Origin of the sequence: Micromonospora sp. NPDC005553 (assembly GCF_042871765.1) — a bacterium.
In the GTDB taxonomy this organism is placed as follows: Bacteria; Actinomycetota; Actinomycetes; order Mycobacteriales; family Micromonosporaceae; genus Micromonospora.
Genome location: NZ_JBIAJD010000006.1, coordinates 1 through 57671 on the forward strand (window position 1 = coordinate 1; position 57671 = coordinate 57671).

The 57671-nt window shown below is 72.1% G+C and carries 49 protein-coding genes, 1 tRNA gene and 1 pseudogene (1 of these 51 running past the window's edge); 37 read left to right on the forward strand and 14 right to left on the reverse strand.

All coding sequences use genetic code 11. The features are described 5' to 3' along the window. Positions 1-232: 232 nt before the first annotated feature. From mfd to ACFYPG_RS23985, 4 genes are all read left to right on the forward strand, one after another. Positions 233-3865 carry a transcription-repair coupling factor gene (gene mfd, locus ACFYPG_RS23970; protein ID WP_387353948.1) on the forward strand — a complete coding sequence of 1211 codons (3633 nt, stop codon included), beginning with the start codon at positions 233-235 and terminating at the stop codon, positions 3863-3865. Between the two features lie 117 nt (positions 3866-3982). Continuing rightward, a complete protein-coding gene (locus ACFYPG_RS23975; RefSeq protein WP_387353949.1) occupies positions 3983-4735 on the forward strand; it encodes a hypothetical protein in 753 nt (250 codons plus the stop codon). A 2-nt stretch (positions 4736-4737) separates the two neighbouring features. Then, the gene (locus ACFYPG_RS23980; protein ID WP_387353950.1) at positions 4738-5748 is read left to right on the forward strand and encodes a nucleoside triphosphate pyrophosphohydrolase; all 1011 of its coding nucleotides are present in this window, start codon (positions 4738-4740) and stop codon (positions 5746-5748) included. 99 nt (positions 5749-5847) lie between these two features. After that, positions 5848-7467, forward strand: coding sequence for a DUF885 domain-containing protein (locus ACFYPG_RS23985; RefSeq protein WP_387353951.1), 1620 nt, complete (start codon positions 5848-5850; stop codon positions 7465-7467). Between the two features lie 117 nt (positions 7468-7584). On the opposite strand, the gene ACFYPG_RS23990 is transcribed toward ACFYPG_RS23985, so the two are convergent. Further along, the gene (locus tag ACFYPG_RS23990) at positions 7585-8280 is read right to left on the reverse strand and encodes a hypothetical protein (protein ID WP_387353952.1); all 696 of its coding nucleotides are present in this window, start codon (positions 8278-8280) and stop codon (positions 7585-7587) included. 213 nt (positions 8281-8493) lie between these two features. Here ACFYPG_RS23990 and eno point away from each other — a divergent pair, with 213 nt between their 5' ends. From eno to ACFYPG_RS24010, 4 genes are read left to right on the forward strand one after another with little or no spacing between them, the layout of a single operon-like run. Further along, positions 8494-9777 carry a phosphopyruvate hydratase gene (gene eno / locus ACFYPG_RS23995; protein ID WP_269681111.1) on the forward strand — a complete coding sequence of 428 codons (1284 nt, stop codon included), beginning with the start codon at positions 8494-8496 and terminating at the stop codon, positions 9775-9777. A gap of 32 nt (positions 9778-9809) precedes the next feature. Beyond that, the gene (locus tag ACFYPG_RS24000; RefSeq protein ID WP_387354230.1) at positions 9810-10448 is read left to right on the forward strand and encodes a septum formation initiator family protein; all 639 of its coding nucleotides are present in this window, start codon (positions 9810-9812) and stop codon (positions 10446-10448) included. Between the two features lie 34 nt (positions 10449-10482). Next, positions 10483-11040: a DUF501 domain-containing protein gene (locus ACFYPG_RS24005; RefSeq protein WP_124861646.1), complete on the forward strand. Its 558-nt coding sequence runs from the start codon at positions 10483-10485 to the stop codon at positions 11038-11040. Further along, complete coding sequence (locus ACFYPG_RS24010; protein WP_355005656.1) at positions 11037-11558, forward strand: amino-acid N-acetyltransferase; 522 nt, start codon at positions 11037-11039, stop codon at positions 11556-11558. Before ACFYPG_RS24005 ends, ACFYPG_RS24010 begins: the two co-directional genes overlap by 4 nt. A gap of 1 nt (position 11559) precedes the next feature. Here ACFYPG_RS24010 and ACFYPG_RS24015 read toward each other — a convergent pair whose 3' ends face one another. Next, the gene (locus tag ACFYPG_RS24015; protein ID WP_387353953.1) at positions 11560-12450 is read right to left on the reverse strand and encodes an alpha/beta hydrolase family esterase; all 891 of its coding nucleotides are present in this window, start codon (positions 12448-12450) and stop codon (positions 11560-11562) included. Between the two features lie 97 nt (positions 12451-12547). Between ACFYPG_RS24015 and ACFYPG_RS24020 the strand changes: the two genes are divergently transcribed. Both ACFYPG_RS24020 and ACFYPG_RS24025 read left to right on the forward strand, forming a co-directional pair. Further along, on the forward strand, positions 12548-13540 hold the full coding sequence (locus tag ACFYPG_RS24020; protein WP_387353954.1) for an ArsR/SmtB family transcription factor: 993 nt from the start codon (positions 12548-12550) through the stop codon (positions 13538-13540). Between the two features lie 70 nt (positions 13541-13610). Next, complete coding sequence (locus tag ACFYPG_RS24025; protein ID WP_387354231.1) at positions 13611-14552, forward strand: exopolyphosphatase; 942 nt, start codon at positions 13611-13613, stop codon at positions 14550-14552. Between the two features lie 120 nt (positions 14553-14672). On the opposite strand, the gene ACFYPG_RS24030 is transcribed toward ACFYPG_RS24025, so the two are convergent. After that, positions 14673-14864 (reverse strand): hypothetical protein, encoded by a 192-nt coding sequence (locus tag ACFYPG_RS24030; RefSeq protein ID WP_355005653.1) that lies wholly within the window; start codon positions 14862-14864, stop codon positions 14673-14675. Positions 14865-15453: 589 nt separating this feature from the next. On the opposite strand from ACFYPG_RS24030, the gene ACFYPG_RS24035 reads away from it, so the two are divergent. The 11 genes from ACFYPG_RS24035 to ACFYPG_RS24085 all read left to right on the forward strand — a co-directional run bounded on the left by ACFYPG_RS24035 (position 15454) and on the right by ACFYPG_RS24085 (position 25207). Beyond that, positions 15454-15786, forward strand: coding sequence for a PadR family transcriptional regulator (locus ACFYPG_RS24035; protein WP_088986312.1), 333 nt, complete (start codon positions 15454-15456; stop codon positions 15784-15786). Then, on the forward strand, positions 15783-16826 hold the full coding sequence (locus tag ACFYPG_RS24040; protein ID WP_355005652.1) for an HAAS signaling domain-containing protein: 1044 nt from the start codon (positions 15783-15785) through the stop codon (positions 16824-16826). The genes ACFYPG_RS24035 and ACFYPG_RS24040 overlap by 4 nt, the downstream gene beginning before the upstream one ends. 130 nt (positions 16827-16956) lie before the next feature. Further along, positions 16957-17703: a hypothetical protein gene (locus tag ACFYPG_RS24045; protein ID WP_387353955.1), complete on the forward strand. Its 747-nt coding sequence runs from the start codon at positions 16957-16959 to the stop codon at positions 17701-17703. A 199-nt stretch (positions 17704-17902) separates the two neighbouring features. Further along, entirely contained in the window at positions 17903-18589 is a 687-nt protein-coding gene (locus ACFYPG_RS24050) for a dienelactone hydrolase family protein (RefSeq protein WP_387353956.1), read from the forward strand. A 19-nt stretch (positions 18590-18608) separates the two neighbouring features. After that, positions 18609-19322, forward strand: a complete 714-nt coding sequence (locus ACFYPG_RS24055) for a uracil-DNA glycosylase (RefSeq protein WP_387353957.1) — start codon at positions 18609-18611, stop codon at positions 19320-19322. Positions 19323-19344: 22 nt separating this feature from the next. Then, entirely contained in the window at positions 19345-20130 is a 786-nt protein-coding gene (locus tag ACFYPG_RS24060) for a DUF4129 domain-containing protein (RefSeq protein WP_355005648.1), read from the forward strand. After that, on the forward strand, positions 20127-20711 hold the full coding sequence (locus ACFYPG_RS24065; protein WP_387353958.1) for a hypothetical protein: 585 nt from the start codon (positions 20127-20129) through the stop codon (positions 20709-20711). The genes ACFYPG_RS24060 and ACFYPG_RS24065 overlap by 4 nt, the downstream gene beginning before the upstream one ends. Beyond that, entirely contained in the window at positions 20711-21718 is a 1008-nt protein-coding gene (locus ACFYPG_RS24070; protein WP_387353959.1) for an AAA family ATPase, read from the forward strand. Before ACFYPG_RS24065 ends, ACFYPG_RS24070 begins: the two co-directional genes overlap by 1 nt. Then, the gene (locus ACFYPG_RS24075; protein WP_387353960.1) at positions 21718-23160 is read left to right on the forward strand and encodes a DUF58 domain-containing protein; all 1443 of its coding nucleotides are present in this window, start codon (positions 21718-21720) and stop codon (positions 23158-23160) included. The genes ACFYPG_RS24070 and ACFYPG_RS24075 overlap by 1 nt, the downstream gene beginning before the upstream one ends. A gap of 52 nt (positions 23161-23212) precedes the next feature. After that, a complete protein-coding gene (locus tag ACFYPG_RS24080) occupies positions 23213-23773 on the forward strand; it encodes a hypothetical protein (protein WP_357264588.1) in 561 nt (186 codons plus the stop codon). Positions 23774-23875: 102 nt separating this feature from the next. Further along, positions 23876-25207: an NAD(P)/FAD-dependent oxidoreductase gene (locus ACFYPG_RS24085; RefSeq protein ID WP_387353961.1), complete on the forward strand. Its 1332-nt coding sequence runs from the start codon at positions 23876-23878 to the stop codon at positions 25205-25207. A 110-nt stretch (positions 25208-25317) separates the two neighbouring features. Here the strand turns inward: ACFYPG_RS24085 and ACFYPG_RS24090 are convergent, their stop codons facing one another. Further along, complete coding sequence (locus ACFYPG_RS24090) at positions 25318-27177, reverse strand: hypothetical protein (protein ID WP_387353962.1); 1860 nt, start codon at positions 27175-27177, stop codon at positions 25318-25320. Positions 27178-27278: 101 nt separating this feature from the next. Between ACFYPG_RS24090 and ACFYPG_RS24095 the strand changes: the two genes are divergently transcribed. From ACFYPG_RS24095 to ACFYPG_RS24110, 4 genes are all read left to right on the forward strand, one after another. After that, positions 27279-27359, forward strand: a tRNA-Leu gene (locus tag ACFYPG_RS24095). 108 nt (positions 27360-27467) lie between these two features. After that, positions 27468-28283, forward strand: a complete 816-nt coding sequence (locus ACFYPG_RS24100; protein WP_387353963.1) for a Bax inhibitor-1/YccA family protein — start codon at positions 27468-27470, stop codon at positions 28281-28283. A gap of 136 nt (positions 28284-28419) precedes the next feature. Further along, a complete protein-coding gene (locus tag ACFYPG_RS24105) occupies positions 28420-29178 on the forward strand; it encodes a Bax inhibitor-1/YccA family protein (protein WP_355005641.1) in 759 nt (252 codons plus the stop codon). Between the two features lie 46 nt (positions 29179-29224). Further along, positions 29225-29545 carry a hypothetical protein gene (locus tag ACFYPG_RS24110; RefSeq protein ID WP_355005640.1) on the forward strand — a complete coding sequence of 107 codons (321 nt, stop codon included), beginning with the start codon at positions 29225-29227 and terminating at the stop codon, positions 29543-29545. Positions 29546-29557: 12 nt separating this feature from the next. On the opposite strand, the gene ACFYPG_RS24115 is transcribed toward ACFYPG_RS24110, so the two are convergent. The 3 genes and pseudogenes from ACFYPG_RS24115 to ACFYPG_RS24125 form a co-directional block, all read right to left on the reverse strand. After that, positions 29558-30820 (reverse strand): acetyl-CoA C-acetyltransferase, encoded by a 1263-nt coding sequence (locus tag ACFYPG_RS24115; RefSeq protein ID WP_355005639.1) that lies wholly within the window; start codon positions 30818-30820, stop codon positions 29558-29560. Positions 30821-30897: 77 nt separating this feature from the next. After that, entirely contained in the window at positions 30898-31710 is an 813-nt protein-coding gene (locus ACFYPG_RS24120) for an SGNH/GDSL hydrolase family protein (RefSeq protein ID WP_355005638.1), read from the reverse strand. Beyond that, positions 31696-32756, reverse strand: a pseudogene (locus tag ACFYPG_RS24125) (SGNH/GDSL hydrolase family protein); the annotation flags it as partial. The gene ACFYPG_RS24120 and the pseudogene ACFYPG_RS24125, both read right to left, overlap by 15 nt. Positions 32757-32906: 150 nt before the next feature. Between ACFYPG_RS24125 and ACFYPG_RS24130 the strand changes: the two are divergent. Further along, the gene (locus tag ACFYPG_RS24130) at positions 32907-33263 is read left to right on the forward strand and encodes a YkvA family protein (RefSeq protein WP_112582466.1); all 357 of its coding nucleotides are present in this window, start codon (positions 32907-32909) and stop codon (positions 33261-33263) included. A 73-nt stretch (positions 33264-33336) separates the two neighbouring features. Further along, complete coding sequence (locus ACFYPG_RS24135; RefSeq protein ID WP_387353964.1) at positions 33337-34707, forward strand: cystathionine beta-synthase; 1371 nt, start codon at positions 33337-33339, stop codon at positions 34705-34707. A 142-nt stretch (positions 34708-34849) separates the two neighbouring features. On the opposite strand, the gene ACFYPG_RS24140 is transcribed toward ACFYPG_RS24135, so the two are convergent. The 4 genes from ACFYPG_RS24140 to ACFYPG_RS24155 all read right to left on the reverse strand — a co-directional run bounded on the left by ACFYPG_RS24140 (position 34850) and on the right by ACFYPG_RS24155 (position 38012). Further along, entirely contained in the window at positions 34850-35359 is a 510-nt protein-coding gene (locus tag ACFYPG_RS24140; protein ID WP_357222529.1) for a GNAT family N-acetyltransferase, read from the reverse strand. After that, the gene (locus tag ACFYPG_RS24145) at positions 35356-36285 is read right to left on the reverse strand and encodes a ribonuclease Z (RefSeq protein ID WP_387353965.1); all 930 of its coding nucleotides are present in this window, start codon (positions 36283-36285) and stop codon (positions 35356-35358) included. The genes ACFYPG_RS24140 and ACFYPG_RS24145 overlap by 4 nt, the downstream gene beginning before the upstream one ends. A 565-nt stretch (positions 36286-36850) precedes the next feature. After that, positions 36851-37513 carry a peptide-methionine (S)-S-oxide reductase MsrA gene (gene msrA, locus ACFYPG_RS24150; protein WP_387353966.1) on the reverse strand — a complete coding sequence of 221 codons (663 nt, stop codon included), beginning with the start codon at positions 37511-37513 and terminating at the stop codon, positions 36851-36853. Positions 37514-37589: 76 nt separating this feature from the next. Further along, the gene (locus tag ACFYPG_RS24155; protein WP_357196754.1) at positions 37590-38012 is read right to left on the reverse strand and encodes an HIT family protein; all 423 of its coding nucleotides are present in this window, start codon (positions 38010-38012) and stop codon (positions 37590-37592) included. Between the two features lie 142 nt (positions 38013-38154). Here ACFYPG_RS24155 and ACFYPG_RS24160 point away from each other — a divergent pair, with 142 nt between their 5' ends. From ACFYPG_RS24160 to ilvA, 4 genes are all read left to right on the forward strand, one after another. Then, the gene (locus ACFYPG_RS24160) at positions 38155-39204 is read left to right on the forward strand and encodes a YncE family protein (RefSeq protein WP_387353967.1); all 1050 of its coding nucleotides are present in this window, start codon (positions 38155-38157) and stop codon (positions 39202-39204) included. A gap of 100 nt (positions 39205-39304) precedes the next feature. After that, positions 39305-40447, forward strand: a complete 1143-nt coding sequence (locus ACFYPG_RS24165) for a cystathionine gamma-synthase (RefSeq protein WP_355005630.1) — start codon at positions 39305-39307, stop codon at positions 40445-40447. Between the two features lie 13 nt (positions 40448-40460). Beyond that, positions 40461-41870, forward strand: a complete 1410-nt coding sequence (locus ACFYPG_RS24170; protein WP_387353968.1) for an amidase — start codon at positions 40461-40463, stop codon at positions 41868-41870. A 68-nt stretch (positions 41871-41938) separates the two neighbouring features. Then, on the forward strand, positions 41939-43159 hold the full coding sequence (ilvA, locus tag ACFYPG_RS24175) for a threonine ammonia-lyase (RefSeq protein WP_387353969.1): 1221 nt from the start codon (positions 41939-41941) through the stop codon (positions 43157-43159). A 97-nt stretch (positions 43160-43256) separates the two neighbouring features. On the opposite strand, the gene greA is transcribed toward ilvA, so the two are convergent. Together greA and ACFYPG_RS24185 are read right to left on the reverse strand one after the other, a co-directional pair. Then, positions 43257-43754: a transcription elongation factor GreA gene (gene greA / locus ACFYPG_RS24180; RefSeq protein WP_355005627.1), complete on the reverse strand. Its 498-nt coding sequence runs from the start codon at positions 43752-43754 to the stop codon at positions 43257-43259. 156 nt (positions 43755-43910) lie between these two features. Then, a complete protein-coding gene (locus ACFYPG_RS24185) occupies positions 43911-44351 on the reverse strand; it encodes a DUF4307 domain-containing protein (RefSeq protein WP_387353970.1) in 441 nt (146 codons plus the stop codon). A 203-nt stretch (positions 44352-44554) separates the two neighbouring features. On the opposite strand from ACFYPG_RS24185, the gene mca reads away from it, so the two are divergent. From mca to purE, 6 genes are all read left to right on the forward strand, one after another. Then, positions 44555-45436 (forward strand): mycothiol conjugate amidase Mca, encoded by an 882-nt coding sequence (gene mca / locus ACFYPG_RS24190; protein ID WP_203126352.1) that lies wholly within the window; start codon positions 44555-44557, stop codon positions 45434-45436. Between the two features lie 48 nt (positions 45437-45484). Then, a complete protein-coding gene (locus ACFYPG_RS24195) occupies positions 45485-45778 on the forward strand; it encodes a hypothetical protein (protein ID WP_355005625.1) in 294 nt (97 codons plus the stop codon). A gap of 179 nt (positions 45779-45957) precedes the next feature. Beyond that, positions 45958-48489, forward strand: coding sequence for a bifunctional diguanylate cyclase/phosphodiesterase (locus tag ACFYPG_RS24200; protein WP_355005624.1), 2532 nt, complete (start codon positions 45958-45960; stop codon positions 48487-48489). 52 nt (positions 48490-48541) lie between these two features. After that, positions 48542-50578 carry a thioredoxin domain-containing protein gene (locus ACFYPG_RS24205; protein WP_387353971.1) on the forward strand — a complete coding sequence of 679 codons (2037 nt, stop codon included), beginning with the start codon at positions 48542-48544 and terminating at the stop codon, positions 50576-50578. 121 nt (positions 50579-50699) lie between these two features. Beyond that, positions 50700-51875 (forward strand): 5-(carboxyamino)imidazole ribonucleotide synthase, encoded by a 1176-nt coding sequence (locus ACFYPG_RS24210; protein ID WP_387353972.1) that lies wholly within the window; start codon positions 50700-50702, stop codon positions 51873-51875. A gap of 66 nt (positions 51876-51941) precedes the next feature. Beyond that, complete coding sequence (purE, locus tag ACFYPG_RS24215; protein WP_355005621.1) at positions 51942-52439, forward strand: 5-(carboxyamino)imidazole ribonucleotide mutase; 498 nt, start codon at positions 51942-51944, stop codon at positions 52437-52439. Positions 52440-52833: 394 nt separating this feature from the next. Here purE and ACFYPG_RS24220 read toward each other — a convergent pair whose 3' ends face one another. After that, positions 52834-57671, reverse strand: the 3' portion of a protein-coding gene (locus ACFYPG_RS24220; RefSeq protein ID WP_387353973.1) for an SCO7613 C-terminal domain-containing membrane protein. The gene runs 58 nt beyond the window's last position; the window shows 4838 of its 4896 coding nt (coding positions 59-4896); its start codon lies off the right edge, out of view; the stop codon is at positions 52834-52836.

Here is a 57671-nt window from a genome sequence, read left to right on the forward strand (position 1 = left end):
GGCGCGGGGCGCGGGGCGCGGGGCGCGGGGCGCGGGGCGCGGGGCGCGGGGCGCGGGGCGCGGGGCGCGGGGCGCGGGGCGCGGGGCGCGGGGCGACGCGCCGTAGCGGCGTCGGACCTCGGCGGAAGGGGGTGGCTGTCGGTCGACGGAGCTAGGCTTGTCGTCGCGCCCCCCCGTCCGGCTGGACGAGGGGCCGCCGTCGTGTGCGTCGACTCCCCGGGAAGGATTTCCCTTGCTCACCGGTCTGTTCACCGCCGCCCTGGCCGACCCCGGGCTGGCCCGGGCGCGTGACCTGGCGCGCTCCGGTGCCGCCCAGGTCGACGGCCTCGACATCACCGCCCCGGCGGCACTGCGCCCGTTCGCCGTCGCGGCGGTCGCCGCGGACCTCGACGGCGCCGGGCGACCGGTGCTGGCGGTGACCGCCACCACCCGGGAGGCCGACGACCTGGCCGCCGCGCTGGGTGGGTTGCTGCCGGCCGAGCAGGTGGTCGTCTTCCCCTCCTGGGAGACGCTGCCGCACGAGCGGCTGTCCCCCCGATCCGACACGGTCGGCCGGCGGCTGGCCGTGCTGCGTCGGCTGGCGCACCCGGAGGCTTCCGACGCCCACGGCGGCACCGGCCCACTGCGAGTGGTGGTGGCCCCGGTCCGTTCGCTGCTCCAGCCGCAGCTCAAGGGGCTCGGCGATCTGGAGCCGGTGCAGCTCGCCGCCGGCGAGGAGGCCGACCTGGAAGAGGTCGCCCGCCGGTTGATCGACATGGCGTACGCCCGGGTCGACCTGGTCACCAAGCGCGGCGAGTTCGCGGTGCGCGGCGGCATCCTCGACGTCTTCCCGCCCACCGACGAGCACCCGTCCCGGGTCGAGTTCTGGGGCGACGAGGTGGAGGAGATCCGCACCTTCGCCGTCGCCGACCAGCGGACCATCGAGCAGGTAGCGCTGCTCTGGGCACCGCCCTGCCGCGAGCTGCTGCTCACCCCGGCCGTCCGCGACCGGGCCGCCGCGCTCGCCGAGCAGCACCCCGAGCTGGCCGAGATCCTCGACAAGCTGGCCGAGGGCATTCCGGTGGAGGGGATGGAGTCGCTGGCCCCGGTGCTGGTCGGCCCCGACTCGCTTGAGCTGCTGCTGGACGCCATGCCGGCCGGCACCCACGTCCTGCTCTGCGACCCGGAGCGGATCCGCACGCGGGCGCACGACCTGGTTCGTACATCGGAAGAGTTCTTGCAGGCCAGCTGGGCTGCCGCCGCGGTCGGCGGCCAGGCCCCGGTGGACGTCGGCGCCGCCGCCTTCCGCACCCTCGGCGAGGTACGCGCCGCCGCGGGCAAGCTCGGTCAGCCGTGGTGGACGCTGTCCCCGTTCGGATTGGTGGAGGGGGAGACCGCCGAGGCGCGGCAGCCCTGGGAGGACGCGCCGGAACAGGCCGCCGTCACCCCGGACGACGCCATCGCGGTGACCCTCGCCGCCCAACCGGCGCCGCTCTATCACGGCGAGACCTCGCGGGTGGTGGAGGACCTCAAGCGCTGGGCCGGCGAGGGTTGGTCGATCGCGCTGGTCTTCGAGGGGCACGGCCCCGCCCAGCGGGCGGTGGAGGTGCTGCGCGACGCCGGCCTGGGTGCCCGGTTGACCGAGGAGGTGCCGACCGCGCCCGTCCCCGGCGAGCTGGTGGTCACCTGCGGCGCGCTGAGCAGCGGGTTCGTCGACGAGGCGTCCCGCTTCGTGCTGCTCACCGGCAACGACGTGACCGGCGGTCGGGGCACCTCGACGCGGGACATGCGCAAGATGCCGAGCCGGCGGCGCAACACCATCGACCCGTTGGAGTTGAAGACCGGCGACCACGTGGTGCACGAGCAGCACGGCATCGGCCGCTACGTCGAGCTGGTGCAGCGCACCGTCAACGGCGCCAGCCGGGAATACCTCGTCATCGAGTACGCGGCCAGCAAGCGGGGCCAGCCCGGCGACCGGTTGTTCGTCCCGACCGACCAGCTCGACCAGCTCTCCCGCTACGTGGGCGGCGAACAGCCGACCCTGCACAAGATGGGCGGCTCGGACTGGCAGAAGTCCAAGGCCCGGGCCCGCAAGGCGGTCCGGGAGATCGCCGCGCAGCTCATCCAGCTCTACGCCGCCCGCAAGGCGTCCAAGGGGCACTCGTTCGGCCCGGACACCCCGTGGCAGCGGGAGCTGGAGGACGCCTTCCCCTGGCAGGAGACGCCGGACCAGCTCGCCGCGATCGACGAAGTCAAGCGGGACATGGAGCAGACCGTCCCGATGGACCGGCTGATCTGCGGTGATGTCGGCTACGGCAAGACCGAGATCGCGGTCCGGGCGGCGTTCAAGGCGGTGCAGGACGGCAAGCAGGTGGCGGTGCTGGTGCCGACCACCCTGCTGGTTCAGCAGCACTACAACACGTTCGCCGAGCGGATGAGCCAGTTCCCGGTCGAGATCCGGCAGCTGTCCCGGTTCCAGACGGCGAAGGAGACCGAGCGCACGATGGAGATGGTCGCCGACGGCACCGTCGACATCGTCATCGGTACGCACCGGCTGTTGCAGACGGCGACCCGCTTCAAGCAGCTGGGTCTGGTGGTCGTGGACGAGGAGCAGCGCTTCGGTGTCGAGCACAAGGAGCATCTGAAGACGCTGCGCGCGTCGGTCGACGTGCTCAGCATGTCGGCCACCCCGATCCCGCGCACCCTGGAGATGGCGATCACCGGCATCCGGGAGATGTCCACCATCGCCACCCCGCCGGAGGAGCGGCACCCGGTGCTCACCTTCGTCGGCGCGCAGGACGACCGGCAGGTGGCCGCGTCCATCCACCGTGAGCTGCTCCGCGACGGGCAGGTCTTCTACCTGCACAACCGGGTCGAGTCGATCGACCGGGCGGCACGCCGGCTGCGGGAGCTGGTGCCCGAGGCGCGGGTCGCGGTGGCGCACGGCCAGATGGGCGAGGACGCCCTGGAGAAGGTCATGGTCGGCTTCTGGGAGAAGGAGTTCGACGTCCTGGTCTGCACCACGATCGTCGAGTCGGGCATCGACATCCCGAACGCCAACACGCTGATCGTGGAGCGGGCCGACCTGCTCGGCCTGGCCCAGCTGCACCAGATCAGGGGCCGGGTCGGCCGGGGCCGGGAGCGGGCGTACGCCTACTTCCTCTACCCGCCGGAGAAGCCGCTCACCGAGCACGCCCACGAGCGGTTGGCGACCATCGCCCAGCACACCGAGTTGGGCGCCGGCATGTACGTGGCGATGAAGGACCTGGAGATCCGGGGCGCCGGCAACCTGCTCGGTGGCGAGCAGTCCGGGCACATCGAGGGCGTCGGCTTCGACCTGTACGTGCGGATGGTCGGCGAGGCGGTCTCCGCGTTCAAGGGTGAGCGGCCGGAGGAGGAGACCGACGTCAAGATCGACCTGCCGGTCGACGCGCACCTGCCACACGACTATGTGAGCGTGGAGCGGCTGCGCCTGGAGATGTACCGCAAGCTCGCCGAGGCGCGCGACGAGGAGCGGCTAGGCGAGGTGATCGCCGAGATGACCGACCGGTACGGCGAGCCGCCGGCCCCGGTGCAGAACCTCGTGGAGGTGGCCCGGTTCCGTCTGCTGGCCCGCCGCTACGGCCTGTCCGACGTGTCCATGCAGGGCAAGCACGTACGGTTCGGCCCGCTGCCCCTACCGGACTCGAAGCAGTTGCGGCTCAAGCGCTACCACCCGGATGCCGTCTACAAGCAGGCCACCGACCAGGTCAGCGTGCCCCGACCGACCACCCGTCGGATCGGTGGGGAGCCACTGCGTGACCAGGCGTTGCTCCAGTGGTGTGCGCAGCTGCTCTCCGATGTGCTCGGTGCTCCCGCCCCCCTCGTCGTCGCCGCGAGCGCCTGAGCCGGCGGTGTGCTCTCGACCAGGGGCGGTCAGCGCGTCGACGCCGTCCCTGGTCGTGGGATGAGCGAAGGTGGGGGGTGTCACAACCGGGGGTGACGGCGTGAGAGAGTGACGGCTATGCGTGCTCGCCGTCTTGCCGCCGTCGCCACTGTGGCGCTCGGCCTCGTCGCCCTCTCCGGTTGCCGTGCTGAGCCTGGTATCGCCGCTTACATCGGTGACCAGCGCATCACCGACGTTCAGGTCTCCACCGCGATGAAGGACCTGCGGACGAAGAACCCGGCGCCGGAGTCGTCCGCCAGTGGGCAGCCCGGGGCGTCGCAACCGACCCTGCCCAAGGTGGCCGACGTGGTTCGGACCATGGTGCTGACCAAGGTGTGCGAGAAGCTCTCCGCCGAGAAGAACTACCAGCCGCGCGGCCAGGTGGCGGCCGACCAGGCTGCCCAGCAGCTCGGTCTCGACCCGGCGACCGGGCACGTGCGGGAGGTGGCGAAGCTCTTCACCTGCCTGTCCGGGTTGCCGGCCGAGCCGGTCGAGCCGACCAAGGAGGAGATCGCCGACGTGATCGCCGCCGGTCGTGCGGCCGGCAAGATCCCCGCTGAGGTGACCGACGAGGCCGCGGCCCAGCAGCTCGACGGCGAGCAGCTGCGCGGCGCGCTGGCGACCAAGAGGATCCTGGCCGAGGCGGCCGGTCGTTACGACGTCACTGTCAGCCCTCGGTACCGTCCGCTTGAGTTCCCGCTGCTCAGCTTCGCCGACAACGCCCCCGCGGTGAGCGTGCCGTTGGGTGAGCCGGGCTCCGACGCGGTCACCGACATTTCCACCCCGGAGGGGCCGACCGGGGCGCCGGAGGCCGAGGGCACGGCCAGCTGAGCATGACGGCACGGATCGTCCTCCTGGTCACCTCACCCCGGTTGCCCGCCGGTCTGTTGACGGCTGCGGCCTGGGACGTCGTACGCCAGCACCCGGTGTTGGCCGGCGCGGACAGCGAGTTGACCACGGCCGTTCGCCAGGCGGGCGCCGAGGTCACAGTGGTGGACGGCCCGGCGACGCAGCCGTTGCTGGACGCGGTGGCGACGCACGGCACCGTGGTGTGGCTGGCCGGTCCGGCGGGTGACGAGGCGTTGGCCCGGGAGTTGGGTCTGCGGCTGGCCCGGCAGCCGGGGTTGGCCGAGATGGAGTTGATGTACGGCTCGTGGGATCCGCCGGGTGCCCGGCTGCTCGACGCGGTGGCCGTGCTGGATCGACTGGCCTCTCCGGGTGGTGACCCGTGGAAGCGGGCGCAGACGCACCGCAGCCTCGCCGGTTACCTGCTGGAGGAGAGCTACGAGGCGTACGACGCGATCAGCGCCGACGACACCGACGCGCTGCGCGAGGAGTTGGGCGACGTGTTGTTGCAGGTGGTGCTGCACGCACGGCTCGCCGAGGAGTTGCCCGAGGACGAGCGGTGGACCATCGACGACGTGGCCGGTGGCCTGGTCGACAAGATGATCCGGCGTAATCCGCACGTCTTCGCCGGTGCCGAGGCGGGCACCCTGGAGGAGATCACCGAGAACTGGGAGCGGATCAAGCGCGCCGAGAAGGCACGCGACTCGGTGCTGGACGGCGTGGCCCTGAGCCAGCCCGCCCTGGCCCTGGCCGCGCAGATCCTGAAGCGCGCCGCCCGCAGGGGCATCGAGGTCCCACCGCCGTTGGCAGACACCCAGGTGGACGCCGAAGCAAGGTTGGGCGCGAGCCTCCTGGCCACGGTAGCTGCGGCCCGCGAGGCGGGCATCGACCCGGAAGCTGCCCTGCGCCGCGCCACCCTGGCCTACGCAGAGGCCATCCGAACCGCCGAAACCCCACCCGCCGAAACCCCCACCCCCGAACCCCCAGACCGACGTTGATCATGAAGTTGTTGCCACGACACACCGAGGTCGACGGCAATAACTTCATGATCGACGTAACAGGTGGCAGTGGGTGGGGCGGTCGGTAGGGTGGGCCGGGTGGAGGCGTTTGGGGTGCTGGCTGAGCGGGTTGTCGAGGCACTGCTGGAGTCGCGGCCGGGGGTTGCCACCGCCGCGGGTGACCACCGGTTCGACGACCGGCTGCCGGATCTGTCCGCCGACGGGTTGACCGCCGATCGGGCGATGCTCTCCGACGCGGCCAACGCACTGTCCGAACTGGACCCGGACTCGCTCGACGTCGACGAACAGGTCGACCACGCCCTGCTCACCTCATTCGTGGACCGGGAGCTGTTCGAGCTGACCGAGATCCGCTCGCACGAGTGGGATCCGCTGCGGCACAACCCCGGCCCGCTGCTGCACCCGTTGCTGGCCCGCCCGTACGCCCCCGCTGACGTGCGGCTGACCCACCTTGCTGGCCGGCTCGCCGCCGTACCGGACGCCCTCGCCACCGCCCGCGCGACGCTGCGGGACATGCCACGCATCCACGCGGAGACGGCCGTCGGGCAGTTCACCGGTACGGCCGCGCTGATCCGCGACGAGCTACCGGCACTGCTCGCCCAGGCGCCGGGCCACCTCGACCGGGTCGAGCCGGCGGCCACCGCCGCGATCGCCGCGCTGGACGAGTTCGTCGCCTGGCTGCGCACCGGCCTGGCCGCCGACGCCGGCCCCGGCCGTGACCCGCGACTGGGCCGGCGCCGCTGGGAGGCCCGGCTCTGGCACACCCTCGACACCGAGTTGGGCGCCGCCGAGATCCAGCGTCGCGCCTGGGCCAACCTGGACCGCGTCACCGCGGAGATCCGCGAGGCGGCCGTCGAGCTGGTCGGTGGCCCGGCCGACGACGCGACGGTACTTCGGGCGTTGGACCTGCTCGCCGCCGAGCACCCGAACGACGCGACGATCGTCGAGCTGGCCGGGGTGACACTGGACGAGGCGACCGACTTCGTCCGCGCACACGACCTGGTCACAGTGGTCGACGACCGGTGCGTCATCCAGGAGATGCCGGAGTTCGCCAGGGGGGTCGCGGTGGCGTACTGCGACGCGCCCGGCCCGCTGGAGACCGCCGTCGTGCCGACCTTCTACTGCATCGCGCCCACCCCGTCGGACTGGTCCGCGCAGCGGGTCGAGTCGTTCTACCGCGAGTACAACGACCACATGATCCGCAACCTGACGGTGCACGAGGCGATGCCGGGGCACTTCCTCCAGCTCGCCCACGCCCGCCGCTACGTCGGTGGCACCCGGGTTCGCGCGTTGGCCGAGTCCGGCCCGTTCATCGAGGGCTGGGCGGTCTACGCGGAGGAGATGATGACGGGGCTCGGCTTCGGCGGTCTGCCGGTGCGGTTGCAGCAGCTCAAGATGCAGCTGCGGATGACCATCAACGCGTTGCTCGACCAGTTGGTGCACGCCGAGGACCTGCCCGAGGCCGAGGCGATGGCGTTGATGACCGGGCGCGGCTTCCAGGAGGAGGGCGAGGCGGCCGGCAAGTGGCGGCGCGCCCAACTGACCTCCACCCAGCTCTCCACCTACTTCGTCGGGTACGACGAGGTGGCCGAGATCGCCGCCGCCCGCCCGGACGGCGTGTCGGTCCGCGACTGGCACGACGCGATGCTCGCCCACGACTGCCCGCCCCCGCGCCACCTGCGCACCCTGCTCGGTCTCTGAGGAGAAACGCCGGGCCGCGCGGGTTTCAGCGCCGCCCGGCGGTCACCGTCGCGTCGATCAACCAGCGCGAGATGGAGTACGCGGGCGGCAGTTGCGCCGGCTCGACCGGTGGACCGGTCACGAGCCGCCGGGGCGGCGGTCGACGACATCGGCGCCGGTGGGTGGTTCGAACGCGCCCTCGTCGACGGCTGCGGAGTAGTTGCTCATCGCCAGCTCCATCGGCTTGCCGTCGACCGGTCCGGTGAAGCTGCCGAGCACGCCCTCGGTGGTCACGCAGGCGGTGAAGTCGCCGGACGACGAGCTCTGCACCGCGACGCAGGCGGCGTGGTGCCCGGCGACTGTGGTGTCACTCTGCTTGATGACCGCCTGTGGGTCGAGCGCGGCGGCGGTGAGCAGCCCGACCACCACCGGCGGCGTGACGAGGCCCTGCTGGTTGGCCTCGCCGAACAGCGTCACAGTGGGCTTGCTGCCGGGGGTGGGCGGCGTGATCAGCGTGCACTGCGGGCGGGCGCTGGTCGTCGTGCACCGGGTGATGGCCTCCGGGGTGACGGTGAGCTGCCCTCCCGGATAGGTGTACGTGGATCGCGCCGGGTCCTGCGCCTGCACGATCGCGGCGCGTTGGCCACCGGGCAACTGGTAGTCGGCCGAGTAGGTCAACTCCAGTGCCCGATCGAGCCGGGCGGCGAGGTCGTTGACGAGTTGCGAGCGGCCCATGGCAACTCCGGCGTCCTCGAATGTCTGACAGCCGGTGACCGTGAGCGACGCGATGACCGACACGGCGAGCATGCGGAGGGTGGTCGAGGCGGCGGGCATGGCGACCAGCCTGGTGGATCTGGTCCGCGCAGCGCAAACCCGTTGCCGGTTGACGCCCGGAAATCCGGGAATGTCCGTCAGTGCGGGGCGGCTCGGGTGCGCGGGCGACGCCGTGCCGTTTCCCGTGGCCCGATACGCTGCGTTCAACACCTGCCTCAGCCGCACCGTCGCGGCCCACCCACGGACCGGATCACAACAACGAGGAGCGACTTAGTGGCAACCATCGAGGGAATCGTCGCCCGGGAGATTCTCGACTCGCGGGGCAACCCCACGGTCGAGGTCGAGGTCGGCCTGGACGACGGCACGGTGGCTCGCGCCGCGGTGCCCTCCGGCGCCTCCACCGGCGCGTTCGAGGCGATCGAGCTGCGCGACGGTGACGCCGACCGCTACCAGGGCAAGGGCGTGGAGAAGGCGGTCTCCAACGTCGAAGACAAGATCGTCGACCAGATCATCGGGTACGAGGCCAGCGAGCAGCGGCTGATCGACCAGAAGATGCTCGACATCGACGGCACCGACAGCAAGTCGGAGCTGGGCGCGAACGCCATCCTCGGGGTCTCCCTGGCGGTGGCGAAGGCCGCTGCCGGCAGCGCCGAGCTGAGCCTCTTCCGCTACCTGGGCGGCCCGAACGCGCACCTCCTGCCCGTGCCGATGATGAACATCCTCAACGGTGGCGCGCACGCCGACTCGAACGTCGACATCCAGGAATTCATGATCGCGCCGATCGGCGCGCCCACCTTCCGGGAGGCGCTGCGCTCGGGCGCGGAGGTCTACCACGCGCTGAAGTCGGTGCTGAAGAAGAAGGGCCTGTCGACGGGCCTCGGTGACGAGGGTGGCTTCGCGCCGAACCTGCCGACCAACGCGGCGGCTCTGGACCTGATCGCCGAGGCGGTCGAGAAGGCCGGCTACCGGCTCGGCACCGACATCGTGTTCGCGCTCGACGTGGCGGCCACGGAGTTCTTCGACAACGGCACCTACACCTTCGAGGGTGCCGCGAAGTCCGCCGAGGACATGAGCACCTACTACACCAAGCTGGCCGACGAGTACCCGATCGTGTCGATCGAGGACCCGCTGGCCGAGGACGACTGGAGCGGCTGGCAGACGCTGACCGCCTCGATCGGCGACCGGGTGCAGATCGTCGGTGACGACCTGTTCGTCACCAACCCGCAGCGCATCGCCCGGGGCATCGCGGAGAAGTCCGCGAACGCGGTCCTCGTCAAGGTCAACCAGATCGGCTCGCTGACCGAGACCCTGGACGCGGTGGACCTGGCCCACCGGGCCGGCTTCAAGTGCATGATGAGCCACCGCTCCGGCGAGACCGAGGACACCACCATCGCCGACCTGGCGGTGGCCACCGGCTGCGGCCAGATCAAGACCGGCGCCCCGGCCCGCTCGGACCGTGTCGCCAAGTACAACCAGCTGCTCCGGATCGAGGAGGAGCTGGCCGACGCGGCGCGCTACGCCGGCGCTGGCGCGTTCCCGCGCTACCGTTCGGCCTGAGACGCACGAAGCCTCGGGGGAGGGGTGTGACGATGCAGCAGCGCCGCACACCGGGTGGTCAGCGTCCCGCCCGCCGGCCGGGTCAGTCCGGCCGGCCGGGCGGTGGGCGTGCCACGCGGGGATCGGTCCGGGAGGCCGGCGTACGCGCCGAGCCGCGCGCCGCCGGTCGCGCGCCGGGTGCTGCCCGTGGCGCCGAAGGGGTGCGCTCCGCGAATCGTCCCGCCGCCGCTCGGCGTACCGCTGCCGCTGGTTCGGTGAAGCGGCTCGCCGCACCCCACCCCCGTCGCTTCACCGGCCGGGCCACGGTGCTGTTCGCGGTCTTGATCGCGCTCGCTCTGGCCTACACCTATCCGGTCCGGGTCTACCTGGACCAGCAGGCCGACATCGAGCGGATGGAGGCGGCCCAGGCGGTGCAGGAACGCGAGATCGCCAAGCTGGCCGCCGAGGCTGCCAACTGGAAAGACGACGAGTACATCAAGACGCAGGCTCGGGAGCGGTTCTTCATGGGCGAGCCGGGCGAGAAGATAATGGTGGTCCTGCACGACCCGGAGGGCGCGGCCCGGGACGCCGGGAAGTCGACCGGTTCGGCCCCGCCAGCCGGGCCGGTGACCTGGTACGACACGCTCTGGTCGAGCGTGCGGGCGGCTGACAGCCAGCAGCCGGGCCAGTGATCCACCGACCAGCACACCAGGAAAGATGGGCACCGTGACTGTCGTACCACCGTCGGAGCCGGCTGCGGATTCCGTTCCCCTGCCGCAGCGCGAGCCGGCCACCGAGGCCGACCTGGCCGCGGTGGCCGCGCAGCTCGGCCGGACGCCCCGAGGCACCCGCGCGGTGGCCCACCGGTGCCCGTGTGGCCTTCCCGACGTGGTGGAGACGACCCCCCGCCTCGCTGACGGCACCCCGTTCCCGACGCTCTACTACCTGACCTGCCCCCGGGCCACCGCCGCGTGCAGCCGACTGGAGTCGGCGGGGCTGATGAAGGAGATGGCGGACCGGCTGACGACGGATCCGGAGTTGGCCGCCCACTACCGTGCGGCGCACGAGGACTACCTCACCCGCCGGGAGGCGATCGGCGAGGTGCCGGAGATAGCCGGCATCTCGGCCGGTGGGATGCCGGGCCGGGTGAAGTGTCTGCACGTGCACCTGGGTCACGCGTTGGGTGCTGGCCCCGGGGTGAACCCGTTCGGCGACGAGACGTTGGAGCTGGTCGAGCCCTGGTGGTCGGCGGGGCCGTGCGTGGACGTGCCGGCGGCGGAATGAGCACGCAGGCGGCGGATCAGATCACCGTACGGCGGGCCCGCACCGGGGACGTGCGGGGCATCCGGCGACTCGTCGACACCTACACCGACGACCGGCGGCTGCTGAGCAAGGCCACCGTCACCCTCTTCGAGCAGGTGCAGGAGTTCCGGGTCGCGGTCCGGGCCGAGGACGACGTGGTGGTGGGCTGCGGCGCGCTGCACGTCATGTGGGAGGACCTGGCCGAGATCCGCACGGTGGCGGTCGACCCGTCCTGTCGGGGCCGGCGCATCGGTCAGCGGCTGGTCGGTGAGCTGATCGACGCGGCCCGCGAGCTGGGCGTGGCGCGGATCTTCGTGCTCACCTTCGAGACCCGGTTCTTCGGCTCGTTCGGTTTCCGCGAGATCGACGGCGCTCCGGTGCCGCAACCGGTCTACGAGCAGTTGCTGCGCTCGTACGACGAGGGTGTCGCGGAGTTCCTGGACCTGGAGCGGGTCAAGCCGAACACGCTGGGCAACACCCGGATGCTGCTGCGCCTGTAGGTCAGGCTTTGCGGGGGTGGGCGGCGAAGAACTCCCACATCAGGTCCGTGGCGGACAGCCCCGCGGAGGATGCGGCGAGTTGGCCCGATGTCGCTCCCGGCCAACTGTGACCCATGTCGGCGATCGTGTAGACGCTGACCTCGCTGCCGTCCGCGCAGCCCGCCACCGTGTGCGTCACCCCCGGCACCCCGGACGCCTTCGGGCTCGGCCGGCAGTTGAGCCTCTGCTGCCAGGTCTGCATGCCGGCCTGGAAGGTCGAGGCGTAGCGGTCCTGGCCGCCGATGAAGGTGATCACGGAGACCGGGCTCTTCGGCACGTAACTGTCGGCGGTGGTCAGGTTTCCGCTGTATCCACCGCTGACCACCCCGATCGCGGCGAACGTGCCGGTGCTCTCCACCGCCGCCCGGAAGCTCATGTCGCCGCCGTTCGAGATGCCGGTGAGGAACACCCGGTTCGGGTCCGCGTGCCAGGTCTGCACCAGATGGTCGGTGAGGGCCTTGAGGAAGCCGACGTCGTCCTCGCTTCCGCAGCAGATCAGCGCGTTGAAGCCGCCGCCCCGCCCGTCGGGGTAGGCGACCAGCACGTTGTCAGTGTCGGCTCTGGCGTCCAGGCCCGCCAGCTCCCGCATCGACGATCCAAGGCCGGGATAGAAGTGCAGCGCGATGACCAGCGCGGAGGGCCTGCCCGGGTCGTACCCCGGTGGCGCGTGCAGCAGGTAGGTGCGGTCGAGTCCGTTGTGCCGCAGGGTGAGCTGGTGGTCACCGGCCGCCGGTCGCTCGCTCGACGCGGACGGTGCGGCTGGTGGGGCCGACGAGGGTTGCCCCCGCTCACCACAAGCTGCGGCGACGATCATCAGGCAGAACCCCGTCAATACCGCCAGTGCTCGCCGCACGCCGGCCACCCCCCGTCGACCTCGCCGTCCACACTGGAGATCGTTCAGCCGCGGATCAACCCTTTCGGTCCTGGCCGAAGGCAGGCAGGCTGTTGCCATGCTTCGACTCCGGCTCGGGTCGGCCGACCTGTGCCGGGTGCGGTTCGCCGATCGGCTGCATCCGGTCGGGATCGCGCTGCTGGCTGGTCAGTGGCTGCGCGATCCCACTGTCGCGGCGATGGCGCCGACCCTGGCCGAGCGGGTGGCGGCGGCCGAGGGCACGGCTGCCGCCCAGGCTGCCACCGCGGTCCTGCGGCATCTGCTGCCCGACCGGGGACGGCTACCGGACTTCGTCACTCCCTTCGACGGCCTGGAGTCGGTGGAGGCCGGGCTGGAGGCGATCCGGGCCACCCCGGCGCGGCGGGTCCGCGCCGAGGTCACCCTCGCGTACGCGGACACGTCGGCCAGCCCACTGCGGCGGCGGTTCGCGGCGGCCGACCCGGAGGTGCTGGACCTGTTCGGCGGGGCCGTGCGGACCTGGTTCGACGCGGTGCTCGAACCGCACTGGGCCGAGCTGGTGTCCGCGTACCGTCAGCAGGTGACGTCCGCCAGCCAGCGGCTGGCGCAGCACGGCCTGGCCAGCCTCTTCGCCGGTCTGCACCCGGGGATCCGGTGGCGGGAGCCGGTGCTGGAGGTACGGACGTGGTGGGACGGTGATCTTCCCGGCACCGGCCACGGGATCATCCTGCTGCCCTCACCGTTGGCCGGGCCGCGGCCCCGGGTGCTCGTCGAGCAGGGTTACCCGATCCTGCTCGTCTACCCGGTGGTCATGCCCGTCCGCGGGGCTCCCGCCGACGACGATGCCCTCGGTCGACTGCTTGGCGTCACCCGGGCGCTGGTGCTGCGCCGACTGGCGACCGACGGGGGGTTGACCACCACAGTGTTGTCCCGGGCGGTCGGGATCAGTCTCTCCTCGGCCTCGGAACACGCCCGTGCGCTGCGGACCGCCGGTCTGGTGACCAGCGAGCGGGAGGGCGGGGCCGTCCGACACCACCTGACCTCCCTCGGTCTGGGGTTGTTGCGGGGCCCGTCGGGCGACCTGGGCGAGTAGTGGCCCACCGCCAACCAAGCCGCCGGGTGGCCGCCCGTCCTGCCGTAAGGTTGCTGCCGTGACGACGCGTGTGGCGGCCATCGACTGCGGGACCAACTCGATCCGACTGCTGGTCGCCGACCTGCCCGACGCCTCGGCCGGGCCGCAGGCACCGCTGGTCGACCTGACCCGGCGGATGGAGATCGTCCGGTTGGGGCAGGGCGTGGACCGCACCGGCCGACTGGCGCCGGAGGCGATCGAGCGGACCAGGGTGACGTTGGCGTCGTACGCCGCAGACATCGAGAAGCTGGGCGCGCAGCGGGTGCGGATGTGTGCCACCTCGGCGTCCCGCGACGCCGCCAACGCCGCCGACTTCACCGACATGGTGCGGGCCACTCTCGGTGTCGCGCCCGAGGTGGTCAGCGGCGACGAGGAGGCCCGGCTGTCGTTCACCGGCGCGGTGCGCGGGCTGCCTGCCGACGCCAAGGAGCCGTTCCTGGTCGTCGACATCGGCGGTGGTTCCACCGAGTTCGTGGTCGGTGACCGGGCCGCCGGGGTGCGGTCGGCGATCTCGGTGGACATCGGCTGCGTCCGGATGACCGAGCGGCACCTGCCCGGTGACCCGCCGACGCCCGAGCAGGTCGCGGCAGCGCAGGCCGACATCGCCGCGGTGGTGGACCGGGCGCTCGCCGTGGTGCCCGGTCGCGAGGCGGCCACCCTGGTCGGCCTCGCCGGGTCGGTCACCACTGTCGTCGCGCTCGCGCAGGGCCTGCGGGAGTACGACCCGGAGCGCATCCACCACGCCCGGGTGTCGTACGAGGAGGTCGCCCGGGTGACGGCGGAGCTGCTGGGTCAGACCCGTGCGCAGCGGTTGGCGAACCCGGTGATGCACCCGGGCCGCGCCGACGTGATCGGCGCCGGTGCGCTGGTGCTACGCGTGATCATGGAGCGGGCCGGGATGCCGTCGGTGGTCGCCTCGGAGCACGACATCCTGGACGGCATCGCCTGGAGCCTCCAGCCGACCACGCGCTGACGGCTTGATCGACTCGCCTTCATTGAAAACGCGGTGTCCGAGCGCCTCGGATGACCCGACTTCCTGAAAACCGAGTCGATCATCGCCGCGGGTCCGGTGCCGACCCGGCCGGGCTTCGCTTTAGTCCGTCGTCAGGTCGGGCCGGTGCTGCCGGACCCATTCCTCGACGTCGGTGCGCCGCCAGATCTGGCCCATCCGCAACACCTGATACGGAGCCGGGAAATCGCGTCGGGACGCAACTACGGAAGCCCGAGCGCGGGACACCCCGCCGAGCATGTCTCGTATTTCAGCGATCCCAACGAACTCGCCCATGGGTTGACGGTAGGTACCCTCGATTGTTCGACGATCGGTAACAGCGATAGGGGTTGACGATCGGCAACGGCAATAGCACGATCGAGGGATGTCGGCGTCGAATACCCCTCCGTCTCGCGACCGTCAGCGTCGTGCCGTACGCCCGCACCTGCCCATGCGGCCTCTCTGGCTCTGTCGAGTGTGTGCTGCTCCCTGGCCGTGTCAGCCGGCGCGACTGTTGCTGGTGATCGAGTATCGACGGGATCGGGTTGGCCTTAGCATCTACATGGCTGGCCTGCTCTTGGAGGCCACCGCAGACTTGATCAAGCTCAATCCGAATCCAGCCCCGTCCCCGGTCGACATGTTCGCCAGGTTCGTGGGCTGGACCGCGCGGGGGATTGCTCGCGATTCGATCGGCCCTGAACCGCCGGAACCGCCCTCGCGGGACGCTTGATCAACTCGTGCTCCTTGAAAACGCGGCGTCCCGGTGCCTCGGATGACCCGACCTCCTGAAAACCGAGTCGATCACCGCCGCGCGCGTCCGGTGCGGCCCGGCGTGTCGGAGCTGATTCGTTGACGGTACTGCGCATTGCGCACTACTGTGCAATCCGTGGACACCACACAGTTGTTGAAGGGCGTGCTTGATCTGGCCGTCCTGGCCGTGCTCCGAGAGGAGGACGGTTACGGCTACGACATCCTGCGCCGGCTGCGCGAGGCCGGCCTGGAGGAGGTCGGTGACGCCTCGGTCTACGGGACGCTGCGCCGCCTCTTCGCCGCCGGCCTGCTCACCACCTACGTCGTGCCGAGCGAATCCGGGCCGCACCGCAAGTACTACTCACTCAACGCGGCGGGGCGTGACCAGCTGACCCGCTCCGGCAAGCTCTGGCGCTCGTTCGCCACCACAATGGACACCTTGCTCGACGATCGGGGGTTGGCGGCATGACCGTCGCGGAGCAGGAGATCACCGACTATGTGGCGCGGGTCCGGGCCGCTCTGGCCGACCTGCCGTCCGGGCAACGCGACGAGTTGACCGAGGATCTCGCCGACCACCTCACCGAGGTCGCCGCCGAGTCCGAGGGCACCCTGGTCGAGCGGTTGGGCGAGCCCGAGACGTACGCCGCCGAGCTGCGCGCCGCGTCCGGCGCGGCACCGGGCAGCGGGCGCAACCTCGACCAGCGGGTGGCGAGCGCGATGGCCCGGGTCCGCGGCCGGCTGCGCACCGTTGACACCCGGCTCGGCCCACCCCTGGGGTACGAGACGGCCAGCGACTTCCTCCGACTGTTGCGCCCGGCCTGGTGGGTGCTGCGCGGCTATCTGGCGGCGATGCTGGTCACCGTGATCACCACCGGTGGCGAATTCGGGCTCCTGCCGAGGTTCGGCGGTGAGCTGCTGGCTGGCCTGATCATGCTGATCGGCTTCGTGCTCGGCTCCATCTGGATCGGTCGTAGTTCGGCCCAGCTGACCCGCTGGCCGCGCTCGGCCGTGCAGGTCGCCAGCGTGGTGCTGGTGGTCTTCGCGTTCGCCGCGCTGATCCAGGCCGAGGACCGGATGCGTTACGGCGACTACGGCTACGACCCGACCGCTGTCGACAGCCAGTACGACCGGGTCAGGGACGTCTTCGTCTACGACAGCGAGGGCCGCCTGGTGGAGAACGCCCGGCTCTTCGACCAGAACGGCAATCCGATCCGGCTCGGCTACCCGGACTGCTCGGAAGACGCCTACGTGAACCAGGCGCTGCGGGCGTACCCGTACTGTCCGGAGCAGGCGCCCTTCGTGCCACGTGCGCCGGGCGCGCCTCTCCCGGCCGTGTCACCGGCAACCACGCCGGACCCGAGCGGCACTGTGGACCCGACCAGCCCACCGGAGCCCAGCGGCACGTCGGAGCCGGGCGGCACGGCCGGGCACACCGGGCCACCGCTGCCGACCGGTACGGCCACCGACGTGCCGTCGAGCGGAACGCCAACCCCCACCCCGACGAGCTGAACCACGGTGTGAACTGGATCATGCGGCTGATGCTGGGAAATGGCTGAACGGACGAGGCGAGCGGGACGGCACCGGAAATCAATGATCGTTACGGTGTCGTCTGCTCATCAACCCCTCGGAAGGAACCCCCGTGCCAGAGCAGGTCGCACCGCCCCCCGCGCCCGACGCCGCAAACCCTGAGCCGGCCGTCGAGACGCCGCAAGCGGCCGCGCCGCAGCCTGCCGTGCCCCAGCAGCGGTCGGTCGAGCCGGAGCCGGCTGCCGCGACGCCTGTCGCCGCCGAGGCGCCGCAAGCCGCCGAGACGCCCCAGCCGGCCGGGACGCCGCAAGCCGCCGAGACGCCGCAAGAGGCCGGGACGCCCCAGACCCCCGAGACGCCCCAGACCCCCGAGACGCCGCAAGAGGCCGGCACGCCGGCGACCGGGACGCCGCAAGCCGCCGAGATTCAGGCGGCCGAGACGTCGCAGGCGACCGAGCCGAAGGCGGAGAAGTCCGGTGCGAAGAAGGTCCTCGGCATCGTCGGTGCGATCCTCGTCGTCGTCGTCATCGCCGGCCTGAAGTTCGGTGTCGCCTCGGCGATCGGCAACTTCTTCAACAAGGACGCGACGGCGGACGCCAAGACCGGCGACTGCATCGCCGAGCTGCCCGAGGTCACCGGCACCGAGCAGGAGGAGGTCGACGGCGCCAAGGTCGTGGCGTGCACCTCCACCGACGCGGCGTACAACGTGGTCGGTCGGGTGGACGGCCAGAGCGAGGCGCAGGCGAAGGCCGACACCACCTGCACCCAGTTCTTCAAGGAAGGCCAGGAGGGGTACATCTTCTCCAGCATCGAGCCGGGCAAGACGGGCTACGTGCTCTGCCTGACCAAGAAGGTCTGACCACAGCGGTAGCTGGACATCGACGGCGGCGGGGGCAGACCCCGCCGCCGTCGGCGTACCCCGAGTCACCGGGGGGCGAACGGGAGGTGAATGCCACTGTTCCGGCGTCTTCCCGAGGGCCGCGTGGCGTGGCAGGCTACCGGCACGTAGGACCACTGGGCGACCAGCCAACGATGACTGACCGCTAGGAGGACGGCCCATGGGCGAAATGGTGAGCTACCGCAGCAACGGGGGCGCGAGCGAGGGGTATCTCGCGATACCCGCCAGCGGCACGGCCAGCCCCGCCGTCATCGTCATTCAGGAATGGTGGGGTCTGGTCCCGCACATCCGGTCGGTGGCGGACCGGTTCGCCGATGCCGGTTTCGTCGCCCTCGCCCCGGACTTCTACCACGGTGAGACGACCAGCGAGCCGGACGAGGCGCAGCGGCTCCTGCTGGCGATGCGGATGGACGAGGCGGCGAAGGACATCGCCGGAGCGGCCGACTATCTCGCCGGGCGGCCCGAGGTCACCGGTAAGGTCGGTGCCGTGGGCTTCTGCGCTGGTGGCAGCCTGGCCCTCTGGTCGGCGACCATCTCCGAGCGGATCGTCGCGACCGCCGGTTTCTATCCCGTGCTGCCGTGGGAGTCGATGCGTCCCGACTGGGCCGACTACGCCGGCAAGGCGGCTGTCATCCACTGCTCCGAAGAAGACGGCACCTCGGCCGCCGAGGGCGTGCAGACCGCCCGGCGGGCCATCGAGGAGGCCGGCGGCGACTGCCACCTCTACGACTACCCGGGCACCTCGCACGCCTTCTTCAACGACGACCGGCCGGAGGCGTTCGACCAGCGCGCCGCTGCCAGTGCCTGGGCCCGCACCCTGGAACTCTTCCGGGCCAAGCTTGGCTGAGACACGTACCCCCGCACAGGTGGTCGCCCGCGCAGCGCGGGCGACCGACCTGGTCGACCTCGACGCGGCGGTGAGCGACTGCTTCGCCTGCCCGCGGCTGGTGCAGTGGCGGGAGGACGTCGCCCGCACCCGCCGGGCCGCCTTCCGCGACCAGGAGTACTGGGGTCGACCGGTGCCGGGCTTCGGCACCGGTGACGCCCGGATCGCCATCCTCGGGTTGGCGCCTGCCGCGCACGGTGGCAACCGCACCGGCCGGATCTTCACCGGCGATCGCTCGGGTGACGTGCTGTTCGCCGCGCTGCACCGGGCCGGGCTGGCCAACCAGCCGACCAGCGTCGCCGCCGACGACGGGCTCACGGTGCGCGACCTGCGGATCTTCTCGGCCGTCCGGTGTGCGCCTCCGGACAACAAGCCGACCCCACCGGAACGGGACACCTGCGCGCCCTGGCTGCATCGCGAGGTCACGATGATCCGGCCCACGCTGCGGGTCGTGGTCGCGCTGGGCGCGTTCGCCTGGGCCGCGTGGTGGCCGGTGCTCCGTGCGGTGTACGGGCAGCGCCCGCCCAGCCCGCGACCGGCGTTCGGTCATGGGGCACACTGGTCCGGCACGAACGCCCCGGACTTGCTCGGCTGCTACCACGTCAGTCAGCAGAACACCTTCACCGGGCGGTTGACACCAGAGATGTTGGACGATGTCTTCGGCCAGGCCAAACAGCTGGCCGGAGTGGACTGAGGCGACGCGTGGGGTGGTGGCGATGACCGACGGAACACGCCCGCCCACACCGGTATCGTCCGCCGAGCCGGGTGTGCTGCGGCCGGTGCTCGGCCTGCTGCGCCGGTGGTGGCCGGTCGGCGCGGTCGCGGCCCTGCTCGCCGGTGCCGCGCTGGCGTCCGCCCACTCGTCGATCGGGGCCAGTCGCATCCCGCCGGCCGCGGACAACGTGCCGTGGGTTCCCGAGTACCCGACCGTCGAGCCGTCGCCGTCCATCCCGATCGAGCCCCGCGACGCCGGCGAGGCCACCCAGGCGCACATCCCGCAGTGGGTCGGCACCGTGGCTGTGGTCCTGCTCGGTCTGGCCATCCTCGCCGCGCTCGGCTACCTCAGCTGGGTCCTGATCCGGGGAGCGCTGCGCCGCACCACCCGGGCACTACCGGCGCAGCGGGCCCGCCGTACCGCCGAGGGCACAGCCCGCGAGGTGGTCGCCGCCCTCGACGCCGGCCTGGTGGAGCTCGACGACCACGACACCGACCCCCGGGTGGCGGTGATCGCCTGCTGGGTGCGCCTGGAGGAGACCGCCGCCGCGGCCGGTGTGCCGAGGCTCGCCGGGGACACCCCCACCGACCTGGTCAGCCGACTGTTGCAGGGTGACCCGGCGGCGGGCGTGCCTGCCATCGCCAGCACCGATGTGCTGGCCGAGTTCGCGCACGTCTACCGGGAGGCCCGCTACGCCACCCACCCGGTCGGCGAACGCACCCGGGACCAGGCCCGCGCGGCGCTCGGTCGGCTGCGCGGAGAGCTCACCGCGGCGGTGACCTCATGAGCAGCACCAGCATCGACGATCTGCTCGCGTTCGAGGAGGAGGCCGCGCCGGTCGGTCCGCAGGCGCGCCCGTCCCGATGGCGTCCGGTGCTGCGCCTGATCGCGTGGGCCGCCGCGTTGGTAGCGGTCCTGCTGGTCGGCTTCCGCGCGGTGGGCCTCCAGGTCTCGCTTCCCGTACTGATCGCCGGGGTGCTCGCCGTGCTGGCGGTCCGCCGGGTCACCGCCCTGCTCGCGCCGCCACCTCCGCCGCCGCCGGGTCGCCGGGCCGGCGCGGGCGAGGAGGACGGCAGCTACAACTGGGGCGCCCGGGACGCGCTGCGTGGCGCGATCAACCAGTGGGAACGGCCCCTGGACTGGTCCTCGAACCGAACCGAACGTTTCACCGAGGTGGTCCTGCCCCGGATCGGTGAACTGGCCGACGAGCGGATGCGGCTGAAACACGGCGTCACCCGTGAGTTGGATCCCGCCCGCGCTCGCGTCCTGCTGGGTGACCGCCTGTGGACGTTCCTGGAGACCCCGCCTCGCCGCACCCCGTCGCCGCGCGATCTCGCGGTGATCGTCGCCGAACTGGAGAGCATCTGATGAACGACGTGGACCGGAGCATTGCCCCCGCCGAGGTCGGGCACCTGGCTCGGGCGGTCCTGGACGCGGTCGGCACCGTCGTGGTCGGCAAGCGGGACGCGTTGGAGCTCGTCCTCGCCGGCATCCTCGCGGGCGGGCACGTGCTCCTGGAGGACCTGCCAGGGCTCGGTAAGACACTCACCGCCCGCTCGTTCGCCCAGGCCCTGGGGTTGGACTTCCGTCGGTTGCAGTTCACTCCCGACCTGCTCCCCGCCGACGTCACCGGCTCCTTCCTGTACGACCAGCGCAACGGTGACTTCACCTTCCGGGCCGGCCCGGTCTTCACCAACCTGCTCCTCGCCGACGAGATCAACCGGACTCCGCCGAAGACCCAGTCCGCGCTGCTGGAGGCGATGCAGGAGAAGCAGGTGTCCGTCGAGGGTGTGACCTACAAGCTCGACGAGCCGTTCCACGTGTTGGCCACCGCCAACCCCATCGAGTACGAGGGCACCTACCCGCTGCCGGAGGCGCAGCTGGACCGGTTCCTGCTGCGGGTCTCGTTCGGTTACCCGCTGCACGAGGAGGAGTGGGAGGTGCTGCGCCGTCGGATGAGCCGTCGCCGGGAGGAGGCGGACATCAAGGCGGTGGTCGACGCGGCGACGCTGCGGGCCATGCAGGCCGCACTGGAGGACGTGGTCGTGGAGGACTCCATCGGCCGCTACATCGTGTCGCTCACCGCTGCCACCCGGGAGCACCCGTCGGTGCTGGTCGGGGCCTCCCCTCGCGGTTCGCTGGCGCTGCTGCTGCTGGCCCGGGTCCGCGCGGTGTTCGGCGGACGGGACTACGTGGTGCCGGAGGACGTCAAGTCGGTGGCGGCCCCCGCCCTGGCCCACCGGATCACCCTGCGCCCGGAGATGTGGTTGCGCCGGGTCGACCCGGCGTTCGTGGTGGGCGAGGTGCTGGAGGCGACTCCAGCCCCGGCCAGTGGCGCGCTGCCCAGCTACGCCGCCGGCGGGCCCCGGCACTGATGACCGGACCGACAGTGCCGACGGCCACCGAGGCGGAACCGGCTGCCGGCTGGGCGCCCACCCCGGCGCTCGGCCGCGCGGTGCTGCTCGCCGGCCTGCTGCTGGTGGCCGGGGTGCTGCTGGGCCGGGTGGACCTCATCGTGCTCGCCGCCCCGTTCGCGTTGGGCACCGCGTACGCGCTGCGTCGACGACCCACTGCGCTGCCACAGGTGTGGATCACCCAGGGTGACGGTGGGCCGCTGGTCGAGGGCGGTGACGTGGCTGCGGCGGTGAGCGTCGGCAACCCGGACACTGTCGACTACGACCTGGTGGTGACGCGTACCCGGGTGTCGCAGTGGCTGCGGATCGACCGGGCCGGCTTCGCCCGCGACGAGGCCGCCGACGACGGAGAGCCGAGCGCCGCCCCGGGAACCGGTGCGCCGGCGCCGGGCGACGGCAGGCGCCGATCCGTCGCGGACCGACCGTTCGTGACGTCGGTGCCGAGTGGCGCGGCGGTGGACCTGGAGCTGGCCGGCAAGGCCCTGCGCTGGGGCCGGCACCCGATCGGCCCCGCCGGTGCCCGGGTCGCCACGGCCGGGGGTCTGCTGGTCTCCCGGGCGGTGATCACCGAGCCGGTGCGGGTGCGGGTGTACCCCCGTACCGAGCCGTTCGAGGCGGTCGAGGCGATGCCCCGCGCCGCCGGCCTGGTCGGAGCGCACCACTCTCGCCGACCTGGAGAGGGCGGCGAACTCGCCGGCGTACGCGTCTTCGCTCCCGGTGACCGGCTGCGCCGGGTCGACTGGCGGGTCTCGTTGCGGACCCGGCAGCTGCACGTGGCCGCCACCCTCTCCGACCGGGACGCGGAGGTGGTGGTGCTGCTCGACGTGCTCGCCGAGGCGGGCCGCTCCGGTGGGGCGGATGGTGCCGCCTCGGTGTTGGACACCACGGTCCGGGCCACCGCCGCGATCGCCGAGCACTACCTGCACCGAGGTGATCGGGTCTCGCTGCTGGAGTACGGGCCGGCGGCCCGCCGGCTCCGGCCAGCCGGCGGACGGCGGCAGTACCTGACCGTCCTGGAATGGTTGCTCGACGTCCGCGTCCACGCGTCCGCGCACGAACCGTACGACCAGGTCTTCGGCCCGCAGTTGCTCTCGTCGGACGCGTTGGTGGTGGTGCTCACCCCGCTGCTTGACGAACGGTCAGCGCAGATGCTCGCCCGGTTGGCCCGTGGTGGGCGGTTCGTGGTGGCGGTCGACACGTTGCCGACCGACCTGGCGTCGCCGAAGGACCGGGGTTGGGCCGAGGTGGCGTACCGGCTGTGGCGCCTGGACCGGGAGACCATGATCGGGCAGCTCCGGGAGCATGGCGTACCGGTGGTGCGCTGGGCCGGTGCCGGCAGCCTGGACCAGGTTCTGCGGGACGTGGCCCGGTTGGCGACGGCTCCAAGGGTGGGTGGCCGGTGAGCGCGAGGAGTGAGCTTGCGAGCCCCGCAGTCGCGAACGGAAGGCGGGTGCGGTGAGCGCTCTGGTGGAGCGGGTTCGGGCGGCGCAGTACGCCGTCGCTCGCGTCAGCGTGGCCCCGCTGCTGGTCCGGGTGGGGATCTTCGTCATCGTGTTTGCCGGGTTCGCTCTGGCGTTCCCCGCGGAGGTGCTTTCCGGCCGGTCGATCTTCTTCCTGGCGGTGGCCGCCCTGTTGCCCGCGTTCGGGCCGCGCAAGGTCTGGACGACTTTCACGGCGTTGGTCACGGTGGGCGGGTGGCTGCTCGCCACCGACGGGTACGGCCGTCCGGTCGCCCTCTGGCGGCTGCTCGCCGTCGCGGCCCTGCTCTACCTGGGTCACACCCTCTGCGCGCTGGCCGCGTTGTTGCCCTATGACGCGATGGTCGACCCCGAGTTGATCACCAGGTGGTTGGTGCGGTCGTCGGCCGTGCTGTTGGGTTCCGCAGTGCTCGGAGTGCTGTTGTTGCAGGCGACGGGGACGGGCGGGGGTGCCGGACACCAGTGGGTGACAGTGCTGGGGCTGCTGATGGCGGTGGGGACGGCAGTGTTGCTGGGCTGGCTCCTGCGACGTCGGTGACCACTGCGATCCGAGGGTTACGCAGGTCACATGGGTTGTGCTCCGTCACAGATGGGGGCCGCGAGCGGGATTACCTGAGCCGGCCGGGGAAAGATAGACAACGTGAATCCGAAGCGGATCCTTGTGGTTGGTGCGGGGCACGTCGGTCTGTACGCGGCGCTGCGCCTGTCGAAGAAGCTCAGCTCCCGTGAGGCTGAGGTCATGGTGGTTGACCCCCAACCCCACATGACCTACCAGCCGTTCCTGCCCGAGGCGGCGGCGGGCAACATCTCCCCGCGGCACGCAGTGGTGCCGCTGCGACGGGAGTTGCGCCGGTGCAAGATGGTGGCCGGCACGGTCACGCGGATCGAGCACGACCGCAAGGTGGCCACCGTGCAGCCGATCAGCGGCCCGGCCCGGGAGATCACCTACGACCACGTGATCGTTGCCCCGGGTTCGGTCTCCCGCACCCTGCCGATCCCCGGTCTACACGAACAGGGCATCGGGTTCAAGACCATCGGCGAGGCGATCTACCTGCGCAACCACGTGCTGGATCGGCTCGACGTGGCGGCCGCCACGCCGGATCCGGACGTCCGCCGTTCGGCGCTGACCTTCACCTTCGTCGGCGGTGGGTACGCCGGCATCGAGGCGCTCGCCGAGATGGAGGACATGGCTCGCGACGCCCTGCGGTACTACCCGGAGCTCAAGCAGGACGAGGTCCGCTGGGTCCTGGTCGAGGCCACCCAGCGGGTGCTGCCCGAGGTCGACCGGGACATGGGTGCGTACACCGTGCAGCAGTTGATGAAGCGCGACATGGACATCCGGCTGGACACCCGCCTGGAGTCCTGCGTCGACGGGGTGGTGAAGCTCTCCGACGGTGACAGCTTCCGCTCCGACACGATCGTCTGGACCGCCGGTGTGAAGCCGTCGCCGATGCTGGACTCGACCGACTTCCCGCGCGACGACCGTCGACGGATCACCTGCCTGCCCACGCTCCAGGTGGTCGACGGTGACCAGGTGCTCGAGGGTGCCTGGAGCGCCGGGGACTGCGCCGCCGTGCCGGACCTGACCAAGGAGCCGGGCAACTTCTGCTCGCCGAGCGCTCAGCACGCGGTGCGCCAGGCCGCCCGGATGGCCGACAACATCGCGGCCGTGATTCGGGGTCGCGAGCCGGTGAACTACAAGCACAAGCACGTCGGCAGTGTGGCGAGCCTCGGCCTGCACAAGGGCGTGGCCCAGGTGTACGGGATCAAGATGACCGGTTGGCCGGCCTGGGTGATGCACCGGACGTACCACATGAGCCGGATCCCGTCGTTCAACCGGAAGGTCCGCGTGGTGGTGGACTGGTCGTTGGCGTTCTTCCTCAAGCGCGAGGTGGTGGCCCTGGGCCAGCTGCACGACCCGCGCGAGGAGTTCGTCGAGGCCTCCCAGCCGGTCGGCGCGCCCCGCGTCTGACCAGAGACAGACGCCAACCCCGTCGATCTTGCACTTCCGGATGCCGTGATGCGCCTTCTGGTGCGTCCTGTCCGGACAGAAAGTGCAAACTCGGCGGGGTTTTGGCTGGTCTAGACCCGCCACGTCCAGGCGTCGGCGATGCGGGTGGGCGGGCCGTAGAGCTGCTCCAGGGTTGCTCGCAGAGCGTCCGCGTGGGGGGCGTCGTCGGTGAGCGCCACACAGGAGGCGCCCCAGAAGTCCGCGTCGCGCACGGCCTGGCGGCGCTGCTCGTCGCCGATGGCCGGTTGGTCGCCGCGGCGGGCGACATCCGCCAGTAGCGCGGAGGTGGGCTGCTTGAAGGTGCCCATCGCCGCGGTGCCACCCCTCCCGTACGGGCCGATGAAGAAGCCTTCCGGCAGCCCGAAACCCGCGTCGGCGGCGGTCGCCCAGCGCATCGGCCAGGGCTCCTTCGGAGTGGGCAGTGGCACCGGGACCAGCACCCCGCCCGGCGGTACGCACTGCCGCCAGTGGCCGCCGGTGATGAATTCCGGCACGGCGGGTCGCCCTGCGGTCGGCAGGGGGGTCGGGAAGATCGGCAGCAGCGCCGCGCCGACGGCCAGCGGCACCAGCCGCCGCGCCCGGCCGGAGCTGCGCAGGGCCCGGTCGACCGCGAGCACCAGCAGCGTGGCGACGATCGGCAGCAACGCCAGCGCGAACCGCATCGGCAACGCCCCGTCCACCACCGGCAGCCCTCCGACCAGGGCGTACGGGCCGGGGACCGCCGTCCTGGTGCCGCCGAGCACCACCTCCGGGCCGAGCGAGAGCGCGCCCATCACCAGGCCCGCCACGACGCAGGCGAAGACCAGCCGGCGCCGCCCGGCCCAGATCGCGCAGACCGCGGCGACCAGCAGCAGTGGCCAGCCGAGGAACGTGTTGTACTCGGCGGGCCCGGTCGTCAGCCGGGCGGATTCGTCGGTGCCGGCCACCGACAGTGGGGAGAGCGCCCACCAGCTGCTCAGGTCGGCGGAGAAGTAGGCAGGGGTGAACATCCCGTCGGCGACTCCCTGCGGCCCGGCGAACTGGAACCACAGCGGATAGCCGAGCACCAGCAGGGCGAGCCCGGCGGCGATCGCCAACCCGCCGGCGAACCCGGGAAGAGCTCGGCGGGCCAGGTCCCGGTCCGCCACGGCGTAGCTGATCGTCATCGCCAGCAGCGTGATCGCGGCGAGGAAGAGCACCTCCTCGCCGATGAAGACCTGCGCGCTGACCGCGCCGGCCAGCCCCGCGGCAGAGGTGAACAGTCGCCGACGGTCCGGCCCGGTGGCCCGGGTACGGCCGGCTTCTTCGGGGGTGCCGGGCCCCGGGTCGGCCGCCCGCAGCAGCCGGACCACCAGCCAGACGATCACCGGCACCAGCCACTGGGCGGTCATGTGCAGGTGGCTGTTGGTCTGCGACACCATGCCGGGTCCGAATCCGCACAGCCCGCCGCCGAGTGCGGCGGCCAGCCGGCGGACGCGCAGCGTCCGGTGGAACAGCAGGTACCAGGCGAGTGCGGTGCCGGCGAGGTTGCCGGCGGCGATCAGCGCGAAGGTGACCGGCGCGCCCAGCAGCAGGGTGACCGGCGCGAAGAGGACGCCGAGGGCGATCACTGTGGTGTTGGCCATCAGGTTCACACCGTCGGGAGCGTTGAGCCGGTCGGTGAGCAGGTCGAAGTCGCCGAGCAGCGCGCGGGCATCCACCGCCAGGAACCACTCGTAGAGGGTCTGGTCCGCCGGGTTGAGCGCCAGGATGCGCCCGCCCGGGTCGGGCCACAGCCCGTGGGTGAGCCAGCCGGCCAGCGCCGCGAAGAGCAGAGCGGCCAGCAGATCCGCTCGGTGGCGGCGGACGGCGGCCAGCGGCCTGGTGGCCCGGGGTCGGCGGTTGGCCCGATCGGCGAGGCGGAATGCCTGCTCAGGGGCGGCGTCGGGGGCCGTGGGGGCTGCGCTGCTCACGGCATCGACCCTAATGTGGCCAGGCCGGCGGGGTACGCCGGGTCGCCGTAGACCGGCTACGGTGACACTGCATCAGGCGTGTCGGCGCGCCGGTGCCACTCGCCCGGGTGGTGGAAAGGCAGACACGGCCGCCTTAAAAGCGGCTGCCGAAAGGCATGCGGGTTCGACCCCCGCCCCGGGCACCGGTCGGCTCGGACGCATTCTCATTCGTGATCTCCAGGACTTGGCTCTGCCGTTTACTCTTGGAGGGCACGTTCACGTGCAAACGACCCCCTGAGGGAGGCCAGACAGTGAAGACCTCGAACCCGGTGCTCGCCCGGCTCGGCCAAGCGGCCGAGCGGGAGCGCTCCGCCGGGTACGCCCCGGCCGGGCCGTACGGACAGCCCGGCATTCCCCAGCAGTACCCGTCCCAGGCCGACTACCCGGCCGCGCCACCCACTGTGGCGCCGATGACCGTCGACGACGTGGTCGTCAAGACGGTCGCTCTGCTCGGCATTCTCGGCATCACCGCCGCGGCCGCCTGGGTGCTCGTTCCCGACGCGCTGGTCGGTACCGCCTGGATCGGCGCGGCGGTCGTCGGCCTGGTGCTCGGCTTGATCATTTCGTTCTCCCGGATGGCCAACCCGGCGCTCGTGATCGCGTACGCGGTCGTCGAGGGTGTCTTCGTCGGCATGGTCAGCAAGGCGTTCGAGACGGCCTACTCCGGCATCGTGCTCCAGGCCGCCGCAGCCAGCTTCGGCATCTTCTTCCTGATGGCGATGCTCTACAAGGCGAAGGTCATCCGGGCCACCCCGGCCTTCGTCAAGGGCATGATCGCCGTGATGGTCGGCCTCTTCGCGGTCATGATGATCAACCTGGTGCTGGCGCTGTTCGGCGTCAACACCGGTCTGCGCGACGGCAGCCCGCTCGCCATCGGCTTCAGCCTGGTCTGCATCGTGGTCGCCTCGCTGAGCTTCGTGCTCAGCTTCAAGGAGATCGAGGACGGCGTCCGGATGGGCTTGCCCCAGCGCTACTCCTGGGTGGCCGCGTTCGGCATCCTGGTCAGCCTGGTCTGGCTCTACATCGAGATCCTGCGCCTGCTGAGCTACTTCCAGGGCGACGACTGACCTCGTCCGCACTGCCGACCGGCGCCCGTCCCCACTCCGGTGAGGGCGGGCGCCGTCGTCCGCGCCGTTTGCCCGCCGCCGCCGGTCCGCCCGGGGCAGAGTGACTTCGGGGGGTACGCGGGCTAAGGAGGCGGCGGTGCGCAGCAACAACCCGGTGCTCAACCGGCTGGACGAAACCGGCCGGGTGGAGGCCCGGGTGCTCGGCGCCCGTGACGTCGAGCCGATGACCGTCGACGACGTGGTGGTTCGTACCGTCGGGTTGCTGCTGGTGACCGGCGCGGCCGCGGCGGTGTCCTGGGCGGTGATCCCCGACGCGGTGTGGCTGGGCGCAGCGCTGGCCGGCAGCGCGCTCGCCTCGATCGCGCTGGTCCTGGTCATCTCGTTGCGGAGGATCACCAACCCGGTGCCGATCGTCGGCTACGCCATCCTCCAGGGGCTGCTGCTGGGGGTGGCGAGCCGCACCTTCGAGCAGGTCTATCCGGGCATCGTGGTCCAGGCGGTGGCGGGTACCTTCGGTGTCTTCCTCGGCATGGCGGCGCTCTACCGGGCCCGGGTGATCCGGGCGACGCCCCGCCTGGCCCGCCTGGTGATCGGCACTCTGCTCGGCATCGCCGTGCTCAGCGTGGTCAACCTGGTGTCGTACCTGATCACCGGGCGGTCGGGCCTGGCGGTCTACAGCGTCAGCGGGCAGGTCGGCTGGCTGCCGTACGCCTTCTCGGTGGTGGCCATCATCGCCGGGGCGTTCAGCTTCATTCTCGACTTCGACCTCGTCGAGCGTTCGGTGCGGGACGGCCGAGCCCGTCGGTACGCGTGGCTGAGCGCGTTCGGCCTGCTCACCGGGTTGGTCTTCCTGTACTGGCAGTTGCTGCGGCTGCTCAGTTATCTGCGCCGCTGACCGGCCCGACCCGGACGCGGCCGGTGCGGCCGTAGACTCGGCGGTGATGAGCGCAGCGGAGTTGGACAAGGCCGTGCAGTTGCTGGTCCGTCAGATCGCGCACTGGCAGCAGCCCCGGTGGGCGGCCGTCGCGACCGCCGGCAACGTGTCCCGCGCCGACCTGGTGCACCGTCTGGTGCAGGAGGTCGCCAACCTGGCCGCCGACGCCGAGGGGGAGCCCCGTCGAGTGGTGCCCCGGCTCGACAACGACCTGGCCCTGCCCGATCAGTTGCGGGTGGTCACGGCGGACCTGCTGGCCGCCCACCCGGGGCCCGAGGCGCTGGCGCGGGCCGCCGCCGAGGTGACGGCGACCCGCAGCGCGCTCTGAGGGCAGCTCGGCTCAGCTGAGCCGTTCCAGCACCATGGCCATGCCCTGGCCACCGCCCACGCACATGGTCTCCAGACCGATGGTCTTGTCGTGCCACTCCAGTGCGTTGAGCAGGGTGCCGGTGATGCGGGCGCCGGTCATGCCGAACGGGTGGCCGACCGCGATGGCCCCGCCCATCACGTTCAGCTTCTCCTCCGGGATGCCCAGCTCGCGGTAGGAGGGGATGACCTGCGCGGCGAACGCCTCGTTGATCTCGACGAGGTCGACGTCGTCGATGGTCATGCCGGCTCGGCGCAGCGCCTGCCGGGACGCCTCGACCGGCCCGAGACCCATGATCTCCGGCGACAGGGCTGTCACGCCGGTCGAGACGATCCGGGCCAGCGGGGTGAGCCCGAGTTCCTCGGCCCGCTGGGCGCTCATCACCACCACTGCGGCGGCGCCGTCGTTGAGCGGGCAGCAGTTGCCGGCGGTGATCCGCCCGTCCGGGCGGAACACCGGCTTCAGGCCGCCGACCGCGTCGAGGGTGACGCCGGCCCGGGGCCCGTCGTCGGTGCTCACCACTGTGCCGTCCGGCGTGGTGACCGGGGTGATCTCCCGGGCCCAGAAACCGTCGGTGATGGCCTTCTCGGCGAGGTTCTGGCTGCGTACGCCGAACTCGTCCATGTCGGCGCGGGTGACGTCGTACACCTGGGCCAGGTTCTCCGCGGTCTGCCCCATGGACAGGTAGATGTCGGGCAGCTCGCCGGCCTCACGCGGGTCGGTCCACACCTCGGCGTCGCCCTGCGCGCGGCGCTTCGAGCGCTCAGCCGCCGTCCCGAAGCGGGGGTTCTCCCAGCGGCCGCCGACCACTGCCTGCGCCTCGGGCGGCAGCCCGTCGGAGCTGCCCCGGGCGTAGCGGGAAACGATCTCCACCCCGGCGGAGACGAACACGTCGCCCTCGCCGGCCCGGATGGCGTGCATCGCCATCCGGGTGGTCTGCAACGAGGAGGCGCAGTAGCGGGTCAGCGTGGCGCCGGGGACAGTGTCCAGACCGAGGAGGGTGGACACCACCCGGGCCATGTTGAAGCCCTGCTCGCCGCCGGGCAGGCCGCACCCGAGGTAGAGGTCGTCGATCGTGGTCGGATCGAGCGCGGGGATCTTGTCCAGCGCGGCCTGGACGATGGTCGCGGCGAGGTCGTCGGAGCGGACGTCGCGCAGGGAACCCTTGTGCGCCCGCCCAATGGGGGAGCGGGCGGTGGCGACGATGACGGCGTCGCGGGACGACTCAATCGGCATGGACCAACGTTAACCCGCCGGTAACATGGCGCGGAAGAAGCGGACGCGGCGGGAAATGTCACCCTGGCCGGGGCGATCTAGCGCCGGGTCGTGGCCGCCGCCGCGGCGACGATGGCGGGCAGCAGCGCGTGCGCCCACACCCGGTAGCCGTCGGCGGAGGGGTGGAAGCCGTCCTGGCAGAGCGTCCCGGCGTCGGCCCGGAACACCGGCCCGGTCTCGGTGGCCAGGTCGACCACCGAGCCGCCCGCCTCCAGCACGGCAGTGGTCTGCGCGCGGGCCACCCGACGCCCGGACCAGCCGACCACCTGGCGCAGCGGAGGCGCGATGGCACGCACGGCCCCGAGGTCGGGGCAGGTGCCCACCACCACCTCGACGCGCGCCTCGCGCAGGCGGTGCACCGCGGCGCCGAGATAGGCCGCCGCGTCGGAGGGCCGGCGTAGCCCGGTGGCGTCGTTCGCGCCGATCAGGATCAACGCCACGTCGGGCCGCTCGCCGAGCAGGGCCCGGGCCACCTGGGTGGCGAGGTCCGTCGAGCGGGACCCGGAGACGCCGACGCTGGACAGGTGCACCCGGCGGCCGGCCGGGCCCTCGGCGAGCAGGTTGGCCAACTGCCCGCCGATGGTGTCCTCCAGACGGTCGACACCCACGCCCAGTGCCGACGAGTCGCCCAGCAACACCAGCCGCAGCGGGGCAGCGCCCGCCCGGCCGATCGTGGCGCGCAGGGCAAGGCCGAGCTCCGGTTCGGCGTAGCGTCGGTGCCGGGCGATGAACGCCTCACCTGCGAGGACGGCGGCGCCCCCGACAGTGCCGGCGAACAGCGAGATCGCCGCCGCCCGGCCCAGTCGGCCGGCGACGCCGGAGGTCACGCTCCGCGCGCTGCGCTCGTTCATGCCAGTCCCTCCACTGTCGAGGTGTCCGAGGCGGACCCGTGCTGCGGCACCGCGCCGACACCGAAGAACGCCCGTCGGCGCAGCTGCGCCCACCGGCCGGCCGGCCCCCGATCGCGGCCTCGCACCTGGACGCCGCTGACCTCCGTGCCGGCGTGTCGGGCCGCCTCCTGCGCGGCCCTCGGCAGGGACCGTACGCCGTCCCCGAGCATCGGTGTGGCCCGTCGTTCCGGGGTCGCGCCGAGGGCGGAGAGCATCGTCGGCAGGAGCGCGGCGGCGGCCATCGCGTACCCCTCGGCGGAAGGATGGAACCGGTCCCAGGCGAACATCCGGGTCGGCTCGGCCGCGAACCGGGGGCCGAGCAGATCACCGAGGGAGACCGTCCGCCCGCCCGCCTCGACCACGGCCACCGTCTGGGCGGCCGCGAGCTGGCGGCTCCAGCGGTGAGCCAGCCAGCGCAGAGGCGGCTGGATCGGGCGGATCGCGCCCAGGTCGGGGCAGGTGCCGACGACCACCTCGCACCCCGCGTCACGCAGGGTGTGCACCGCCTCGACCAGGTAGCGCACCGCCAGGCCGCGCGGGGTGCGGTTGGTGATGTCGTTGCCGCCGATGAGGATCACCGCGATGTCGGGTCGGCACTCCAGCGCCGCCTCCACCTGGTGGCGCAGCGCCGCCGAGATGGCGCCGACCACCGCGAAGCGGTGCAGCTGCACCGGCCGGTGCAGCCGACGGGACAGGCCGGTGGCGAGCAGCGCCCCGGGTGTCTCGCGACGGCGGTGCACCCCGTAGCCGGCCGCCGACGAGTCACCGAGCACGACCATGGTGAGCGCCGGGCCGGGGAACTTCGCGCCGTACATCCCGTCGCAGCGGGGCGGCGGCGCCTCGGCCATCGGGATGGTCCGTCGCGCCTGGCGGGCCTGGCCGACCAGCACCCCGCCGGTCGCCACCACGGCCGCCGCGGTGGCGCCCGTCCCGATGGCCGCCAGCAGGGCGACGCGCCTGGCCTGCCGCCAGCGCTCATCGGGTACGACGAAACCTGCCACCCCCATATCTCGACATTATCGCGCTGGCCCGACACACCGCTGTCGTCGTGACGGCACCCGGGTGCCTGGAAACCGACGCGACGGGGTATCTGGGTTCCAGAGGCCGGCCGACTTGCGCCGACCCGCCACGCTGATCCGGCGGAGAGGAGCGCGACGATGGGTAAGACACTGAAGCGCAGCGCGGCGTTCACGGCCCTGGCGCGGGCCCTGGCGGCCGGGGCGCGCAACGGGCCGTCGATCGGCACGCGGTTGGCAGCGCTGCCCCGGATGATCAGGGCCACCACCAAGGGGGAGTACGACGGCGGCCTTCGGCTGGCCCTGATGACCGCGGCGACGGCGTACATCGTCTCGCCGATCGACCTGCTCCCGGAGATCCCGCTGGCGATCTTCGGGCTGGCCGACGACGCGGTGATGGTCACCTGGTTGGCTGGCAGCGTGCTCGCCGAGACCGACCGGTTCCTCGAGTGGGAGGCCCGCCGCAGCTCGGTCATCCCCGGGGGGTTGGTGCCCTGACGACACGTACGCTGGGCGGTGAGCAATCGTCTTCCCGGTCGCCCACCGCCGGCGCCGCAACGAAGGGCACACCGTGCAGTACTACGACAACGTCGTCGACATGATCGGAAACACCCCGCTGGTGCGTCTGCGTAACGTCACCGAGGGCATCCAGGCCACAGTGCTGGCCAAGGTGGAGTACGTCAACCCGGGCGGCTCGGTGAAGGACCGGATCGCGCTGCGGATGGTGGAGGACGCCGAGGCCGCCGGCCTGCTCAAGCCCGGTGGCACCATCGTCGAGCCGACCAGCGGCAACACCGGTGTCGGGTTGGCCCTGGTGGCCCAGCTCAAGGGCTACAAGTGCGTCTTCGTCTGCCCCGACAAGGTCAGCCAGGACAAGCAGGACGTGCTCCGGGCATACGGCGCCGAGGTGGTGGTCTGCCCGACCGCCGTCGCGCCGGAGGACCCGCGCTCGTACTACAACGTCTCGGACCGGCTGACCCGGGAGATCCCCGGCGCCTGGAAGCCCAACCAGTACAGCAACCCGGCCAACCCGCGCTCGCACTACGAGACGACCGGCCCGGAGCTGTGGAAGCAGACCGACGGCGAACTCACCCACTTCGTGACCGGCGTCGGCACCGGCGGCACCATCTCCGGCATCGGCAGGTACCTCAAGGAGGCGTCCGAGGGTCGGGTGCGCGTCATCGGGGCCGACCCGGAGGGCTCGGTCTACTCCGGCGGCACCGGCCGTCCGTACCTGGTGGAGGGCGTCGGCGAGGACTTCTGGCCGGAGACCTACGACCGGGGTGTCGCCGACGAGATCGTGGAGGTCTCCGACAAGGCGTCCTTCGAGATGACCCGGCGACTGGCCCGCGAGGAGGGGCTGCTGGTCGGCGGCTCCTGCGGCATGGCGGTGGTCGCCGCCCTGGAGGTCGCCCGCCGGGCCGGCCCGGACGACGTGGTGGTGGTGCTGCTGCCCGACGGCGGTCGCGGCTACCTCTCCAAGATCTTCAACGACTCGTGGATGGCCCGGTACGGCTTCCTCGACAACTCGGGCGCAGAGCCGACGGTGGCCGCCGCGCTGGCCAGCAAGCCGGGCGGGCTGCCCGAGCTGGTGCACGTGCACCCGACCGAGACCGTCCGCGACGCGATCGACTACATGCGCGAGTACGGCGTCTCGCAGCTGCCGGTGCTCAAGGCCGAGCCGCCCGTGGTGACCGGTGAGGTCGCCGGCTCGATCGCCGAGCGGGACCTGCTCGACGCGCTGTTCACCGGCCAGGCCCACCTGCACGACACGATCGAGCGGCACATGGGCGACCCACTGCCGATGATCGGCGGTGGTCAGCCGGTGAGCGAGGCGGTGGGCATGTTGGAGAAGTCCGACGCCGCGCTGGTCCTGGTCGACGGCAAGCCCAAGGGCGTCCTGACCCGCCAAGACCTCCTGTCCCACCTGGGAGCCCACTAATCCCCGGGCCCCCCGGGCCCCATGACCCGCAACCCCTCCACGCTCGCGTCGATCATGGACTTGTGGTGGTACACAAACAGGGCTTCCGTGCCCAAAGCGGCCACCACAACTCCATGATCGACGCCGAAGGGGGTGGGGTGGGTTAGAGGGGGCGGGTGTAGCGGATCTGGGGCGTTAGGGCGTTGCCGATGTGTTCCGCACGCTCCGCGCCGGTGGGGGTCCAGCCGCCGCGTTCGTAGAAGGAACGGGCGTGGGCGTTGTCCCGCAGCACCCAGAGCACGGCACGACGCCAGCCCTGCGCCCGCATGGCGTCCAGGGCGTCCACCATCAGGGTGCGGCCGACGCCGCGGCCCTGCTCGGCGGGGTCGAGGTGGATCGCGTTGAGCAGCCCCGTCGCGGGGTCGTCCTCGTCGTCCGGGCCCAGGTGGCTGAACCCGACCAGCGCCCCGGCCCGCTCGGCCACTGTCATCCGGTGGGTGTCCCGCTCCCAGATCCACCGCTCGACCCAGTACCGCCCCATCGCCTCCGGTGTCGGGTCGGCCAGTGCCTCGGCCGGCACGAAGGCGGAGTACGCGGCGACCCGGGAGCGCTGGTGCAGGGCACCCACCGCCATCAGGTCGCCTTCGGTCGCGGGGCGGAGCGTGACGGTCACCCGGCCGAGGCTACCCGGCGGGGCGGAACCTGCACCGTGGTCAGATCCTCGGCGATGATCAGTTCGCCGTCGAAGTGCGCGCGCGCCTCGTCGTGGAACCGGCGCGGGTCGGGGTAGCGCTGGGAGAAATGGGTGAGCACGAGCCGGCGTACCCCGGACTCGGTCGCCACCCGGGCGGCCTGCGCCGCGGTCAGGTGACCGACCTCGGCGGCGAGCGCGGCCTCCGACTCCAGGAACGTCGACTCGATGACCAGCAGGTCGGCGTGCTCGGCGAGGGCGTACACCCCGTCGCAGAGGCCGGTGTCCATCACGAACGCGAACCGCTGCCCCGGCCGGGGCACGCCCACGTCGGCCCGGGTGACGCGGCGTCCGTCGAGGTCCAGGTGCCCGACGCGGATCAGCTCGCCGACGGCCGGCCCGGCGATGCCGTACGCGGCCAGCTTCTCCGGCAGCATCCGGTGCCCGTCCGGCTCCACCAGCCGGTAACCGTACGTCTCGATGGGGTGCCGGAGCCGGCGTGCCTCCAGCGTGCCGCAGCGCAGGTCGATCCGCTGCCCGTCCGCCTCGATGGGCTCGACCCGCAGCTCGGCGGTCTCGTAGAACGAGGTGGCATACCGCAGTCGGGCGAAGTATTCGGCGCCGCCGGCGGGAAAGTGCACGGCGACCGGGTGGGCCACCCGGTCCAGGGAGAGCCGCTGGATGGTGCCGGGCAGGCCCAGGCAGTGGTCGCCGTGGAAGTGGGTGACGCAGATCCGGGTCAGGTCGGTGGCCGTGACGGTGGTGTGCAGGAGCTGGCGCTGGCTGCCCTCACCCGGGTCGAAGAGGATCACCTCGTCGTCCCACCGCAACACGTACCCGTTGTGGTTGCGCTGACGGGTCGGCGCCTGGCTGGCCGTCCCCAGCACCACCAGCTCGCGCATGGACATCGCCACTCCTGCGGATATGGAGCGACCCCCGGGGCGCTCCGCGCATGTGCGCGGGCCGGCTGGACTTGGCCGGCACCCCGGGGGTCGGGTGGCTGTCGTGGATTCGCCGCACCGCTGCCACACGGTCTCGACGATGGTGCTTTTGCCCGCCTCGCGGCAGACCGATCACTGTCGAGGACAGCGGCTAGCTGACAGCCACCTCACGAGTCCGATTGCTATACAAGTCTGGACCACCTCCCTTCACGTGTACGGCCACGTTATCGAGTTCTCGTCGGGCTCGGCAACGGATTTCGATCACAGGGCCGAACGGGAATGCCCGAGCACCTCCGGGGGTGGCCGAACGGCGGTGGCTCAGGTGGCGAAGGTCGGGTCGGCGTACCCCATCGCCCTCGTCTTCGCCGCAGTGAATCGGCTGCCGGCCCGACCCGCTGCGACTCCTCTTCATCGAGGTGGCGGGCGATGGGCTCCAGGAACACGTCCACGCCGCACGGGTCGCAACGGGTTGGAGCCGCACAGCCGTCGGGGCGCGGCGAGCGCCGCGCCCCGGCAGGGTGGTGCGTCGTGGTCAGCTGCCGACACGGGCCACGCCGACCGGGCAGCTCAGCCCGTTCGGGCCGTGGTTGCAGTACCCGTTCGGGTTCTTGGTCGGCGCCAGGTACTGCTGGTGGTAGTCCTCGGCGTAGTAGTAGCTGCCGAGCGGGGCGATCTCAGTGGTGATCGCACCCTTGCCGGCCCGCGTCACGATCGGCTGGAACGCGTCGCGGGACGACTCCGCGATGGTCCGCTGCTCGTCGGTGGTCGTGTAGATCGCCGAACGGTACTGGGTGCCCACGTCGTTGCCCTGGCGCATGCCCTGGGTCGGGTCGTGGTTCTCCCAGAAGACCTTCAGCAGATCCTCGTAGTTGATTTTGCTGGGGTCGTACACCACCTGGACGACCTCGGCGTGCCCGGTCCGGCCGGAACACGTCTCCTCGTACGTCGGGTTCTTGGTGATGCCACCCGCGTAGCCGGCGGAGGTGGTGTAGACGCCGGGCAGCGTCCAGAACAGCCGTTCGGCACCCCAGAAACAGCCCATGCCGAAGACCGCGACCTGGAGGCCCTCAGGGAACGGGCCCTGCAACGGGGTGCCCAGCACCTCGTGGCGGTCGGCGACCGGCATGGCGATCGGACGGCCCGGCAGGGCCTGGTCGGGCGAGACCATATCGGCGTTCATACGGCGCAAAAACACGGTGGGGATCTCCTCTCGTACCTCTCCCAGCGTGTAACACCGGAGGGTCCAGCTTCCTTACCCGCGTGACCGTCAGTCAGGCCCCGCCGGGGAGCGCTGCCGCGATCCGGTCCGCGTACGTCTGGGCCTCGGTGTCGTCGTCGTACCTGGTACGCGGCCAGAAGAAGCCCCGCAACCCGTCGCCCTTGGTGCGCGGGACCACGTGGGTGTGCAGGTGGGGCACCGATTGGGACACCTTGTTGTTCATCGCCACGAACGTCCCACCCGCGCCGAGGGCGGTCTCCACCGCCACCGCCAGCCGCTGAACCATGGCGAAGTAGGCGGGCAGCAGGTCGGCCGGCAACTCCGCCAGGGTCACCAGGTGCGGCCGGGGCACCACCAGGACATGCCCCTTGAACACCGGCCGGGTGTCCAGGAACGCCACCCCGTCCGGGGTGTCGGCCACCCGGAACGCCGGCACCTCGCCCGTCACGATCCCGCAGAACACGCAACCGCTCATCGGGCCAGGCTATGCCGGCTGCCTCGCGGGTCACGGTGCCCCCCCACGCCTGAACCGGCTGTGGTAGTCATCTACGTGAATAAATGAGCGCGGGGCGATCCCGGCCGTCGGCGTCCGCGTCGATGCTCTGAGAGGACGAAGCTTGCAGATCAGAAGAGGTCTCACAGTGGCGCTGGCGGCGCTGACCGCCGGGCTGCTCACCGGCGCGGCCCCGGGTCACGCCCAGGCGGCCGCCGCGCAGACCGCCACCCCACTGCCGCTGAACACGGTGGCCGACGTGGTGTCAGCCGGTGACCGGGTCTTCGTCAGCGGTGGCAGCTCCGCCACCGATGTCGTGGTGACCAGCGCGACCGGCACTGTGATCGGCACGCTGTCGGGCCTGCCCGGCCCCACCGACCTGCTGCTCAGCGCCGACCGGCGGACTCTCTACGTGGCGCTGCCCACCGCCAACGCCATCGCCGCCTTCGACACCGGCTCGCTGGTCGAGTCGGCCCGGTACGACACCGGCGCGGGCGAGTGCCCGTCGTCGCTGGCGCTGACCGGGCGGTACCTGTGGTTCGGCTACGGCTGTGGCCAGGGGGACGGCAACATCGGCCAGATCGACCTGGGACGCCAGCCGGCCCGGGTGGCCACCGGGGTGGCCGTCGGCCAGTACTTCTACGGCGCTCCGCTGCTCGCTGCTGCCAGCCAGAACCGCTCCGTGCTGCTGGTCGGGCAGCCGGGGTTGAGCCCCGCGTCGGTGTATGCGTACGACATCGGTGCCGGGGGCGTACTGAGCGCACCCAGGACCAACGCCTTCAGCGCGGTCGGCAGCAACCTCCGTGACGTCGCCCTCGACCCGACCGGCACCACCCTCTACACGGCCGCCGGTTCACCGCCCCTGGTGCAGGCGTTCCCGTTCGCCGAGATCGCCACGCCCAGCGCGACGTACGCCACCGGCCCGTACCCGCGCGCCGTTGAGCTGTCGCGTACCGGCACCATGATCGCCGCCGGCGCCCACGCCTACTACGCCCCGGACGTCTTCGTATTCGCGCTGGACGGCACCGAACTGGCCCGCTACGAGCTGGGTGACGAGCTCCCCGCCGGAGGACTGGCCTGGTCGCCGAACGGCGCCCGGGTCTACGCGGTCAGCTGGGACTGGACCGGAGCCCGTCCGGCGATGCTGCACGTGCTGCCGGTCCCGGCCGGCTGACGGGATCGCCCTGGCGCGGGGCCGGGCCACCCGGCCCGGCTCCGGCCGGGAGCGCGGGTTCCGTTCCAGCCCTCTCCGACGGGGCACTAGCCTCACCAGAATGAGTCACGGCTTCGAGACGCTCGCCATCCACGCCGGTCAGGACCCCGAGGCCCGCACCGGCGCGGTGATACCACCGATCTACCAGACCAGCACGTACGCCCAGGACGCCGTCGGCGCACCTCGCCTCGGCTACGAGTACAGCCGCTCCGGCAACCCGACCCGTGACGCGCTCCAGGAGTGCCTGGCGGCGCTGGAGGGCGGGCCGGTCGGGCTCGCCTTCGCCAGCGGCCTGGCCGCGGAGGACACCCTGCTGCGGGCCGTGTGCCAGCCCGGTGACCACGTGGTGATCCCGGACGACGCGTACGGCGGCACGTACCGGCTCTTCGCCCGGGTCGCGCAGCGCTGGGGCCTGGAGTTCAGCCCGGCCAAGGTCTCCGACCCGGACGCGGTCCGGGCGGCGGTGCAGCCCGGCCGTACGAAGATCGTCTGGGTGGAGACGCCGACCAATCCGCTGCTCGGCATCGCCGACATCGCCGCCCTGGCCGCCGTGGCACATGACGCGGGCGCCCTGCTGGTGGTGGACAACACCTTCGCCTCGCCGTACCTCCAGCAGCCGATCGCCTTCGGCGCGGACGTGGTGGTGCACTCGACCACCAAGTACGTCGGCGGGCACTCCGACGTGGTCGGTGGCGCCCTCGTCGTCGCCGACGCCGGGCTCGGCGAGGAGTTGCGCTACCACCAGAACGCGATGGGCGCGATCAACGGGCCGTTCGACGCCTGGCTCACCCTGCGCGGCATCAAGACCCTCGGGGTACGCATGGATCGGCACTGCGACAACGCCGAGCGGCTCGCCGCGTACCTCGACGGTCACGCCAAGGTCGCCCAGGTGCTCTATCCGGGGCTGCCCTCGCACCCCGGTCACGAGGTGGCCGCCAAGCAGATGCGCCGGTTCGGCGGCATGATCTCGTTCCGCGCCGCCGGTGGTGAGGACCACGCCGTCGAGATCTGCAACCGGGCCAAGCTCTTCGTGCTCGCCGAGTCGCTGGGTGGTGTGGAATCCCTGATCGAGCACCCGGGTCGGATGACACACGCAAGTGCTGCCGGCTCGCCGCTTGAAGTTCCCGGCGATCTCGTGCGACTGTCTGTCGGCATCGAGACGGTCGACGACCTACTCGCCGATCTGGAGCAGGCGCTGGGCTGACCGCTGGGGAGGGATGGCCGTGCAGGACATCATGGCGACCTGGGTCGGAGCGACCGCCAAGCAGATCGCCCGGGGCGTACGTCGAGGTGACGTCTCGGCGACCCAGGTCGTCGCCGACCACCTTGAGTACATCTCCCGAGCCGACCGTGAGCTGGCCGCGTTCCGCGCCGTTCGCGGCGGTGAGGCGATCACCGAGGCGGAGAAGGTCGACGAGCAGGAGGACCTGGCCAACCTGCCGCTGGCCGGGGTTCCGGTGGCGGTCAAGGAGAACACAGCGGTCGCCGGCCTGCCCACCTGGAACGGGTCGGCCGCCGCCCGCACCGACGTGTCGGAGGCCGACCACGAGGTGGTGCGTCGGCTGCGCGGCGCCGGCGCGGTGATCCTCGGCGTGACCCGAATGCCGGAGCTGGGGCTGTGGGCGCTCACCGACGACGACAGCGCGGTGACCCGTAACCCGTGGGACAGCACGCGTACCCCCGGTGGATCCTCCGGTGGTGCCGCCGCAGCGGTCGCGGCCGGGCTGGTGCCGATGGCGCACGCGAACGACGGTCTCGGCTCGATCCGGATTCCGGCGGCCTGCTGCGGACTCGTCGGGCTCAAGCCGGGTCGGGGCGTGGTCCCCTGCCAGCTCGGGGCGGACGACTGGTTCGGCCTCACCGAGCACGGCATGTTGACCAGCACGGTCGCCGACGCGGCGGTCGGCTTCTCGGTGCTCGCCGGCCGGCGTCCCGAGAAGCTGGTCCCCCCGCAGCGGCTGCGGGTGGGTGTCTCGCTGCGCTCCCCGGTGCGTGGTATCGCACCGGACGCGCCCAACCGGGACGCGGTCGCCGCCGCCGGTCGGCTCCTCGCCGCCGCCGGGCACGACACCGTGCCCGCCGATCCGGTCTACCCCACCGCGCTCGGCCTGCAGGGCATCGCCACCTGGTTCGCCGCTGCCGCGACCGACGTCCGGGCCTCCGGTCTGGACCGGCGTGGGCTGCAACGGCGTACCCGGCGACACGTCGCACTCGGCGAGTGGGCGCAGCGTCGCGGCTACGTGCGGGAGGCGGACCGGGCCGCCTGGCGGCAACGGTCCATCGACTACTTCACCGACCACTCGGTCGACCTGCTCCTCACCCCGGCGCTGGCCAGCGCGCCACCGGAGGCGGCCCGCTGGTCGGAGCGGTCCTGGCGGGCGAACATGACAGCCAACATCCGGTACGCCCCGTACGCCGCACCCTGGAACATCGCCGGCCTGCCGGCGGTCGTCGTGCCGGTCGGCCGCCGCCCCGACGGTCTGCCGGTCGCCGTGCAGCTGGTCGGTCCGCCCGGCTCGGAGCTGCTGCTGCTCGGTGTGGCCGGGCAGTTCGAGATGGCCGCCCCGTGGACGCGCCACGCCCCCGGTTATCCCCGCGTCGAGACGGGGTCGACGGCCACGGCGTGATCGTCTCCCGCACGCCTCGCGCCGGTGTCGCCGCAGGGTGCCCCGGGGGCGAATGGCACGATCGGGGCATGACGGAACTGGTCGGTCTCGACGACGTGCGGGCCGCACGGGAGTTGCTCGTTGGCGTCACCCGCACCACCCCACTCGAGCCCTCCCGGCCGCTCAGCGCGGCGCTGGGCGGGCCAACGTGGCTCAAGTGCGAGAACGTGCAGCGCGCCGGCTCGTACAAGGTGCGGGGCGCGTACGTGCGGATCTCCCGGTTGTCGGCCGCGGAGCGGGAGCGCGGGGTGGTCGCGGCGAGCGCGGGCAACCACGCGCAGGGCGTGGCTCTCGCCGCCGGCCTGGTCGGCACGCACGCCACCGTCTTCATGCCGGTCAACGCGCCGCTGCCGAAGGTGGCCGCCACGAAGGGGTACGGCGCGCAGGTCGAGTTGGCCGGGAACACGGTCGACGAGTCGCTGGTCGCGGCGCACACGTACGCCGAGCGCACCGGCGCGGTGCTGATCCACCCGTTCGACCACCCTGATGTGATCGCCGGGCAGGGCACTGTGGCGCTGGAGATCCTCGAACAGTGCCCGGACGTGAAGACGATCATCACCGGGGTGGGTGGCGGCGGTCTGATCTCGGGCATGGCGGTGGCCGTCAAGGCGTTGCGTCCGGACGTCCGGATCATCGGCGTGCAGGCGGCCGGAGCGGCGGCGTTCCCGCCCTCACTGGTGGCCGGGGAACCGGTCCGGCTGCCCATCTTCTCCACCATCGCCGACGGCATCGCGGTCGGCCGGCCGGGCGAGATCACCTTCAACCACGTGCGCAAGCTGGTCGACGAGATCGTCACGGTCTCCGAGGAGGACATCTCCCGGGCCCTGCTGGTGCTGCTGGAGCGGGGCAAGCAGGTTGTCGAGCCGGCCGGTGCGGTCGGTGTGGCCGCGCTGCTGGCCGGTGTTGTCGAGGTGGAGACGCCGGTGGTCGCGGTGCTCTCCGGCGGCAACATCGACCCGCTGCTGATGATGCGGGTGATCGAGCACGGGTTGGCCGCGGCGGGCCGCTACCTGCGGGTGACCGTGCGCTGTTCGGATCGGCCGGGGCAGCTCGCGTCGCTGCTCAGCCAGATCGCCGAGCACCGGGCCAACGTGGTGGACGTGGAACACCAGCGGGCCAACCCGCACCTCAGCCTCGGCGAGGTGGAGGTGGCGCTGTCGGTGGAGACCCGTGGTGTCGAGCATTCGGACACCCTGATCAGCGCCCTGCGGGCCAGCGGCTACCAGGTGGTCTTCGCGGCCGAGGCGTGACACCTGTGGGTGCCACGCCTCGGATGCGCAGTGTGTCGGCAGCGGGGTGCCGGCGTCGGTCGACCCGGTCGGAAGCGGGTGACGCGATCGGCGACGGTCAGCCGGAGAACGGCTCGAAGCTGACCACCGTCACCTTGATGTCGGCCCCGCTGGGGGCCGTGTAGGTGCAGGTCTGGCCGGCGCGGCCGCCCAGGATCGCCTTGCCCAGCGCGGACTCGGGGCTGTAGACGGTCAGGTCGGTGGTGGCGGCGATCTCCCGGGAACCGAGCAGGAAGGTCTCGGTGTCGTTCGTGTCGTCGTCGAAGTAGATCGTCACCACCATGCCGGGCGACACCGCGTCCGCCGTCGGTGCCGCGCCGACCTTCGCGGTGCGCAGCAGCTCCTGGAGGTAGCGGATGCGGCCCTCGGCCTTGCCCTGCTCCTCGCGGGCGGCGTGGTAGCCGCCGTTCTCCTTCAGGTCGCCCTCCTCGCGCCGAGCGTTGATCTCGGCTGCGATCGCCGGGCGGTTGGCGATGTGCTCGTCGAGCTCGGCCTGGAGGCGGTCGTGCGCGTCCTGGGACAGCCAGGTGGCGGGCGCCTCGTTGCCAGTGGACACAGGCGTTCTCCTCAGTTGTGCGTGGCTGGCTGACAGGTGAACTACCAAGTTACCAGTGCGGTACGACACAGCGTGTCGGCCATCACCGCCGGTGTCCGGATCACACACCTGGGGTGAACACCCCGTCAGCCCCGCTTCTGGTGCTGTTTGGGCAGGTCAGAAGGGTGCTCGACAGCGCAGGACCTCACCGATGAACGGCCGCGCGGTGGTCGTCAGGCGGTGCCGGGTCGTGACGTGCCGATCCCCGGGATCGGCGGTCACGGTGACCTGTTCGCGGCCGACCTCGGCGCCGGCACGGTCCCGCGCGCGCAGCACGCAGACCGCTGACCCACCGGACGGGACCGTCACCCGAAAGTCGACAAGCACCTGCTTGTCCGTGATGTCGGTGTAGGTGATCACCTGGGCGTCGTAGACCGGGTCGCCGTACTGGCGGTAGAGCCGTACCGAGATCACGGTCAGCGTCGCGACGAGCGCCAACAGCGCCAGCGCGGCCATCAGCGTACGGCGGCGCTTTCCGCCCGGTGCCCGACGGCGGCCGTAGCGTCCGGCCGGGAATACCGGCGCGCCTGGTGAAATTGTGGCGTGCGTCTCGGTCACCGGCGGGTATCTCCTGGCGTTGTTGTCGGCGGCATCGGCAAGAATGACAGAGCCCCATCCTCCCACCCGGTCCAGCGGCAGGAATGGCAGGTCATGCCCGGCGCTGGTGGCCGGTGACAGGGCGCGGTGAGGAAAGATCCCGGCAGGTCAGCCGGTCGAGCCCGGTCGGGTCCACCGTCCGGCACAGACGAGGAGCGCCGAAGTTGGCAGAGCAACTGCGTCTCATGGCCGTGCACGCGCACCCGGACGACGAGTCGAGCAAGGGCGCGGCGACGACGGCGAAATATGTCGCTCAGGGGGTGGACGTCCTGGTCGTGACGTGCACCGGTGGCGAGCGCGGGAGCGTGCTCAACCCCAAGCTCGACCGACCCGACGTGTGGGCGAACATCGGCGAGATCCGGCGTGCCGAGATGGACGCCGCACGGGCGATCCTCGGCGTCGACCAGGCCTGGCTGGGCTTCGTCGACTCGGGTCTGCCTGAGGGCGATCCGCTGCCGCCGCTGCCCGAGGGCTGTTTCGCCCTCCAGGACGTCGAGGTCGCAGCGGGCCCGCTGGTGCGATTGATGCGCGAGTTCCGTCCGCACGTGGTGACCACGTACGACGAGGAGGGTGGCTACCCGCACCCGGACCACATCATGTGCCACAAGGTGAGCGTGGCCGCGTTCGAGGCCGCCGGTGACCCGGAGCGCTACCCGGAGCTGGGCGCGCCCTGGCAGCCGCTGAAGCTCTACTACGACATCGGCTTCTCCAAGGGCAAGATCATGGCCTTGCACGAGGGCATGCTGGCCGCCGGTCTGGAGTCGCCCTACGAGGAGTGGCTCAAGCGGTGGGAGGACCGCCCCGACAAAGGCCCGCGGATCACCACCCGGGTCGAGTGCGCCGAATACTTCCCGGTCCGCGATGACGCGCTGCGCGCCCACGCCACCCAGGTCGACCCGGACGGCTTCTGGTTCCACGTGCCGATGGAGCTCCAGCGGCGCGCCTGGCCGACCGAGGATTACGAGCTGGCGCGCTCGATGGTCGACAGCCCGCTGCCAGAGTCCGATCTCTTCGCCGGGGTGCGGGAGACGGCGCACGCGCGCTGATTCCCGACGGGGCTACCCTGATTACCAACCGCACATCGGAGGAACGCCATGCTGACCGCTGCCCAGGTGCTCGCGGAGAACAACTTCGGGGACACCCGCACGGGTGGTCTGGCCGGGCCGATGGGCCTGTTCCTCATCCTGCTGCTGGCCACCGCGACCATTCTGCTGATCCGCAACATGAACGCTCGGCTGCGCCGTCTGCCGGAGCGTTTCCCCACACAGTCCGGGCCGACCGACCCGACCAGGGCCGATGCGGCAGTCGTCGATCCGACAGACGGGACCGGGGGGCGTGATTCATCCACGCCCGCTCCCAACGGGCACCAGCAGCACCTGAACGGGTAGTCCGCGCGTGAATCACGCCGAACCGGGTGGTCGCCCCCTGTTGCGACCACCCGGTTTGGCTTAGCCTTCCGCCGGGGGGACCAAAAGTCTCCGAGCCGTGTGCGGGAGGGGGCGCCGATGACCAGCACAGCACCGGCCGCCCACCGCGACGTCGGTCGGTCGGCTGACGGGGGAGGTCGATGACCTCCGGTCCGGCCGACGACCCGTTCGATCGGCTCGGGGTGCGTGGCACACCGGGCCGGGTGCTCGTGCTCACCGCCGCCGTCACGCTGACCGCCCTGGCCGCCGCCGCGGTCGGGCTGACCCTCCCGGTCCGGCTGCCGGCCGACGACCCCCTCGGCGGTCCGGCCCGTTTCGGCATCGCCGTCGCCGTCCTGGCCCTCGCCCAGCTCGCCCGGCTGCGATTCCGCTCGGCCGCCGGCATGGTCAGCATCACCTGGGGCGAGGCGGCCCTGATCGTCTGCCTCTACCTGACTCCCGCCGGCTGGCTCCCGTCCGCCACGCTGCTCGGCACCGGGCTGGCCTGGACGCTGCTGTCACTGCACAGCGACCGCCGTCCGGCCCTGGAGATCGTCCGGATCGCCGCTTCGCTGGCCGCCGCGTCCGCACTGGCCGTCTCCGTGACCACCGCGCTCGGGCGACCCCTGCTCTCGCCACCCACCCCGATCCTGGCGCTGGCCGTGATCGCCGGTTCGGTGACGTACCTCCTGGTGACCGCCTGGCTGGGCGGCGTGACGCTGGGTCTGCGGCACGGGCTGCCGATCGGGCCGCCGCTGCTCGCCGCACTGCGTGGCAAGCTGCTGATGTTCGTCGGCAACGTGGCGGTCGGCCTCGTGGTGGTCGCCCTTCTGGAACTCGACCCGCGCTGGTTGCTGTTGCTACCGCCGCTGCTGTGGCTGTTGCAGCAGACCTACCGTTACCGGCTGCGCTCCGATCAAGAGCGGCGCACCTGGCGTGCCTTCGCCGAGGCCACCGCGGCCCTCAACCAGCTCGACGAGCGGGGCGTGGCCAGCGCGGCGGTCACCGGGGCGCTGACCCTGTTCAACGCCGAGCTGGTGGACGTCGACGTGGCCCGGGCCGACGGCCGGTGGCACCGCTACCGGGGCGACGCCGGAGGTCAACTGGTCGACCGGGAGACCAGCCCGCCGGACCAGTCGGAGCCGGACGAGCACGAGCTGAGCCGGGCGCTGTCGGTCGGCGCCACGCCGGTCGGTCGGCTGCGGGTGCGGTTCCCCCGCTCGGCCCCACCCACGGCCCGGGAACGTGACGCGGTGGCCGCGTTCGGCGACGCCCTCGCCGCCGCCCTGCACGACGCCGCGACCCACCACGAGCTGCGGCTGGTGACAGCCCGTTCGTCGTACGAGGCGGTGCACGACCCGCTCACCGGGCTCGCCAACCGGGCGGCGATGCTGAGCAAGGGCGACCAGTCGCTGCGACAGCTCGGCCACGACCACCCGGTGGCGCTGTTGCTGCTGGACATCAACCAGTTCAAGGAAGTCAACGACACCCTCGGTCACGCGGCGGGTGACCAGCTGCTGCGACTGACCGCGAACCGGCTCAACGCGCTGGTCCGCGCCGGTGACCTGCTCGGTCGACTCGGTGGCGACGAGTTCGCCCTGCTGCTCACGGCGGTGCCGGTGCTCGGCGACCGGTCCGCCCCGATGGCCCACGCGTTGCGTCAGGCCCGCGAGATCGCCGAACGGCTGGCCGCACCGACCGAGGTGGCCGGCGTACGGATGTCCATCGAGGTCTCGGTCGGGGTGGTGGTGGCCGCTGCGGGCACCGCGGACCTGACCGAGCTGCTGCGCCGGGCCGACATCGCGATGTACCAGGCCAAGGAGGGCGGGGGCAACGTCGCCGCGTACGACGGCGCACGCGACGCGGCCAGCACCGACCAGCTCGCCCTGCTGGCCGAGCTGCGTGAGGCGTTGACGGTCGACGATCAGCTGGTGCTGGCGTTGCAGCCGGCTGTCGACCTGGCCACGGGTGCGCCCACCGGGGTGGAGGCGCTGATCCGTTGGCAGCACCCCAGGCGTGGGTGGCTGAACCCGGCCGACTTCATCCGGCCGGTGGAGAACAGCGAGCAGCTCGGCGCCTTCACCCGCTACGTGCTGAACAAGGCGCTCAGCGTGGCCGCCGGTTGGGCCCGGGACGGGCTGGACGTGCCGATCTCGGTCAACCTCTCGGCGCGCAGCCTGCTCGACCCCCGGTTGCCGGCAGAGATCGCCGAGGCGTTGCGCCGCCACCAGGTGCCGCCGCACCGGCTCGTTCTGGAGATCACCGAGACGGTGGTGATGAGCGAGCTGGAGGTCATCGACGAGGTGCTGGCGACGCTCCGGTCGATGGGCGTGCAACTCGCCGTCGACGACTTCGGCACCGGCTTCTCGTCACTGACCTTCCTCACCCGGATCGCTGTGGACGAGTTGAAGGTGGACCGTTCCTTCGTCATCCGGATGGCCGACTCGCCGGAGGCCGCGGCGATCGTCCGGACGACCGTCGGCCTCGCTCACGAGTTGGGGTTGCGGGTGGTCGCCGAAGGGGTGGAGACCGCCGAGCAGCGAATGGCCCTGGCCGAGTTGGGCTGCACCTCCGCGCAGGGCTACCACTTCTTCAAGCCCATGCCGGCGGACAAGATCGGCGCGGTGCTGGGGTCGCTGCGCGACTCGGCGGAGTCGAACGTGTTCCGGCTCCGCGCCGACGGCGCGTCCTGACCGTCCGGGTGGAGCCCGCGCGGTCCGCGCCGGGGCTGGCTATGGTCGTCAGGTGAACCGACTCGCCGAGGCCACCAGTCCGTACCTGCTCCAGCACGCCGACAACCCGGTCGACTGGTGGCCCTGGTCGGACGAGGCGTTCGCCGAGGCGAAGCGGCGGGATGTTCCGGTGCTCATCTCGGTGGGCTACGCGGCCTGCCACTGGTGCCACGTCATGGCGCACGAGTCGTTCGAGAACGAGCAGGTCGGTGCCCTGATGAACGACAACTTCGTGTCGATCAAGGTGGATCGTGAGGAACGCCCGGACGTGGACGCGGTCTACATGACCGCCACCCAGGCGATGACCGGCCAGGGCGGTTGGCCGATGACCGTCTTCGCCACCCCGGACGGCACCCCGTTCTTCTGCGGCACCTACTTTCCCCGACCCAACTTCGTCCAGTTGCTCCAGTCGGTCGCCACCGCCTGGCGGGAGCAGCGCGAGGCGGTGCTGGGCCAGGGCGCCGCCGTGGTCGAGGCGATCGGCGGCGCGCAGGCCGTGGGCGGCCCCACCGCGCCGCTGGACGCCCCGCTGCTCGACGCGGCGGCTGCGAAGCTGGCCAGCGAGTACGACGCCACGAACGGCGGGTTCGGTGGCGCCCCGAAGTTTCCGCCGCACATGAACCTGCTCTTCCTGCTGCGCCACCACCAGCGCACCGGCGACCCGGGCAGCCTGGAGATCACCCGGCACACGGCCGAGGCGATGGCCCGGGGCGGCATCTACGACCAGCTCGCGGGCGGCTTCGCCAGGTATTCGGTGGACGCGCACTGGACGGTGCCGCACTTCGAGAAGATGCTCTACGACAACGCGCTGCTGCTGCGGCTCTACACCCAGCTGTGGCGACTCACCGGTGACCCGCTGGCCCGCCGGGTGGCCCGTGACACCGCCCGGTTCCTCGCCGACGAGCTGCACCGGCCCGGGCAGGGGTTCGCGTCCGCACTGGATGCCGACACCGACGGCGTCGAGGGGCTCACCTACGCCTGGACGCCCGCGCAGCTCGTGGAGGCGTTGGGCGAGGAGGACGGCCGGTTCGCCGCCGACCTGTTCACCGTCACCGACGACGGCACCTTCGAGAAGGGCATGAGCGTGCTGCGGCTCGCTCGGGACGTGGACGACGCCGCTCCCGAGGTGCGCGCCCGCTGGCAGCAGGTGATCGGGCGACTCCTCGCCGCCCGGGACACCCGCCCCCAGCCGGCCCTCGACGACAAGGTGGTGGCCGCCTGGAACGGCCTGGCGATCACCGCCATCGCCGAGTTCCAGCAGGTCGCCGCGGTGTACGCGTCCCCGAAGGACGAGGACGCCAACCTGATGGACGGCGTCACCATCGTCGCCGACGGGGCGATGCGCCAGGCCGCCGAGCACCTGGCCACCGTGCACCTGGTGGACGGCCGGCTGCGCCGGGTCTCCCGGGACGGCAAGGTCGGCGAGCCGGCCGGTGTCCTGGAGGACTACGGCTGCGTTGCCGAGGCCTTCTGCGCGCTGCACCAACTCACCGGTGAGGGCCGCTGGCTGACCCTGGCCGGCGAGCTGCTGGACACCGCCCTGGCGCACTTCGCCGCGCCAGGTGGCGCCTTCTACGACACCGCCGACGACGCCGAGCGGCTGGTCGCCCGGCCGGCCGACCCGACCGACAACGCCACCCCGTCCGGTCGGTCGGCGTTGATCGCCGGGCTGGTGGCGTACTCGGCGCTGACCGGGGAGACGCGCTACCGGGAGGCCGCCGAAGCGGCCCTCGGCACTGTCGCGCCGATCGTCGGTAAGCACCCCCGGTTCACCGGGTACGCGGCAACCGTCGGCGAGGCGTTGCTCTCCGGGCCGTACGAGATCGCCGTGGTCACCGACGACCCGGCCGGCGACCCCCTGGTGGCCGCCGCCCGCCGGCACGCGCCGCCCGGAGCGGTGGTCGTCGCCGGGCGTCCGGACCAGCCGGGTGTGCCGCTGCTCGCCGACCGTCCGCTGGTCGAGGGGCGGTCCGCCGCGTACGTCTGCCGGGGTTTCGTCTGCCAGCGGCCGGTCACCTCGGTCGAAGAGCTGGTAGCCGAGCTGGGTTGAGCGCACGGCCACGCCCGGTAGTCGCCCGCTCCGCCCGCCGGGTGGTCCCGCCAGCGCTTCCGAGGCGGGTCGCCGGCCCTCCCGGTGGGCCCGTCGGCGGCCCGGATAGGCTGGCCGCGCTATGGATTCCCGTACCGGTCTGCCAGTTGTCGGCATGGTGGGTGGCGGCCAGTTGGCCCGAATGACCCACCAGGCCGCGATCGCCCTCGGCCAGTCACTGCGTGTGCTCGCGACAGCCCCTGACGACGGCGCGGCGCTGGTCGCCGCCGACGTCCAGTACGGCGACCACACCGACCTGGCCGCGCTGCGCACCTTCGCCAAGGGCTGCGACGTCGTCACCTTCGACCACGAGCACGTACCTTCCGAGCACATCCGCACGCTGGCGGCGGAAGGCGTGCCCCTCTACCCGCCGGCCGACGCCCTGCTGCATGCCCAGGACAAGCAGGTCATGCGGGAACGCCTGACCGAGCTGGGTGCGCCCAACCCGGCCTGGCGGCCGGTCGCGGAGCCCGCCGACCTCGTCGACTTCGGCGAGCAGGCCGGCTGGCCGGTGGTCCTCAAGGCGGCTCGGGGCGGGTACGACGGCCGGGGCGTCTGGATGGTCGACGACGCCGCCCAGGCCACCGAGTTGGCGACCACGCTGCTCGCTGGCGGCACCCGGCTGATCGTCGAGGAGCGGGTGCCGCTGCGGCGGGAACTGGCCGTGCAGGTGGCCCGTTCGCCGTTCGGTCAGGTGGCCGCGTACCCCGTGGTCGAGACCGTGCAGCGCGACGGCATCAACGTGGAGGTCCTCGCCCCGGCCCCCGGCCTGGACGAGGAACTGGCGGTCTCCGCTCAGCAACTCGCCATCGACCTGGCCACCGCGCTCGGTGTGATCGGCCTGCTGGCCGTGGAGTTGTTCGAGGTGCGCGACGACGCCGGCCGGCCCGCGATCGTGGTCAACGAGCTGGCGATGCGACCCCACAACTCCGGCCACTGGACCATCGAGGGTGCCCGGACTTCGCAGTTCGAGCAGCACCTGCGGGCCGTGCTGGACTACCCGATGGGTGACACCGCGCTGACCGCCCCGGTGGTGGTGTCGGCGAACGTGCTCGGCGGTGAGCCGGGCGGAATGTCGATCGACGAGCGGTTGCACCACCTCTTCGCCGCAGAGCCGGGCGCCAAGGTGCACCTGTACGGCAAGCAGGTGCGACCTGGCCGCAAGATCGGGCACGTCACAGTGCTCGGTGACGACCTGGACGACCTGCGGGCGCGGGCCGCACGCGCCGCGCGCTGGCTGCGCGAGGGCCACGAGTGAACCACGGTTTCGAATGAACCACGGGTTCGGGTGAACCAGGGTTTCGGGAACGAGGAGAGGGCCGTAGTGAGCACTGTTGGCTTGATCATGGGCAGCGACTCGGACTGGCCGACCATGCGGGCCGCGGCCGAGGTGTTGGACGACTTCGGCGTGGCGTACGAGGTCCGGGTGATCTCGGCGCACCGGACTCCGGTCGCGATGATCGAGTACGGACGCGACGCTGCCGACCGGGGCCTCAAGGTGATCATCGCGGGGGCCGGGGGTGCCGCCGCATTGCCTGGCATGGTGGCCTCGGTGACGCCACTGCCGGTGATCGGCGTGCCGGTGCCGCTGAAGCACCTCGACGGCATGGACTCGCTGCTGTCCATCGTGCAGATGCCGGCCGGGATCCCGGTCGCCACCGTGTCGATCGGCAACGCCCGCAACGCCGGCCTGCTCGCCGTACGGATCCTCGGTGCCGCCGACGAGGGCCTGCGCGCCAAGATGGCGACCTACCAGCAGGACCTGGAGAAGCTGGTAGCAACAAAGGAAGCCGCCCTCCAAGCAACCCTGCCCCAGCCCTGACCCCCACAAGCCCCGCCCCGCCCTAGCCCTAGCCCTCGCGCCGCGACCCCGCCCCGCTCCCGCGATCTTGCACTTTCGGTCGTTGTCCTGTGGCTTTCACGCCTTATGTCGCAACAGAAAGTGCAAGATCGCGCAAGGTCGACCGGCGAACCCGGCCCACCCCGCGCCAGCCCTCGCAACCCGACCTCGACGGGTCGATCATGGAGTTCTGGTGCCCGAAGAGGAGGCATTTACGGGTTTTGTCCCCCACCACAACTCCATGATCGACGCCAGTGCGGGCGGGGGCGGGGGCGTAGGGGCGGGGGCGCGTGGGCGGGCGGCCGCGGCCCGCGCCGTTCACGGGCCGCGTCTACTCACCCTGGCTTGTCACTCGCCCTGCCGTGACGCTCCGGTTTTATCTCATGCCGCGTAGGGCGGTCTGTAGGCGTTCCTGGGCGCGGCGGCGGCGCTCGTTGCTTGCGCCGAGCACCAGCAGCAGAATGCCCACCGGGATCAGCGCCAACCACGGGCCCAGGCTGAACAGGGCGTGGATCGCCGTGATCGCGGTGACCGACGCGCCGACGATCACCGGTGCCTGCTGTCGACTGGACGAGCCGAAGATCAGCACCGCGACCGCGCCGAGTAGCAGGAGCATCTGCCGCACCGTGCTGGACTCGGTGGCCAGCACGATCGCCAGCGTTGGCACGAAGGCCGCTACCAGCGCCGGGCCGTACGCCACCCAACTGCTCATGTCGGGCCGGTGGCGCAGCTCCAGGACGCCGACGAGGAGGGCCAGCACGGCGAACGGCAGCGTGTACGCCTCGGGCAGCGCCACGTCGGCGACTCGCATCAGGATCCACCACGCGGTGATCTCACAGACCACCACTGCCCAGAACAGGATCCGGCGTTCCACCGGTCGGCGACCGGGTCGGGTCGCCGCCACCCCGAGGACAGCGCCCCAGGCGGCCAGCAGGGCGGCGATGTGGCGGGGCGAGTCGAAGGCGAGGGCCAACGCGATCAGCGCGGCAGCGTACCCGGTCCACTCCACAGTCGAGGCCTCTCGCTGCGCCTCGGGGCGGCGCAGCCGGGGGACTGTCGCGGCGAGCACCTGTAGGACCGCGCCGACGGCGAGCACCCCGAACGCCGACCAGACCGCCGCCAGCCCGGCGACCAGGCCGACGGTGAGCACGAAGAGCTGCGCCATGAGTGAGGCGAAGAGCCAGCCGAGGATGCGCGCCCGCTGCGTGGTGCCGAACAGCGCCGCCACCGCGCCCACCCCGACGGCGCTCCCCAGGGTGAACAGGGTCATCTGCCGGTCGGCCAGGCTGCCGGCGAGCCCGGCGCTGCCACCGGCGAGGCCGATGGCGAACACCAGCACCCGGGCCAGCCGCAGTGAGCGGGCCCGCTCGACCAGCGCCGGCGGTGGGGTCAGTGCGAGACCGAGCATCGCGATGGTGAAGACGGAGAGCGCGGCGACGGTGCTGGCGGGCCAGCCCTGGCCCAGCGCGATGGGTGCGATCAGCAGCGTGACGGCCGCACCGGGCAGCACCACCGGCACGGCCCGGGAACGCCGCCCGCCGCTGAACCCGGTGGCGGCCAGCGCGGCGGTCGCGGTGAGCAGCAACGCCGTCAGCACGTGGGTCGGGTTGACCACGTCCGGTGGAGGGGTAAGCAGCTCCGGCGGCGGGCCCTGCCAGATCCGGGTCAGTGTGCGGTGCGGCTCGACCAGGGCGGTGACCAGTGCGGGTGCAATCGAGGCGAGCGCCAGGGCGGTCGGCAGCGCCGCCGCCGCCAACGCACCGGCGGCCGGGTTGACCCGCCACCGCCGTCGTTCCGCGTCGTCGGGCAGCCGCCGCAGGGCGCCGTCGAGTCGGACCGCCCAGCGCCGGACCGGCTGGGCCGCGCCGGTGGGCGGCACGGTGGCCGCGCGGATCAGCTCGGCCAGGACGCCGAGCAGGGCGGCGGCGGCCGCGTACACGCCGGCGGCGAGGCCGGTGGGGATGGCGGCGAGGGCGCTGATGGTGGCCCCGCCGACGACCGCCACGCTGACCCAGGGCAGATATTGCGGCACCAGTCGGCGGACCGCTGCCACGGCGGCCAGGCCGAGGCTGGTCGCGGCCAGCGCGGCGGTCAGCACCACCTGCGCCGAGTGGTCGAACTCGGCGGACAGTGCCGCCACCGCACCCGGGAGGGCCAGCAGGGCGGCACCGATCGCCGCGCCGCCGATCTGCGCCAGGTGCGGCGGCATGCCCTCGGTGTCGATGTCGGCGACCTGTGGACCTGCGAGGACGCGGGCCAGCGTGGCCACCACCACGCCGATCAGCGCGATGCTGCCCAGAGCCAGGGCCGTGGTCCACGGGCGGACCAGTCCGGCTCCGGCGGCGTGCAGCGCGACGACCCCGGCCACAGTGGCCCGGGACAACCCGGCGCGTGCCTCCTCCGTGGCCACCGCGGCCATGCCGAACACGGTGGCGACCATTCCGCCGACCAGCACCGGTGACCACCAGGCCAGATCGAATGCGGCCGGTGCGCCGATCGTGGCGAGCACCACCGCCACACCGGACACGTCCCAGCGCCACGGCGGCGGGAGCAGGATGCCGGCGGCGAGGGCCAGCAGTGCCAGCGCGACCGGCGCCTGCCAGGTGGCACCGCCGACGGGGGCGGCCGGCCAGTCGCTCAGGTCGCCCCTCCAGATCGGGCCGGGGGTGGCCAGCACGCCGACCCCGCCGCGCACCGCCGACCAGCCGGCGAGGACGCCGATCAGGACGCCGCCGACGGTGAGGCCGAGGATCGGACCGCGTCGCCACTCCTCTGGCATGCTGCGGGCGGCCACGGCGACCACCAGGAGCAGGGCGGCGGCCACCGCCAGCTGCCCGCCGGGGGCGAGCACCGCCCCGATCCGTACCAGCGTGGCGATCAGGGCGGTGGTGACCGCCGCGGCGGCCAGGTCCGAGCCGTCGAGGGTGAGATCGGCTCGGCGGCCGGCGTCGATGGAGGGGGCCAGGAAGAGCAGCACCGCCGCGACCAGCAGGAGAGCGCCCACCCAGGCGTCGGCGACGGTCGCGCCGGGCGCCCCGAACGCGGCGGCGGTGACCATCAGCGCGCCCAGCCCGGTGCCGACCGACAGCGGAACGGGGATGTGGCGCTGGGAGACCTGCACGACGGCTGCGTAGCCCAGTGTCACGCAGACCGCCAGGAAGCTGGCCGCCAGGATCGGAACGGTCACCTCGCGCAGGCTCGCCGGGGTGAGGAGCGGGTCGTTCGGCATGGTCGCGGCCACGAACGCCGCCACCGCCCCGGGCAGCGCGAACGCGGCCCCACCGGCCGCCCAGGCGGTGACCGTCTCGGAGGCGGCCGAGGCGATCCGGATCCGGGGTGCCAGCGTGACCAGCGTGCCGGCCGCGAACAGGGTGATCAGGACCGCGGCGGTGAGGGTGGGGCTGGCCAGGCTGGCACCCGCGCCGAACAGGCCGACCACGGCCGCCCCGATGGCGTGCGCCACAGCGGCTCGGTCGGTGCGGGCGGACAGCCCGATGACCCCGATGCCGATCGCGGTGATCACCATTGGCCAGGGTGCCGTCGCCCAGCCGAGACCGAACGAGGCTGGAACGGCGAGCGCGGTCAGCGCCGCGCCGGCGACAGCGAACTCCCGGCGGATCTCGGTGGGCAGGGCCAGCACCGCCGCGATGGTGAGCAGGAACGCGGCGACCGCGAGCTGCCAGGTCGTCGGCCCGACGGCGGCGGCCAGCTCGCCCGGGTATCGGCTGAGGTCGGGGTTCCAGGCGGGCAGTGCCGCCCGGACCGGTGCCACCCCGGCTCGTAGCGCGCCGCCGGCGACCACCAGACCACTGACGGTCAGCGCCACCGCTGAGGCCAACTGTGGGCCACGTCGGGCCGCCTCCGGGACCGCGCGCACCGCCAGCCCGGTCACCGTGATGACCGCCGCGATCAGCAGCAGCGCCCGGCCGGGGAGTGCCACCGAGGCGATCCGGCTGAGCGAGCCGATCACCGCCAGGGTGACGATGCCGGCCGCGACGTCCGGCAGCGGCGGGCGCCGCAGCACCAACGCGCCGGCCAACCCGATCACGGCGGCCAGCAGCAGCACCAACCCGGCGCCGGTAGCGGTCGGCACGGTCTGTGCCCGCAGCAGGGCGGTGACCGCGTACGCCAGCGAGACGGCGACCGCCAGGGCGTGCAGCAACCAGGTCAGCTCACGCAGGCCGGGCACCGGCCTGGTGGGCTGCGGGTCAGTCGCGCCGCCGCTGGCGTCGATCAGCTCGGCGGCCTCCTCCGGGTCGCCCTCCGGCCGGCTCTCGGCGTCTCGTTGGCGGGGCGCGGACGGCGTGCCCGGCGATGGCAGGTCCTGTCGGACCTGGCGTTCGACGGTCACGCCGGAGCGGGCCAGGCCGAGGTCGACGAGGGCGACCAGGGCCAGCACCAGCGCCCAGCCGCCCGGGCCGGTGATCTGGTCGTACGCCAGCAGCGGCAGCACCGGCTGGGCGGCGAGCACGGTGGCGAAGCGGGGCGCGCGCAGACCGGTCCAACCGGCGTACCCGAATGCGACGGCGGCGGTGACCGCGAAGATCACCCCGGCGAAGACCGTGCCGGAGCCGCCGCCGACGCCGATCCGGTCCACCGCCCAGAGGGCGTTGCCGGCGAGCGGCACCAGCAGCAGGCCGACCGCGGCGATGGTCTCGGCGGTCGAGGTGAGCCCGCGCCGGGCCAGTGCCGGCGGGGCGAGCAGCATCAGCACGGTGGCCAGGAGCAGGATGCCGAGCCGGGCCAGCGCGTCCATCGAGCTGGTGGCCACCGCCGCGAAGACCACGGCGGCCACGCCGAGGAGCAGCGCGCCCAGCCCCAGCGGGATGTTCTGCACCTCGCGCGAGGACGCCTCCGGCGGGTGCTCCGGGTCGTCCACGTCCAGCCAGACGGCCCGGGGCGGGGGCGGCGGCGGGTCCTCCGGGGCGGGCGGAGTGCCCTGGCGGGGCACCCGGGGCGGCGCTCCCATGGTGGCAGTCGGTGGCCGTCGGCCGGGGCGGCGACGCAGCACCCGGCGTGGCCGGGTGGCCTGCTTGAGCCGCTCCTCGCTGGCGTGGGCGAGGATGTCCCGCTGGAAGAGCGCGGCCTGCATCTTGGCGGCGATCTGCCGCTGCTCGCGGGCGATGGCGGCGTCGCGCGCCTTCATCTCCGCGATCGAACGCTCGATGTCGGCCAGGTGCTCGGCCCACTGTGGTTGATCTGCCCCACAGTGCG

Coding starts and splice junctions, on each gene's coding strand:
- ACFYPG_RS24020 (WP_387353954.1), top strand. CDS start 12,548: ATGCTTCGACTCCGGCTCGGGTCGGCCGACCTGTGCCGGGTGCGGTTC.
- ACFYPG_RS24030 (WP_355005653.1), bottom strand. CDS start 14,864: ATGGGCGAGTTCGTTGGGATCGCTGAAATACGAGACATGCTCGGCGGG.
- ACFYPG_RS24060 (WP_355005648.1), top strand. CDS start 19,345: ATGACCGACGGAACACGCCCGCCCACACCGGTATCGTCCGCCGAGCCG.
- ACFYPG_RS24110 (WP_355005640.1), top strand. CDS start 29,225: ATGAGCGCAGCGGAGTTGGACAAGGCCGTGCAGTTGCTGGTCCGTCAG.
- ACFYPG_RS24070 (WP_387353959.1), top strand. CDS start 20,711: ATGAACGACGTGGACCGGAGCATTGCCCCCGCCGAGGTCGGGCACCTG.
- ACFYPG_RS23990 (WP_387353952.1), bottom strand. CDS start 8,280: ATGCCCGCCGCCTCGACCACCCTCCGCATGCTCGCCGTGTCGGTCATC.
- ACFYPG_RS24145 (WP_387353965.1), bottom strand. CDS start 36,285: ATGTCCATGCGCGAGCTGGTGGTGCTGGGGACGGCCAGCCAGGCGCCG.
- ACFYPG_RS24210 (WP_387353972.1), top strand. CDS start 50,700: ATGGATTCCCGTACCGGTCTGCCAGTTGTCGGCATGGTGGGTGGCGGC.
- ACFYPG_RS23975 (WP_387353949.1), top strand. CDS start 3,983: ATGCGTGCTCGCCGTCTTGCCGCCGTCGCCACTGTGGCGCTCGGCCTC.
- ACFYPG_RS24050 (WP_387353956.1), top strand. CDS start 17,903: ATGGGCGAAATGGTGAGCTACCGCAGCAACGGGGGCGCGAGCGAGGGG.
- ACFYPG_RS24155 (WP_357196754.1), bottom strand. CDS start 38,012: ATGAGCGGTTGCGTGTTCTGCGGGATCGTGACGGGCGAGGTGCCGGCG.
- ACFYPG_RS24200 (WP_355005624.1), top strand. CDS start 45,958: ATGACCTCCGGTCCGGCCGACGACCCGTTCGATCGGCTCGGGGTGCGT.
- ACFYPG_RS24120 (WP_355005638.1), bottom strand. CDS start 31,710: ATGAACGAGCGCAGCGCGCGGAGCGTGACCTCCGGCGTCGCCGGCCGA.
- ACFYPG_RS24065 (WP_387353958.1), top strand. CDS start 20,127: ATGAGCAGCACCAGCATCGACGATCTGCTCGCGTTCGAGGAGGAGGCC.
- ACFYPG_RS24010 (WP_355005656.1), top strand. CDS start 11,037: ATGAGCACGCAGGCGGCGGATCAGATCACCGTACGGCGGGCCCGCACC.
- ilvA (WP_387353969.1), top strand. CDS start 41,939: ATGACGGAACTGGTCGGTCTCGACGACGTGCGGGCCGCACGGGAGTTG.
- ACFYPG_RS24170 (WP_387353968.1), top strand. CDS start 40,461: ATGGCCGTGCAGGACATCATGGCGACCTGGGTCGGAGCGACCGCCAAG.
- ACFYPG_RS24115 (WP_355005639.1), bottom strand. CDS start 30,820: ATGCCGATTGAGTCGTCCCGCGACGCCGTCATCGTCGCCACCGCCCGC.
- ACFYPG_RS24040 (WP_355005652.1), top strand. CDS start 15,783: ATGACCGTCGCGGAGCAGGAGATCACCGACTATGTGGCGCGGGTCCGG.
- ACFYPG_RS24165 (WP_355005630.1), top strand. CDS start 39,305: ATGAGTCACGGCTTCGAGACGCTCGCCATCCACGCCGGTCAGGACCCC.
- ACFYPG_RS24130 (WP_112582466.1), top strand. CDS start 32,907: ATGGGTAAGACACTGAAGCGCAGCGCGGCGTTCACGGCCCTGGCGCGG.
- ACFYPG_RS24000 (WP_387354230.1), top strand. CDS start 9,810: ATGCAGCAGCGCCGCACACCGGGTGGTCAGCGTCCCGCCCGCCGGCCG.
- ACFYPG_RS23980 (WP_387353950.1), top strand. CDS start 4,738: ATGACGGCACGGATCGTCCTCCTGGTCACCTCACCCCGGTTGCCCGCC.
- ACFYPG_RS24075 (WP_387353960.1), top strand. CDS start 21,718: ATGACCGGACCGACAGTGCCGACGGCCACCGAGGCGGAACCGGCTGCC.
- ACFYPG_RS24195 (WP_355005625.1), top strand. CDS start 45,485: ATGCTGACCGCTGCCCAGGTGCTCGCGGAGAACAACTTCGGGGACACC.